Annotated in this window: 50 protein-coding genes (1 of these 50 running past the window's edge); 26 read left to right on the top strand and 24 right to left on the bottom strand. The window is 61.7% G+C overall.

What is annotated here, in order from left to right; genetic code table 11:
• Positions 1–31: 31 nt before the first annotated feature.
• Positions 32–1,492, bottom strand: coding sequence for a membrane-bound lytic murein transglycosylase MltF (gene mltF, locus HX869_RS08625; RefSeq protein WP_102605540.1), 1,461 nt, complete (start codon positions 1,490–1,492; stop codon positions 32–34).
• Between the two features lie 287 nt (positions 1,493–1,779).
• Between mltF and purL the strand changes: the two genes are divergently transcribed.
• On the top strand, positions 1,780–5,676 hold the full coding sequence (gene purL, locus HX869_RS08630; protein ID WP_178902989.1) for a phosphoribosylformylglycinamidine synthase: 3,897 nt from the start codon (positions 1,780–1,782) through the stop codon (positions 5,674–5,676).
• Positions 5,677–5,680: 4 nt separating this feature from the next.
• Positions 5,681–5,992 (top strand): NGG1p interacting factor NIF3, encoded by a 312-nt coding sequence (locus tag HX869_RS08635; protein ID WP_093201315.1) that lies wholly within the window; start codon positions 5,681–5,683, stop codon positions 5,990–5,992.
• A 180-nt stretch (positions 5,993–6,172) separates the two neighbouring features.
• Here the strand turns inward: HX869_RS08635 and nagE are convergent, their stop codons facing one another.
• From nagE to HX869_RS08670, 7 genes are all read right to left on the bottom strand, one after another.
• Positions 6,173–7,831 (bottom strand): N-acetylglucosamine-specific PTS transporter subunit IIBC, encoded by a 1,659-nt coding sequence (gene nagE, locus HX869_RS08640; RefSeq protein WP_218646271.1) that lies wholly within the window; start codon positions 7,829–7,831, stop codon positions 6,173–6,175.
• Positions 7,832–7,905: 74 nt separating this feature from the next.
• Positions 7,906–10,413: a phosphoenolpyruvate--protein phosphotransferase gene (gene ptsP, locus HX869_RS08645; RefSeq protein ID WP_178902991.1), complete on the bottom strand. Its 2,508-nt coding sequence runs from the start codon at positions 10,411–10,413 to the stop codon at positions 7,906–7,908.
• A gap of 36 nt (positions 10,414–10,449) precedes the next feature.
• The gene (locus HX869_RS08650; protein WP_023659131.1) at positions 10,450–11,472 is read right to left on the bottom strand and encodes an SIS domain-containing protein; all 1,023 of its coding nucleotides are present in this window, start codon (positions 11,470–11,472) and stop codon (positions 10,450–10,452) included.
• Entirely contained in the window at positions 11,453–12,559 is a 1,107-nt protein-coding gene (nagA, locus tag HX869_RS08655) for an N-acetylglucosamine-6-phosphate deacetylase (RefSeq protein WP_087695120.1), read from the bottom strand. The genes HX869_RS08650 and nagA overlap by 20 nt, the downstream gene beginning before the upstream one ends.
• Before the next feature lie 10 nt (positions 12,560–12,569).
• Complete coding sequence (locus tag HX869_RS08660; RefSeq protein WP_003209609.1) at positions 12,570–13,328, bottom strand: GntR family transcriptional regulator; 759 nt, start codon at positions 13,326–13,328, stop codon at positions 12,570–12,572.
• A gap of 263 nt (positions 13,329–13,591) precedes the next feature.
• The gene (locus HX869_RS08665; protein ID WP_003209608.1) at positions 13,592–14,095 is read right to left on the bottom strand and encodes a murein L,D-transpeptidase family protein; all 504 of its coding nucleotides are present in this window, start codon (positions 14,093–14,095) and stop codon (positions 13,592–13,594) included.
• Between the two features lie 42 nt (positions 14,096–14,137).
• Complete coding sequence (locus HX869_RS08670) at positions 14,138–14,686, bottom strand: NUDIX hydrolase (RefSeq protein WP_003209606.1); 549 nt, start codon at positions 14,684–14,686, stop codon at positions 14,138–14,140.
• A gap of 146 nt (positions 14,687–14,832) precedes the next feature.
• Between HX869_RS08670 and HX869_RS08675 the strand changes: the two genes are divergently transcribed.
• The 5 genes from HX869_RS08675 (at position 14,833) to purT (ending at position 18,094) form a co-directional block, all read left to right on the top strand.
• Positions 14,833–15,435 carry a CoA pyrophosphatase gene (locus HX869_RS08675; RefSeq protein ID WP_003209605.1) on the top strand — a complete coding sequence of 201 codons (603 nt, stop codon included), beginning with the start codon at positions 14,833–14,835 and terminating at the stop codon, positions 15,433–15,435.
• Positions 15,436–15,474: 39 nt separating this feature from the next.
• Entirely contained in the window at positions 15,475–15,999 is a 525-nt protein-coding gene (locus HX869_RS08680; protein ID WP_008438249.1) for a gamma carbonic anhydrase family protein, read from the top strand.
• A complete protein-coding gene (locus HX869_RS08685) occupies positions 15,996–16,211 on the top strand; it encodes a DUF1289 domain-containing protein (protein ID WP_087695119.1) in 216 nt (71 codons plus the stop codon). Before HX869_RS08680 ends, HX869_RS08685 begins: the two co-directional genes overlap by 4 nt.
• Before the next feature lie 164 nt (positions 16,212–16,375).
• Positions 16,376–16,843, top strand: a complete 468-nt coding sequence (locus HX869_RS08690; protein ID WP_003209599.1) for a hypothetical protein — start codon at positions 16,376–16,378, stop codon at positions 16,841–16,843.
• 69 nt (positions 16,844–16,912) lie between these two features.
• Positions 16,913–18,094 (top strand): formate-dependent phosphoribosylglycinamide formyltransferase, encoded by a 1,182-nt coding sequence (gene purT, locus HX869_RS08695; protein WP_178902992.1) that lies wholly within the window; start codon positions 16,913–16,915, stop codon positions 18,092–18,094.
• 94 nt (positions 18,095–18,188) lie between these two features.
• Here the strand turns inward: purT and HX869_RS08700 are convergent, their stop codons facing one another.
• The 3 genes from HX869_RS08700 to HX869_RS08710 all read right to left on the bottom strand — a co-directional run bounded on the left by HX869_RS08700 (position 18,189) and on the right by HX869_RS08710 (position 21,784).
• On the bottom strand, positions 18,189–19,499 hold the full coding sequence (locus HX869_RS08700) for an MFS transporter (RefSeq protein WP_003209595.1): 1,311 nt from the start codon (positions 19,497–19,499) through the stop codon (positions 18,189–18,191).
• Positions 19,500–19,720: 221 nt separating this feature from the next.
• Positions 19,721–20,959 carry a transporter associated domain-containing protein gene (locus tag HX869_RS08705; protein WP_178902993.1) on the bottom strand — a complete coding sequence of 413 codons (1,239 nt, stop codon included), beginning with the start codon at positions 20,957–20,959 and terminating at the stop codon, positions 19,721–19,723.
• Positions 20,960–20,971: 12 nt separating this feature from the next.
• Positions 20,972–21,784 carry an inner membrane protein YpjD gene (locus HX869_RS08710; RefSeq protein WP_010176828.1) on the bottom strand — a complete coding sequence of 271 codons (813 nt, stop codon included), beginning with the start codon at positions 21,782–21,784 and terminating at the stop codon, positions 20,972–20,974.
• A gap of 234 nt (positions 21,785–22,018) precedes the next feature.
• On the opposite strand from HX869_RS08710, the gene ffh reads away from it, so the two are divergent.
• From ffh to HX869_RS08765, 11 genes are all read left to right on the top strand, one after another.
• Positions 22,019–23,395, top strand: coding sequence for a signal recognition particle protein (gene ffh / locus HX869_RS08715; RefSeq protein WP_003209589.1), 1,377 nt, complete (start codon positions 22,019–22,021; stop codon positions 23,393–23,395).
• A gap of 250 nt (positions 23,396–23,645) precedes the next feature.
• Positions 23,646–23,897 carry a 30S ribosomal protein S16 gene (rpsP, locus tag HX869_RS08720; RefSeq protein WP_003209587.1) on the top strand — a complete coding sequence of 84 codons (252 nt, stop codon included), beginning with the start codon at positions 23,646–23,648 and terminating at the stop codon, positions 23,895–23,897.
• Positions 23,898–23,902: 5 nt separating this feature from the next.
• Complete coding sequence (gene rimM, locus HX869_RS08725) at positions 23,903–24,439, top strand: ribosome maturation factor RimM (RefSeq protein WP_003175898.1); 537 nt, start codon at positions 23,903–23,905, stop codon at positions 24,437–24,439.
• Positions 24,440–24,482: 43 nt separating this feature from the next.
• Positions 24,483–25,193 carry a tRNA (guanosine(37)-N1)-methyltransferase TrmD gene (gene trmD, locus HX869_RS08730; RefSeq protein WP_236260845.1) on the top strand — a complete coding sequence of 237 codons (711 nt, stop codon included), beginning with the start codon at positions 24,483–24,485 and terminating at the stop codon, positions 25,191–25,193.
• 45 nt (positions 25,194–25,238) lie between these two features.
• Complete coding sequence (gene rplS / locus HX869_RS08735) at positions 25,239–25,589, top strand: 50S ribosomal protein L19 (protein ID WP_003175895.1); 351 nt, start codon at positions 25,239–25,241, stop codon at positions 25,587–25,589.
• A gap of 362 nt (positions 25,590–25,951) precedes the next feature.
• Positions 25,952–26,848 carry a site-specific tyrosine recombinase XerD gene (gene xerD, locus HX869_RS08740; protein ID WP_003209584.1) on the top strand — a complete coding sequence of 299 codons (897 nt, stop codon included), beginning with the start codon at positions 25,952–25,954 and terminating at the stop codon, positions 26,846–26,848.
• 154 nt (positions 26,849–27,002) lie between these two features.
• The gene (gene dsbC / locus HX869_RS08745) at positions 27,003–27,734 is read left to right on the top strand and encodes a bifunctional protein-disulfide isomerase/oxidoreductase DsbC (protein ID WP_003209582.1); all 732 of its coding nucleotides are present in this window, start codon (positions 27,003–27,005) and stop codon (positions 27,732–27,734) included.
• Positions 27,735–27,860: 126 nt separating this feature from the next.
• On the top strand, positions 27,861–29,165 hold the full coding sequence (locus HX869_RS08750; protein ID WP_003209580.1) for a homoserine dehydrogenase: 1,305 nt from the start codon (positions 27,861–27,863) through the stop codon (positions 29,163–29,165).
• Between the two features lie 67 nt (positions 29,166–29,232).
• Positions 29,233–30,642, top strand: a complete 1,410-nt coding sequence (gene thrC / locus HX869_RS08755; protein ID WP_003209579.1) for a threonine synthase — start codon at positions 29,233–29,235, stop codon at positions 30,640–30,642.
• Positions 30,643–30,751: 109 nt separating this feature from the next.
• A complete protein-coding gene (locus HX869_RS08760) occupies positions 30,752–34,333 on the top strand; it encodes a transporter substrate-binding domain-containing protein (RefSeq protein ID WP_178902994.1) in 3,582 nt (1,193 codons plus the stop codon).
• 73 nt (positions 34,334–34,406) lie between these two features.
• On the top strand, positions 34,407–35,651 hold the full coding sequence (locus tag HX869_RS08765; protein WP_178902995.1) for an EAL domain-containing protein: 1,245 nt from the start codon (positions 34,407–34,409) through the stop codon (positions 35,649–35,651).
• Here HX869_RS08765 and HX869_RS08770 read toward each other — a convergent pair.
• Positions 35,620–36,273, bottom strand: coding sequence for a response regulator transcription factor (locus HX869_RS08770; protein ID WP_003209573.1), 654 nt, complete (start codon positions 36,271–36,273; stop codon positions 35,620–35,622). The genes HX869_RS08765 and HX869_RS08770 overlap by 32 nt on opposite strands.
• Before the next feature lie 150 nt (positions 36,274–36,423).
• Positions 36,424–36,624, bottom strand: a complete 201-nt coding sequence (locus HX869_RS08775) for a hypothetical protein (RefSeq protein ID WP_003209572.1) — start codon at positions 36,622–36,624, stop codon at positions 36,424–36,426.
• A 302-nt stretch (positions 36,625–36,926) separates the two neighbouring features.
• On the opposite strand from HX869_RS08775, the gene HX869_RS08780 reads away from it, so the two are divergent.
• Positions 36,927–37,211, top strand: coding sequence for a DUF3509 domain-containing protein (locus tag HX869_RS08780; protein ID WP_003209570.1), 285 nt, complete (start codon positions 36,927–36,929; stop codon positions 37,209–37,211).
• A 171-nt stretch (positions 37,212–37,382) separates the two neighbouring features.
• Here the strand turns inward: HX869_RS08780 and HX869_RS08785 are convergent, their stop codons facing one another.
• Entirely contained in the window at positions 37,383–38,261 is an 879-nt protein-coding gene (locus HX869_RS08785; RefSeq protein WP_178902996.1) for a TIGR02285 family protein, read from the bottom strand.
• Complete coding sequence (locus HX869_RS08790; RefSeq protein WP_102605531.1) at positions 38,261–39,460, bottom strand: CaiB/BaiF CoA-transferase family protein; 1,200 nt, start codon at positions 39,458–39,460, stop codon at positions 38,261–38,263. The genes HX869_RS08785 and HX869_RS08790 overlap by 1 nt, the downstream gene beginning before the upstream one ends.
• 145 nt (positions 39,461–39,605) lie before the next feature.
• Between HX869_RS08790 and HX869_RS08795 the strand changes: the two genes are divergently transcribed.
• From HX869_RS08795 to HX869_RS08820, 6 genes are all read left to right on the top strand, one after another.
• Positions 39,606–40,148, top strand: coding sequence for a YaeQ family protein (locus HX869_RS08795; RefSeq protein WP_003209567.1), 543 nt, complete (start codon positions 39,606–39,608; stop codon positions 40,146–40,148).
• A 185-nt stretch (positions 40,149–40,333) separates the two neighbouring features.
• On the top strand, positions 40,334–42,043 hold the full coding sequence (gene recJ / locus HX869_RS08800) for a single-stranded-DNA-specific exonuclease RecJ (RefSeq protein WP_008438230.1): 1,710 nt from the start codon (positions 40,334–40,336) through the stop codon (positions 42,041–42,043).
• Positions 42,044–42,194: 151 nt separating this feature from the next.
• Positions 42,195–43,301: an NADH:flavin oxidoreductase/NADH oxidase gene (locus tag HX869_RS08805; RefSeq protein WP_003209564.1), complete on the top strand. Its 1,107-nt coding sequence runs from the start codon at positions 42,195–42,197 to the stop codon at positions 43,299–43,301.
• 192 nt (positions 43,302–43,493) lie between these two features.
• Positions 43,494–43,994 (top strand): ATP-binding protein, encoded by a 501-nt coding sequence (locus HX869_RS08810; RefSeq protein WP_102605541.1) that lies wholly within the window; start codon positions 43,494–43,496, stop codon positions 43,992–43,994.
• Positions 43,978–44,514, top strand: a complete 537-nt coding sequence (locus tag HX869_RS08815; RefSeq protein ID WP_178902997.1) for a GNAT family N-acetyltransferase — start codon at positions 43,978–43,980, stop codon at positions 44,512–44,514. Before HX869_RS08810 ends, HX869_RS08815 begins: the two co-directional genes overlap by 17 nt.
• 197 nt (positions 44,515–44,711) lie before the next feature.
• Positions 44,712–44,897 carry a hypothetical protein gene (locus HX869_RS08820; protein ID WP_003209560.1) on the top strand — a complete coding sequence of 62 codons (186 nt, stop codon included), beginning with the start codon at positions 44,712–44,714 and terminating at the stop codon, positions 44,895–44,897.
• Between the two features lie 45 nt (positions 44,898–44,942).
• On the opposite strand, the gene HX869_RS08825 is transcribed toward HX869_RS08820, so the two are convergent.
• From HX869_RS08825 to HX869_RS08865, 9 genes are all read right to left on the bottom strand, one after another.
• Positions 44,943–46,568: a glucan biosynthesis protein D gene (locus HX869_RS08825; RefSeq protein ID WP_177040158.1), complete on the bottom strand. Its 1,626-nt coding sequence runs from the start codon at positions 46,566–46,568 to the stop codon at positions 44,943–44,945.
• A 357-nt stretch (positions 46,569–46,925) separates the two neighbouring features.
• A complete protein-coding gene (locus HX869_RS08830; protein WP_134325817.1) occupies positions 46,926–48,788 on the bottom strand; it encodes an NAD(P)/FAD-dependent oxidoreductase in 1,863 nt (620 codons plus the stop codon).
• A 177-nt stretch (positions 48,789–48,965) separates the two neighbouring features.
• Positions 48,966–50,390 carry a gamma-aminobutyraldehyde dehydrogenase gene (locus HX869_RS08835; protein ID WP_008438218.1) on the bottom strand — a complete coding sequence of 475 codons (1,425 nt, stop codon included), beginning with the start codon at positions 50,388–50,390 and terminating at the stop codon, positions 48,966–48,968.
• A gap of 116 nt (positions 50,391–50,506) precedes the next feature.
• Positions 50,507–51,316 (bottom strand): ABC transporter permease, encoded by an 810-nt coding sequence (locus HX869_RS08840; protein ID WP_003209553.1) that lies wholly within the window; start codon positions 51,314–51,316, stop codon positions 50,507–50,509.
• The gene (locus HX869_RS08845; RefSeq protein WP_003209552.1) at positions 51,306–52,235 is read right to left on the bottom strand and encodes an ABC transporter permease; all 930 of its coding nucleotides are present in this window, start codon (positions 52,233–52,235) and stop codon (positions 51,306–51,308) included. Before HX869_RS08845 ends, HX869_RS08840 begins: the two co-directional genes overlap by 11 nt.
• Position 52,236: 1 nt before the next feature.
• On the bottom strand, positions 52,237–53,271 hold the full coding sequence (locus HX869_RS08850) for an ABC transporter ATP-binding protein (RefSeq protein ID WP_003209551.1): 1,035 nt from the start codon (positions 53,269–53,271) through the stop codon (positions 52,237–52,239).
• A 180-nt stretch (positions 53,272–53,451) separates the two neighbouring features.
• Positions 53,452–54,603, bottom strand: coding sequence for a putative ABC transporter substrate-binding protein YdcS (gene ydcS, locus HX869_RS08855; RefSeq protein WP_003209550.1), 1,152 nt, complete (start codon positions 54,601–54,603; stop codon positions 53,452–53,454).
• 72 nt (positions 54,604–54,675) lie between these two features.
• Entirely contained in the window at positions 54,676–56,133 is a 1,458-nt protein-coding gene (locus HX869_RS08860) for a gamma-aminobutyraldehyde dehydrogenase (protein WP_003209549.1), read from the bottom strand.
• A gap of 133 nt (positions 56,134–56,266) precedes the next feature.
• Positions 56,267–57,178, bottom strand: a complete 912-nt coding sequence (locus HX869_RS08865) for a LysR family transcriptional regulator (RefSeq protein ID WP_003209548.1) — start codon at positions 57,176–57,178, stop codon at positions 56,267–56,269.
• 168 nt (positions 57,179–57,346) lie between these two features.
• Between HX869_RS08865 and HX869_RS08870 the strand changes: the two genes are divergently transcribed.
• Positions 57,347–57,395: the 5' end (the start) of a tellurite resistance TerB family protein gene (locus HX869_RS08870; protein ID WP_178902998.1), read on the top strand. The gene runs 665 nt beyond the window's last position; 49 of the gene's 714 nt are visible here — the first part of the coding sequence; it begins with the start codon at positions 57,347–57,349; the stop codon falls past the right edge of the window.

Raw genomic sequence — 57,395 nt, forward strand, 5'->3', positions numbered from 1 at the left:
TTGGTTTTGTGGTGTTTGGAGAATCGGGGGATTACAGCTGCGGGGTTTCTTCCGTCGGCTTGGTCTTGTCCACACCCGGCACATGCAGGTTGCCTTCGACCACCTGGTTGCCTTCCAGCTGCGGCTGCGTCACCCACGTCAGAATGTCGTAGTAACGCCGGATGTTCGCCACAAAATGCACGGGCTCACCGCCACGGGCATAGCCATAACGCGTCTTGCTGTACCACTGCTTCTGCGACAGGCGCGGCAGCATCTTCTTCACGTCCAGCCACTTGTTCGGGTTCAGGCCTTCTTTTTCGGCCAGCTTGCGCGCGTCGTCCAAATGGCCGGTGCCGACGTTGTACGCCGCCAGGGCAAACCAGGTGCGGTCCGGCTCGGCAATCTTGTCGTCCAGCTCATCCTTGATCTTGGCCAGGTACTTGGCGCCGCCCATGATGCTCTGCTTGGCGTCCAGGCGGTTGGACACGCCCATGGCCTGCGCCGTGTTCTGGGTCAGCATCATCAGGCCGCGCACGCCGGTCTTGGAGGTCACCGCCGGCTGCCAGAGTGATTCCTGGTAGCCGATGGCCGCCAGCAGGCGCCAGTCGACCTTTTCTTCCTTGGCATAGGCCCGGAAGTGTTTCTCGTATTTGGGCAGGCGCTGCTGCAGATGCTGGGCGAAGGTGTAGGCGCCCATGTAGCCGAGTACATCGACGTGCCCGTAATAGCGATCTTTCAGGCGTTGCAGCGTGCCGTTCTTTTCCACCTTGTCGAGGTAGTTGTTGACCTCGTTGAGCAGGCTGTTGTCTTCACCGGCGGCGACCGCCCAGGCTTGATGACTGGCGTCACCGAGGTCAAAGGCCACCCGCACGTTGGGGAAGTACACCTGGTTCATCGCCACTTCGTTGGAGTCCACCAGGGTCAGGTCGATCTGGCCCTCATCCACCATGCGCAGCAGGTCGACCACCTCAACGGCGTCGGACTCTTCGTAGTCAATCCCGGGAAACTGTTTTTTCAGCTGCGCCAGTTGCTCGGCGTGGGTGCTGCCCTTGAGCACCATGATCTTCTTGCCCACCAGGTCTGCCGCGGTGGTCGGCCGGGACTGGCCGTTGCGGTAGATGATCTGCGGGGTGACTTCCAGATAAGGGTGGGAGAAACGCACTTGCTGGCGACGCTGCTCACTGCTGACCAGGCCGGCGGCGGCCAGTACCGGGCCGTTGGGTTTGCCGATCTGCGAGAACAGGTCATCCAGGTTGTCGGCCGCCTCGATCTCGAGCTTTACCCCCAACTCGTCGGCAAAACGTTTTACCAGTTCGTATTCGAAGCCGGTTTCGCCGTTACGGTCCTGGAAATAAGTGGCCGGACTGTTTCGGGTGACCACCCGCAATACGCCATCCTCCTTGATTCGCTCGAGCGTGTTGGGTTTATCCACACACGCACTGAGCAGCAGGAAGAGTCCGGTAACGAAGAGCCATTTGGCGCATCGCGGGCGTAAAGCAGTAGGGGAGAACATCTGCGCAGTATACGCAAAGGACCCTCGGCGCCATATCTCGACAGCGGGGCACTTGTCTGCTAGCGCCCGTAAACCTTGGCTGCAGCCCGCAGAAACGGGGCTTGGCAGCCGATTGTGACGGTTAAAATAACTGCCCGGAATCGCCTGTATGGCCATATGATATCGTGCGATTTATGCCAACTGACGTCCGGCTGCGGCCACTGGTGCCGTTTCGGGTGCCGTTGGCGACGGTTTACGCTAGAATGCACGGCCTCAAAGCACACCCCCTTCCCGAGGCTGTCCCGAAGATGTTGATCCTGCGCGGCGCTCCTGCCCTTTCTGCCTTTCGCCACAGCAAACTCCTTGAGCAACTGAGCCAGAAGGTACCTTCTGTCAGTGGCTTGTATGCTGAATTTGCTCACTTCGCCGACGTTACCGGCGTTTTGACCGCCGACGAACAGCAAGTGCTGGCGCGCCTTCTGAAGTACGGTCCCAGCGTTCCTGTTCAAGAGCCTAACGGCCGCTTGTTCCTGGTCCTGCCACGATTCGGCACCATCTCGCCCTGGTCGAGCAAGGCCAGCGACATCGCCCGCAACTGCGGCCTGGACAAAATCCAGCGCCTGGAACGCGGGATTGCCTTCTATGTAGCAGGCCAGTTCAGCGAGGCCGAGGCCGAGCTGATCGCCAGCAGCCTGCACGACCGCATGACCCAGATCATCGTGGGCCAGTTGGAACAGGCTGCCGGTCTGTTCAGCCACGCCGAGCCCAAGCCGCTGACCGCGATTGACGTGCTCGGTGGTGGCCGTGCCGCCTTGGAAACCGCCAACACCGAGCTGGGCCTGGCCCTGGCCGAAGACGAAATTGACTACCTGGTCAACGCCTTCATCGGCCTGAAGCGCAACCCCCACGACATCGAACTGATGATGTTCGCCCAGGCGAACTCCGAGCACTGCCGCCACAAGATCTTCAACGCCAGTTGGGACATCGACGGCCAGAGCCAGGAAAAAAGCCTGTTCGGCATGATCAAGAACACCTACGTGATGCACAGCGAAGGCGTTCTGTCGGCTTATAAGGACAATGCCTCGGTCATCGTCGGCTCTGTCGCCGGCCGTTTCTTCCCGGACCCTGAAACCCGCCAGTACGGCGCGGTGCAGGAGCCGGTGCATATCCTGATGAAAGTCGAGACTCACAACCACCCGACCGCGATTGCCCCGTTCCCGGGCGCAGCCACCGGTTCCGGCGGCGAGATTCGCGACGAAGGTGCAACCGGTCGTGGCGCCAAGCCAAAGGCTGGCCTCACTGGCTTCACCGTGTCCAACCTGCAGATCCCGGGCTTCGAACAGCCGTGGGAAGTGCCGTACGGCAAGCCTGAGCGCATCGTCACCGCGCTGGACATTATGATCGAAGGCCCGCTGGGCGGCGCCGCGTTCAACAACGAATTCGGGCGTCCGGCCCTGACCGGTTACTTCCGTACTTTCGAGCAATCCATCACCACCCCCCGTGGCGATGAAGTGCGCGGTTACCACAAGCCAATCATGTTGGCCGGCGGCATGGGCAACATCCGCGCCGAACACGTACAGAAAGGCGAGATTCTGGTCGGCTCCAAGCTGATCGTCCTCGGTGGCCCGGCGATGCTGATCGGCCTGGGTGGCGGCGCCGCTTCCTCCATGGCCACCGGCACCAGCTCGGCCGACCTGGACTTCGCTTCCGTACAGCGTGAAAACCCTGAGATGGAACGCCGTTGCCAGGAAGTCATCGACCGTTGCTGGCAACTGGGTGACAAGAACCCCATCAGCTTCATCCACGACGTCGGCGCAGGTGGCTTGTCCAACGCCTTCCCGGAACTGGTCAACGATGGCGACCGTGGCGGCCGTTTCGAACTGCGCAACATTCCAAACGACGAGCCGGGCATGGCCCCGCACGAAATCTGGAGCAACGAATCCCAGGAACGTTACGTCCTGGCCGTCGGCCCTGCCGACTTCGAACGCTTCCAGGCGATCTGTGAACGCGAGCGCTGCCCGTTTGCCGTGGTCGGCGAAGCCACTGCCGAGCCGCAACTGACGGTCACCGACAGCCACTTCGGCAACAGCCCGGTGGACATGCCGCTGGAAGTGCTGCTGGGCAAAGCCCCGCGCATGCACCGTTCGGCCGTGCGTGAAAACGAACTGGGCGACGATTTCGACCCGTCGACCCTGGCCATCGCCGACTGCGTGGAGCGCGTCCTGCACCACCCGGCCGTTGCCAGCAAAAGCTTCCTGATCACCATCGGCGACCGCACCATCACCGGTCTGGTTGCCCGTGATCAAATGGTCGGCCCGTGGCAGGTCCCGGTGGCTGACGTTGCCGTCACCGCTACCAGCTTCGACGTGTACACCGGTGAAGCCATGGCCATGGGCGAGCGGACTCCGCTGGCGCTGCTGGACGCCCCGGCGTCGGGCCGCATGGCCATCGGCGAAACCCTGACCAACATCGCGGCTTCGCGTATCGCCAAGATCTCCGACATCAAGCTGTCGGCCAACTGGATGTCCGCTGCCGGTCACCCGGGTGAAGATGCGCGCCTGTACGACACCGTGAAAGCGGTCGGCATGGAGCTGTGCCCTGAGCTGGGCATCACCATTCCGGTGGGCAAGGACTCCATGTCCATGGCCACCCGCTGGAACGATGAAGGCGTGGACAAGAGCGTCACCTCGCCGCTGTCGCTGATCGTTACCGGCTTTGCGCCAGTCACCGACATTCGCCAGACCCTGACCCCGCAACTGCGCATGGACAAGGGCACCACCGACCTGATCCTGATCGACCTCGGTCGCGGTCAGAACCGCATGGGCGCCTCGATCCTTGCCCAGGTGCACGGCAAGCTCGGCAAGCAGGCCCCGGACGTCGACGACGCCGAAGACCTGAAAGCTTTCTTCGCCGTGATCCAGGGCCTGAACGCCGACGGCCACCTGCTGGCTTACCACGACCGTTCCGACGGTGGTTTGCTGACCAGCGCCGTGGAAATGGCCTTCGCCGGTCACTGCGGCCTGAGCCTGAACCTCGATGGCCTGGCAGAAACTTCCGCTGACATCGCAGCAATCCTGTTCAACGAAGAGCTGGGCGCCGTTATCCAGGTTCGCCAGGACGCAACCCCGGACGTACTCGCACAGTTCAGCGCCGCTGGCCTGGGCGACTGCGTGGCCGTGATTGGCCAGCCGATCAACAACGGTGAAATCAACATCGTCTTCAACGGCGAAACCGTGTTTGAAGGCCAGCGCCGCCTGCTGCAACGCCAGTGGGCCGAGACCAGCTACCAGATCCAGCGCCTGCGCGACAACGCCGACTGCGCCGAGCAGGAATTCGAGGTGATCCTGGAAGAAGACAATCCGGGCCTGAGCACCAAGCTCAGCTTCGACGTCAACCAGGACATCGCCGCGCCTTACATCAAGAAAGGCATCCGCCCACAAGTGGCCGTCCTGCGTGAGCAGGGCGTCAACGGCCAGGTGGAAATGGCGGCAGCGTTCGACCGTGCCGGCTTCAATGCGATCGACGTGCACATGAGCGACATCCTCGCCGGTCGCGTCGACCTCAATGAGTTCAAAGGCCTGGTTGCCTGCGGTGGTTTCTCCTACGGCGACGTACTGGGTGCCGGTGAAGGCTGGGCCAAGTCGGCCCTGTTCAACAGCCGTGCCCGTGACGCGTTCCAGGGCTTCTTCGAGCGTAATGACAGCTTCACCCTGGGTGTGTGCAACGGTTGCCAGATGATGTCCAACCTCAGCGAACTGATCCCGGGCAGCGAGTTCTGGCCGCACTTTGTGCGTAACCGCTCCGAGCAGTTCGAAGCGCGGGTTGCGATGGTCCAGGTACAGGAATCCAACTCGATCTTCCTGCAGGGCATGGCCGGTTCGCGCATGCCAATCGCCATCGCCCACGGTGAAGGCCATGCGGAATTCGCCAGCGAAGAAGCACTGCTGGAAGCCGACCTGTCCGGTACTGTGGCCCTGCGTTTTGTCGACAACCACGGCAAGGTCACCGAAGGCTACCCGGCCAACCCGAACGGCTCGCCGCGCGGGATCACCGGGCTGACCAGCCGCGACGGTCGCGTCACCATCATGATGCCGCACCCGGAGCGTGTGTTCCGCGCCGTGCAGAACTCGTGGCGCCCGGAAGAGTGGAACGAAGACGGCGCGTGGATGCGCATGTTCCGTAACGCTCGCGTCTGGGTGAACTAAGTCGGTGTACAAGCTCAGCTTCTTTGTGCCCGACAGCCACGTGGAGACGGTGAAAACCGCCGTCTTCGCAGCCGGCGGCGGGCGCATCGGCCACTACGACAGCTGCGCCTGGCAGGTACTGGGCCAGGGCCAATTCCGCGCGATGGACGGCAGCCAGCCGTTTATCGGGCAGGTGGGGCAGGTTGAAGTGGTTGAAGAGTGGAAGGTTGAGTTGGTGGTGGCGGATGAGTTGATCGTGGCTGTGGTGGCTGCGTTGAAGCTTAGCCATCCGTACGAGACACCGGCGTATGAGGTGTGGCAGTTGGCGGATTTTTGATTCGCTGGTTGAAAAACAAGAAACCCGCTGGGCCAGTTTGGTCAGCGGGTTTTTTGTTGCCTGTAGGGCCTCATCGCGGGCAAGCCCGGCTCCCACATTGGACCGCGTTGCCATGACGGGCACCGATCAAAATGTGGGAGCGGGCTTGCTCGCGAAGAGGCCCTGATGCTCAGCAAAGATTCAGGCTTTTACCCCAACCTCACGGCCACTGACCAACCGCTCCAACGCCTCACCCAACCCCGAAGCCTTGTCACCAATCAGCAAGTGCCAAACCCCACTCTCAAGCTGGCTCACACCCTGGCAACCCAGCGCCGTCAGTTGAGATTCCGACAACACCGAACCATCCCCCAACTCCACCCGCAGCCGCGTCATCGACACCGCATCCAATTGCAAAACATTGGCCCGACCGCCCAGCGCACTCAGCCATTTCTCGGCCTCATGCACGTTCACTGGCGTGCTCTTCTCAACCGGTGCAGCAGCGACCGGAGTGACGCCAACATACGAAGGCATCGCCAACCGAATCTCATCGGCAATGCTGTCCGCCATCGGCCCGACCACCACCTGCAAACTCCCGCCATTACCCGGTCGAACCACCGCCATCGCACCCAGCGCCTTCAACTCGGCATCCACCGCCTTGTTGCGGTCCACCATGTCCAGCCGCAGACGCGTCGTGCAAGCACCCACACTCAGCAGATTCTCTGCACCACCCAGCGCCCGAATGTAAGCCCCGGCCCGCTGGTTATCAGTCATGGCCTCAGCCTGCACCACCTGAATATCCTCACGCCCCGGCGTCTTCAAATTGAAGCGACGAATGCAGTAATTGAACACGCTGTAGTAGATCACCGCATACGCCAGCCCAACCGGGAATACCAACCAGCCGTTGGTGGATTTACCCCAGCCCAGCACCATGTCGATAAACCCACCGGAGAAGGTAAAGCCCAGGTGAATGTTGAGCATGTTGGTGATCGCCATCGACAACCCGGTCAGCAGCGCATGCACCAGGTACAGGAACGGCGCGAGGAACATGAAGGCGAATTCGATCGGCTCGGTGACCCCGGTCAGGAACGAGGTCAGCGCCATCGACAGGAAAATCCCGCCCATGATCTTGCGCCGCTCCGGCAGTGCATTGCGGTACATCGCCAGGCACGCCGCCGGCAGGCCGAACAGCATTACCGGGAACATGCCGGTCATGAACTGCCCACCTTTCGGGTCGCCGGCAAAATAGCGAGTCAGGTCGCCGGTCACTACCGCGCCGGTCGTCGGGTCGGTGAAGGTGCCGAACACAAACCACGCCATGTTGTTGAGGATATGGTGCAAGCCGGTGACGATCAGCAGGCGGTTGAACACGCCAAACACGAACGCACCAAAACTGCCGCTTTCCATCAGCAACACGCCGAAGCTGTTGATGCCTTGCTGCACGGGTGGCCAGATCAAACCAAAGATCACCCCCAGCGCCACCGCGGAGAACCCGGTGACGATCGGCACAAACCGTCGCCCACCAAAGAATGCGAGGTACTCCGGCAGCTTGATGTCCTTGAAACGGTTATACAGGGCACCGGCCATCAAGCCGCTGGCGATGCCCGCGAGCATGCCCATGTTGATGCTGGCGTCCATCACCTTGAGGGTGGAGACCATCACCAGGTAACCGATGGCGCCTGCCAGGCCCGCCGTGCCGTTGTTGTCGCGGGCAAAACCCACGGCAATGCCGATGGCGAAGATCAGCGCCAGGTTGGCGAAGATCGCCTGCCCGGCGTCGTGCATCACCGCGATGTTCAGCAGGTCAGTGTCGCCCAGTCGCAGCAGGAGGCCGGCGATCGGCAGAATCGCGATCGGCAGCATCAGCGCACGGCCCAGGCGTTGCAGCCCTTCGATAAAATATTGGTACACGGCGTGTCTCCCTATTCTTGTTGTTTTCAGCTCAGCGGCCAGTGGTGTTGACAGGCTTGGCGAACGGCTTTGGCGCTGCTCAGGTTAAGCAGGCTTTGGCTCAGTTGCCGGCATTGGGCTGCGTCCAGGTGACGGACACGGTCCTTGATTTCTCCGATCTGCGGCGGGCTGACGGACAGCTCGCTGATGCCCAGACCGATCAGCACCGGCGTGGCCAGCGGGTCGGACGCCAGCGCCCCGCACACACCGACCCAGCGCCCATGCTTGGCTGCGCCGATGCACGTCTGGGCGATCAGCCGCAACAGCGCCGGGTGCATGGCATCGACCCGGGCGGCGAGGCCGGCGTGGTCGCGGTCCATGGCGAGGGTGTACTGCGATAGGTCATTGGTGCCGATGGACAGAAAGTCCGCGTGCTCGGCCAGTTGTTCGGCCATCAGCGCCGCCGCGGGCACTTCGATCATCACCCCCAGTTCCGGGCGTTGGGTCAGTTCCAGCTCGGCGCACAGTTCATCGAGGCGCTGGCGAATGTGCAGCAGTTCGTCGACTTCGCTGACCATTGGCAGCAGGATGCGGCAACGTTCCAGCGGGCTGACCTGGAGAAGGGCACGCAGTTGCTGGTCCAGCAGTTCCGGGCGTACCTGGGCCATGCGAATGCCCCGCAGGCCCAGCACCGGGTTGGTCTCGAACGGCAGCGGCAGGTAGTCGAGTTGCTTGTCGCCGCCGACGTCGATGGTGCGGATGATCACTGATTTGTCGCCCATGGCATCCAGTACGGCTTGGTAGGCCTGGCGCTGCTCTTGCTCGTCGGGCGCGGTGCGGCGGTCGACGAAGAGAAATTCTGTGCGCAGCAGGCCGACGCCATCGGCGCCATTCTCGAAGGCCAGTTGGGCTTCGACGCTGGAGGCGACATTCGCGGCCACTTCAATACGCACGCCATCCTGAGTGCTGGCGGTGCCTTGAGCCTCCGCGTGCTGCTGTTGGCGCCGCAGTTTCTGTGCATCGCGCAACTGGTGAACCTGGGCGTGGCGCGCATCATCCGGCGTCAGCTCCAGGCGGCCGTTGGCGGCATCCAGCACCACGCGCTGGCCTTGGGGCACATCAAGCAATTCAGTGCCCAGTGCAACCACGCACGGCAAGCCTTTACCCCGCGCCAGAATCGCCACATGAGACGTCGCGCCGCCTTCGGCCATGCAGATACCGGCGGCGTGTTGATTGCTCAGTTGCAGCAGATCCGATGGGGTCAGCTCATGGGCCGAGACGATAGCGCCGGCCGGCAAATCAAAATTCCAGGCCTCGCCCAGCAACGCCCGCAGCACGCGTTGCTGCAAGTCGCGCAGGTCGTTGGCGCGTTCGGCGAACAACGGTTTACCCAGTGCCAGCAGCACCGCGCATTGGGCCTGGATCGCATCGCGCCAGGCGTGAGTGGCGGCGCTGCCCTGTTCGATGGCGGCGGTGGCGGCCTCCAGCAACGTAGGGTCTTCCAGCAGGGCCAGGTGGGCGGCGAAGATCTCTTCTTCCTCCACATCCTTGCGCTGACGGGCCTGGTCCAGGGTGTGGCGGATTTCGCTACGCACCTGTTCCAGGGCGCTGTCCAGGTGCTGCAATTGTTCATCCGGCACGTTGTTGCCCGGGTCCACCGGCAGCTCGATTCCGTTCAGGCGGAACAACGGGCCGCAGACCAACCCCGGCGCGGCACACACGCCTTGCAGTACTCCGGCTTCGGTATTCGCGCGGCGTGGGGCGACGGCCACTGGAGCGTGATGCGCTTCGCTAACTTCCACCGACAGCGCAGCGATCAGTGCTTGCAGCGCCGCTTCACAATCCTTGCCACGACAGGTGACCTGCACCTCGTCCTGCTCACCAATCCCCAGGCCCATCAAGCCGATCAGGCTGTCGCACGAAGCCGACTTGCCAGCGAAATGCAGCTGCGACTGGCTGCTGAATGCCTGTGCAGTCTTGCGGATCAAGGCAGCGGGGCGCGCATGCAGGCCGCCACGATGGGTGATGCGAATAGTCGCGCTGGCTTCGGTGACCGACTCATCAATCACTTTCGCTGCACCGGCCAACCGTGCAACCACATGCAGCAGCGGCTCGCCGACCTTCACTGTTTTCAAGGTGATCGGCCGTAGCTCAAACAGCTCGCTGTTGGTCAGGATGATCAAGCTGACCAGGCTTTTGCACTGCCGCGCAATCAGGTCCAGATCAAACTGCACCAGTGCCTGGCCCTTGCTGACGCGCGCACCTTGCTTGACCAGCAGCGCAAAGCCTTCGCCATTCAATTCCACCGTGTCGATGCCCACGTGCATCAGCAATTCAGCGCCGTTATCGGCGCGAATGGTCAGCGCATGCCCGGTGCGGGCGACGTGGATGATCACGCCATCACACGGCGCGTGCAGGCAATCGTTGAGCGGGTCGATGGCAATGCCGTCGCCCATGGCGCCACTGGCGAACACTTCGTCGGGAACGTCGCCCAGGGTCAGCACCGGCCCACTGAGGGGAGCGCTGAGGGTGAGGTCTTTATTATTGTGGGACATGGGCACGGTACTCATCAGGAAAACGCTGCAATCAACTCAGTGGGTGCGGGTCACTTTGCTCAAGTGACGCGGTTGGTCCGGGTCCATGCCCCGGGCCTCTGCCAAACCGGCGGCCATCACGTAGAAACTCTGGATCGCCAGGATCGGGTCCAGGGCCGGGTGTTCGGCGCGGCTCAGAGTCAGGTCGCGCTCGGCGATGTCATCGGGAGCGGCCAGCAGCACGCGGGCACCGCGCTGGCGCATATCGGCGGCCAGGCTCAGCAGGCCGGCTTGTTCGGCGCCGCGTGGGGCGAAGACCAGCAGCGGGTAGTTGTCATCGATCAGAGCCATCGGGCCATGGCGCACTTCGGCGCTGCTGAAGGCTTCGGCCTGGATCGCCGAGGTTTCCTTGAGCTTGAGCGCGGCTTCCTGGGCAATGGCAAAACCGGCGCCACGGCCGATCACCATCAGTTGCTGGCAGTCGCGCAGGGCGTCGATGGCCAGGCTCCAGTCTTGCCTGGCGGCTTCACGCAAACCTTCGGGCAGTGCCTTACAGGCTTGCAGCAACTCGTCTTCCTGATTCCAGTGGCCGATCAGCTGGGCGCTGGCGCTCAGGGTCGCGATAAAGCTTTTGGTGGCGGCGACGCTGCGTTCCGGCCCGGCGCACAGCGGCACATGGAATTCGCAGGCGGCTTCCAGTGGCGAGTCTTCGGCGTTGACCATCGAGATGCTCAAGGCGCCGCGCTTGCGCAACAGGCGCAGGCTGTTGACCAGGTCCGGGCTCTGTCCCGACTGGGAGAAACCGAACGCCACTTGCCCGCTGACCTTGAGCGGCGATTGCAGCATGGTCACCACCGACATCGGCAGCGACGCCACCGGAATCCCCAGATGTTGCATGGTCAGGTAGGCGAAGTAACTGGCGGCGTGGTCCGAGCTGCCACGGGCGATGGTCATCGCCACTTGCGGTGGCTGGCGACGCAGGCGGCCGGCGACTTCCACCAGCAGCGGGTCCAGGCGTTGCAGTTGAGCCTCGACGGCCTCACAGGAGGCCAGGGCCTCTTCAAGCATTTTTGAAGTCAATGGTTTCTCCTTCGACCATTACGTCGGTGAGGTGCAGGGAGCGGTCCAGGCGCACGCAGTCGGCAAAGCTGCCGGGTTGCAGGCGACCGCGTTCTTCGAGGCCCAGGTAGTCCGCAGGAAATTGCGACAGGCGTTGTGAGGCTTCGCTGATCGGCAGGCCGATCTTCACCAGGTTGCGCAGCGCCTGGTCCATGGTCAGGGTGCTGCCGGCCAGCGTTCCATCGGCCAGGCGGACGCCGCCCAGGCACTTGGTCACGGTGTGGCTGCCCAGCTTGTATTCGCCGTCGGGCATGCCGGCAGCGGCGGTGGAATCGGTGACGCAGTACAGGCACGGGATCGAGCGCAGCGCCACGCGCATGGCACCGGGGTGCACGTGCAGCAGGTCGGGAATCAACTCGGCGTATTTGGCGTGGGCCAGGGCCGCGCCGACGATGCCGGGCTCGCGGTGATGCAGCGGGCTCATGGCGTTGTACAAGTGGGTAAAGCTGGTGGCCCCGGCGGCGAGGGCGGCGACACCTTCTTCATAGCTGCCCAGGGTGTGGCCGATCTGCATGCGCACGCCACGTTCGCTGAGGGCGCGGATCAGGCCGTCATGGCCGGCGATTTCCGGAGCAATGGTGATCACCCGGATCGGCGCCAGGCGCAGGTATTCTTCGACTTCGGCCATCAAGGCGGTGTGGGCGAAGTTCGGTTGTGCGCCGAGTTTTCCCGGATTGATGTAGGGGCCTTCCAGGTGCACGCCCAGGACACGAGCGGTGCCGGTCGGGCGGCTTTCGCAATAGGTGCCGATTTCGCCGAGCACGCGGGAAATCTCATCCACTGGCGCGGTCATGGTGGTGGCCAGCAGCGAGGTGGTGCCAAACCGCACGTGGGTGCGGGTGATGGTGTGGAAGGCGTCGGTGCCTTCCATGATGTCTTTGCCGCCACCGCCGTGCACGTGCAGGTCGATAAAGCCTGGCAGCAGGTACGGCAGGTCGTTGTCAGCCGGGTTGCACGGGCTGCCTTCTACGGCAGTGACCTTGCCGTGCTGGTGCACCAGGCGGCCGCGAATCCAGCCGTGTGGCGTGAGGATATTGTCTTCGGACATGGGCAGTTCTCTAAATTCGCAGTTCAGCGGAATAGTCGTGGCGGCGCAGTTCTGCGACGAAGTCGTAGTAGTCGTTGCGGCAGTAGGTGTCGGTGATTTCAATCGGGGTGTTGTCGGCGGTGTAGCCCACCCGGGTCATCAGCAGCATGGCGGTGCCAGGGGCGATGCCCACCAGGGCTGCGAACTCGTCCGAGGCGTTGATCGCCTGGATGTGTTGCAGGGCGCGCACGATGGGCTTGCCGATGCTTTCCAGGTATTCGTACAGCGAATTGCCGATGGCCTGCGGGTGGGGGAGGACGGAGGCGGGCATGGCGGTCATTTCAATCGCCATCACCGTGTCGTCGGCCTTACGCAAACGCTTGAGCCGCGCGACTTTGTCGCTGGGTGACAGGCCCAGGCGAATCAATTCTTCATGGGTCGGCGGGGTGATGTCGCGCTCGAGCCACTGGGAAGTCGGCACAAAGCCCTTGAGCCGGAGCATTTCGCTGAAGCCCGAGAGGCGCGACAGCGGTTGTTCCAGGCGTGGCGTGATGAAGGTTCCGGAGCCTTGGCTGCGACGGATCAGACCTTGTTCGAACAGCACTTCCAGCGCCTTGCGGGCGGTCACCCGGGAAATGCTCAGTTGCTCGCTGAGGGCACGTTCCGACGGCAAAGCCTGCTCGGATTTCCACTGGCCGGCATGAATCGCGGCTTCGAGGTTGCGGGCCAGTTGCAGGTACAGCGGCGTCGATTGTTTATCGTCGGGGCGCAGGGCCAGGATGGGGTTCATCGTGTCGGTTTCCGATGCGGTTATTGGAGTGTTGTCGCCCGGTAGTGATCGCAAGCTAATACCACTTAAATACCATGTCAATGCAGCGAAAACAGTGCAGGCGAGCGTTTGCGGGCGCCTTAATAGTGCGCCAGTTCAAGTGGTATTAGAGAGGTCTTTATTTCAGGCAGAAGCGCGCAGCTTGCCGAGGTGAACTGGTATTCACCGGCAGGCCACCCATGGGGCGGGAATTTTTTTTGAATTATTTTACGAGGGGCAGGAAATTACGGACGAATCTCGATCATCGTGCCGTCTTTCACCAGGTTCCAGACTTCGCGCATGTCGACATTGCGCATGCCGATGCAGCCGTCGGTCCAGTCCAGGGTGTGGAACAGCTCTTCGGGGTAGTCCTCGGCGTCGGGGGTGCCGTGGATCATGATCATGCTGCCGGGCTTGACCCCTTCGCGGCGGGCGCGCGCGGAATCGCTGATATTGGGGTAGGAGATGTGCATGGCCAGGTTGAAGCGGTCGCTGGTCTTGCGCCAGTCGATCCAGTAGAAACCTTCCGGGGTGCGGCGGTCGCCTTCCATCAGCTTGGTGCCCTTGGGGTTCTTGCCCAGGGAAATGCGGTAGGTCCTGAGGGGCTTGCCGTCATTGATCAGTTGCAACTGATGGGCCGACTTGAGCACCAGGATTTTCTCGACGGGTTTGCCCCCCAGGATCACTTGGGTGGAGGCTGGCGACAGCGTGGCAAACGACAGGCAGATCAGAGCAAGCAACCAACGCATTGAAACGGTATCCCCTGAAAAGACTACGTGCCGCCTGGATTGTTATTTGGCCAACTGGGTCAGCGGCGGCACCGATTCGCTGCGCACCGGATACGACTGTTGCCGGCGGTCAGCAAAAAAGCATTCTAAGGTACGCCCGACCGTGCGGAAAGCCAGCTCGGACCAAGGGATGTCGGCTTCATCGAATAAGCGCACTTCAAGGCTTTCGGGACCGGCGGCAAAATCCAGGTCGATCAGTTCGGCCCGGTAGAAGATGTGCACCTGGCTGATGTGCGGCACGTCGATCAGGGTGTAGATGCTCAGGTTGCGCACCCGGGCGCAGGCTTCTTCCAGGGTTTCGCGCATCGCGGCCTGCTCGACGGTCTCGCCGTTCTCCATGAAGCCGGCGGGCAAGGTCCAGAAACCCAGGCGCGGCTCGATGGCGCGCCGGCACAGCAGCACCTGGTCGCCCCACACCGGTACGGTGCCCGCGACGATATTGGGGTTCTGGTAGTGAATGGTCTGACAGTGATCGCAGACATAACGCAGGCGTGCGTCGCCTTCGGGAATGCGCTGGGTGACCGGTTTACCGCACTGGCTGCAGAAGTTCATGCTGGGGTTCCTGGAGAGTGCGCCTATCTTGGCGTGACCGGGTATGGGCTGCAAGTTGTCGTTTAGCGACATGGCCAGGGTTTTGGGGTTGGGCGTGCGCAAGGTTTGGTGCATGATGCAAGGTAGCCAACAGACCGAGATGACTCATGCTGGACGAGCTACTTCGCCGGGTAAGCAATCATACGCCCCACACGCTGGAGACCGACGGTCGTTTCCCGGAAGCGGCGGTACTGGTGCCGATCACCCGCAGTGACGAACCCGAGCTGATCCTGACCTTGCGCGCCAGCGGGTTATCCACCCATGGCGGCGAAGTGGCATTCCCTGGCGGGCGGCGCGACCCGGAAGACCCGGACCTGATCTTCACCGCGCTGCGCGAAGCCGAAGAAGAGATCGGCCTGCCGCCGGGTTTGGTGGAAGTCATCGGGCCGTTGAGCCCGCTGATTTCCCTGCACGGTATCCGTGTCACGCCTTATGTAGGCGTTATCCCCGATTACGTCGAATACCTGGCCAATGACGCCGAGATCGCCGCTGTTTTCAGCGTGCCCCTGGAGTTTTTTCGCCAGGACCCGCGCGAACATACCCACCGTATCGATTACCAGGGCCGCAGTTGGTACGTGCCCAGTTACCGGTTTGGCGAATACAAGATCTGGGGCCTGACGGCGATCATGATCGTCGAGCTGATCAATCTGCTCTATGACGATGCCGACATCAGCCTGCATCGACCGCCGAAAAGCTTCATCAATACCTAAGAGCCAGATGGCCATCGTTCCTGCCGTGAGGATCCACCTATGAAATACCGCCTGGGCGACGCCCGAGTCGAAACCCATCCCAACAGCTGGGTGGCCCCCAATGCCACGCTGGTGGGCAAGGTCAAGCTGGAGGAGGGCGCCAACGTCTGGTTCAACGCGGTGTTGCGCGGCGACAACGAGCTGATCCTGATCGGCAAGAACAGCAACGTGCAGGACGGCAGCGTGATGCACACCGACATGGGTTACCCGCTGACCCTTGGCACCGGCGTGACCATCGGCCATAACGCCATGTTGCATGGCTGCACCGTCGACGATTACAGCCTGATTGGCATCAATGCGGTGATTCTTAACGGGGCGAAGATCGGCAAGCACTGCATCATCGGCGCCAATTCGCTGATCGGCGAGGGCAAGGAAATTCCCGATGGTTCGTTGGTGATGGGCTCGCCGGGCAAGGTGGTGCGGGAACTGACCGACGTGCAGAAGAAAATGCTCGAGGCCAGCGCTGCGCACTATGTGCATAACGCCCAGCGGTATGCCCGTGATCTGGTTGAGCAGGAAGAATGAACCCGGTAGAACGACCCGTCGCCTCGCCGTGCGTGAGCATTTGTGCGCTGGATGACGATGATATCTGCACGGGATGCCAGCGGACGGTGGATGAAATCACCCGCTGGAGTCGCATGGACAACGCCGAGCGCCGGGTGGTGTTGGGGTTGTGCCATGAGCGGGCGAAGGCGAGTGGGCTGGTGTGGATGATTCCGGGGAAGTCCGGCGCCTGATAGACGGCTTTCGCGAGCAAGCCCGCTCCCACATTTGATTGCGTTTATCTTGGAGGAATGCGTTCAAAATGTGGGAGCGGGCTTGCTCGCGAAAGGGCCCGCCCAGACGACATATTTCCAAATGTGAAGTACCCTGTGCCCCTTGTTCACAGGTCCCTCGCCCCATGTTCTTCCTGATTGCCTACATCAGCAGCGTCGTGCTGATCAACTTCGCCTTTTCCACCGCTCCGCACCTGGATGTGATCTGGTCCGCCTGGGGCGGCCTGGTATTTGTCCTGCGGGACATGGTGCAAACCCGTTTCGGCCATGGCGCGATCATCGCCATGCTGGCGGCGCTGGTGCTGTCCTATATCACCTCCGATCCGTCCATCGCCCTGGCCAGCGCCACGGCGTTCGCGGTGTCCGAATGCATTGACTGGCTGGTGTTCAGCATCACCAAGCGCCCACTCCACGACCGCCTGTGGATAAGTTCGGCGCTGAGTATCCCCCTCGATACCTTCATCTTTTTCGGCCTGATCGGCGCCTTGACGCCCGCGGTCGCCGGCACTGCCCTGGTGTCGAAATTCGCCGGCGTTACCGTGGTGTGGCTGGCCATGGCCTGGCGTTTGCGCCGGCAGCGCGTCGCCAACTGAAGCCAATCTTTACAGTTCATGTAAAATGCCGGCCTTTCTCCCCACGATCCGCTCCCCTGAGGACCTGAGATGACCCGAATCGGAACTCCATTGTCGCCAACCGCGACCCGCGTAATGCTGTGTGGCTGCGGTGAGCTGGGCAAGGAAGTGGTAATCGAACTGCAACGCCTGGGCGTTGAAGTGATTGCCGTGGATCGCTACGCCAACGCGCCGGCCATGCAGGTTGCCCACCGCAGCCATGTGATCAACATGCTCGATGGCGCCGCCCTGCGTGCCGTGATCGAAGCCGAAAAGCCGCACTTCATCGTGCCGGAAATCGAAGCGATCGCCACCGCCACCCTCGTGGAGCTGGAAGCCGAAGGCTTCACCGTGATCCCGACCGCCCGCGCGACGTTGCTGACCATGAACCGCGAAGGCATCCGTCGCCTGGCCGCCGAAGAGCTGGACCTGCCGACCTCGCCGTACCACTTCGCCGACACCTTCGAGGACTACAGCAAGGCCGTCACCGACCTGGGCTTCCCGTGTGTGGTCAAGCCGGTGATGAGTTCGTCGGGCAAGGGCCAGAGCCTGCTGCGCAGCGCCGATGACGTGCAGAAAGCCTGGGATTACGCCCAGGAAGGCGGGCGTGCCGGCAAGGGCCGCGTGATCATCGAAGGCTTTATCGACTTCGACTACGAAATCACCCTGCTGACCGTGCGCCACATTGGCGGCACTACCTTCTGCGCGCCTGTCGGTCACCGTCAGGAGAAGGGCGACTATCAGGAATCCTGGCAGCCACAGGCCATGAGCCCGATTGCACTGGCGGAATCCGAGCGCGTTGCCAAGGCGGTAACCGAAGCGTTGGGTGGTCGTGGTCTGTTTGGCGTCGAGCTGTTTATCAAAGGCGATCAGGTGTGGTTCAGCGAAGTGTCGCCGCGCCCCCATGACACTGGCCTGGTGACCCTGATTTCCCAGGACTTGTCGCAGTTCGCCCTGCATGCGCGGGCAATTCTCGGCCTGCCGATCCCGTTGATCCGTCAGTTCGGGCCTTCGGCTTCGGCGGTGATCCTGGTGGAAGGCAAGTCGACCCAGACGGCGTTTTCCAACCTGGGTGCAGCCTTGAGCGAGCCGGATACGGCGTTGCGTCTGTTCGGCAAGCCGGAAGTGAATGGCCAGCGCCGTATGGGCGTGGCGTTGGCGCGGGATGAGTCGATTGAGGCAGCGCGGGCTAAAGCCACTCGTGCTTCGAAAGCGGTTGTTATAGAGCTGTAACCGAGTCGCGCCCTTCGCGAGCAAGCCCGCTCCCACATTTGAATGTATTCGCAAATCAAAATGTGGGAGGGGGCTTGCTCCCGAAGGCGGTTTATCAGGCGACCTTGTTCAAATCGTTATTGCGCGTCTCTTTCAGGCACAACACAGCAATCAAGCTGATCACCGCTGCCGCCGACACATACCCGCCGACATAACTCAAACCGCCCATCGCCACCAGCTTGGTCGCGAAGAACGGTGCCGCCGACGCACCCACGATCCCACCCAGGTTATACGCCGCCGAAGCACCGGTATAACGCACGCGGGTCGGGAACAGTTCCGGCAACATCGCGCCCATCGGGGCAAACGTCACGCCCATCAGGAACAGCTCCAGCGCCAGGAACAGTGCCACGGCCCAGGTTGAACCGTGGGTCAGCAACGGCTCCATGGTGAAGCCGGAGAGGATGGTCAGAATCGCCCCCACAATCAGCACCGGCTTACGCCCGTAACGGTCGCTGGCCCACGCCGCCAGCGGCGTCGCCGCGCCCATGAACAGCACCGCGAAGCACAACAGCCCGAGGAAGGTTTCACGGCTGTAACCCAGCGTAGACACGCCGTAGCTCAGGGAAAACGCGGTGGTGATATAGAACAGCGCATAACACACCACCATCGAGGCCGCACCCAGCAGGACCGGCAGCCAATGCTGGCTGAACAGTTCCACCAGCGGCACCTTCACCGGCGCTTCCTTGGCCACGGCGTTCGCGAACACCGGCGTTTCATGCAGTTTGAGCCGTGCATACAGCCCCACCATCACCAGCGCCGCGCTGAGAATGAACGGAATGCGCCAGCCCCAGCTGCGGAACTGTTCGTCGCTCAGGCTCATGGCCAGGATCAGGAACAGCCCGTTGGCCGCCAGAAAGCCAATCGACGGGCCCAACTGCGGGAACATGCCGAACCAGGCGCGTTTGCCCTTCGGGGCGTTCTCGGTGGCCAGCAACGCCGCGCCGCCCCATTCGCCGCCAAGCCCGAGGCCCTGGCCGAAGCGCAGTACGCAGAGCAGGATCGGTGCCCAGGCCCCGATGCTGTCATAACCGGGCAGCAAGCCGATCAGCGTGGTGCACACGCCCATCAGCAGCAGGGAAGCCACCAGTGTCGACTTGCGGCCAATCCGGTCACCAAAGTGGCCGAACAGCGCCGAGCCCAGTGGCCGCGCGATAAACGCGATACCGAAGGTCAGGAACGAGGCGAGCATCTGCGCCGTGCCGGAGGTTTGCGGGAAGAACACCGGGCCGATCACCAGCGCGGCGGCAGTTGCGTAGATATAGAAGTCGTAGAACTCGATGGCGGTGCCGATGATGCTCGCGGTGGCGACCCGGGCCGTCGAGTTGGTCGGGGCGGCGGTCGCCGTCTCGTTATAGGTGGTGCTCATTGAGGTATCCCTGACGGTCATTGCGCGTTTGGACGCGGATTATTATTGGTCGAACACCCATGGATCAGGGTTGTGCGCGGGGCGGCTCGGGATGGGAGCAAACACCGGTCAGACACGGTAAAGCGGTGCCTGGACGCGCTCAGTGCGGGTAGCACGCGGTCGGGCGGGGCTTGGGTAAGCCGCCCGATTATAGGAAGGGGTTTGCGGATCCAACAAGGGGCTTAAGCGGCGACCGGCACCGTGCTGGTGTGCCAGATCAGCACCTTGGCGACGCGGTTGTCCTCGGTCTCGAGGATTTCCAGGCGATAGCGGCCGATTTTCAGGCACACGGCGCAATCCGGAATGGTCTCCAGTGCTTCGGTCACCAGGCCGTTGAGGGTCTTGGGGCCGTCGCTGGGCAGGTGCCAGCCGAGGGTTTTGTTCAAGTCACGGATCGAGGCGGCGCCGTCGATCACGTAGCGGCCATCCAGTTGGGGCTGGATGTGCGGGTTGTCGAGGTGCTGCTCGTTTTCGAACTCACCGACGATTTCTTCAAGAATGTCTTCCAGGGTCACAATGCCCAGCACTTCGCCGTATTCATCCACCACCATGCCCAGGCGGCGCTGTTGCTTGTGGAAGTTCAGCAATTGCAGTTGCAGCGGCGTGCTTTCCGGGACGAAGTAGGGCTCGTGACAGGCCTCCAGCAGGGCTTCCTTGGTCAGGCTGGCGTCCGGCAGCAGGTGGCGGATCTGCCGCGTGTTGAGCACCGCCTCGACCTGGTTGATATCGCTGTGGAACACCGGCAGCCGGGTTCGGGTGGAAACCCGCAGTTGCTCGATGATTTCCTCTACCGGGTCATCCAGGTTGATGCCGTCCACTTCGCTGCGGGGCACCAGGATGTCGTTGACGGTGATGTTGTCCAGGGCGTGGATGCCCGGCATGCCCGGCGCGCGGGTGTTGGGGATTTCGGCTTCCGGCTCGTCGTCCTGGTCCGGCTGCGGCTCGTCGCTCTTCTTGACCAGCCCGGGCTTGCGGGTGAGCGGGCGCAGCAGCAACAGGCTGACACCGTTGAGCAGCCAGGCCAGCGGATAAAGGATTTTCAGCGGCACGCTCAGCAAGGTATTGCCGAAGCCAAGGATGGTTTGCGGGTGGCGAGTGGCCAGGGCGCGCGGCAGATAGTCGGCCAGCACCAGCAGCACCGCGCTGGAGATCACCCAGCCGAGCCACGGGCCGTTTTCCGCCCAGGCGTAGATCGCCAGCAGGGTGCAGAGAATCACCACCACGGCGCGGCACAGGGTGTTGCAGAGGATCAGGCTGTTGCGCGGGAAGTTCAGGCGGGCGGCGGCTTTGTCACCCTGGCGGGTGCCGGGGCGCAGGGCCAGCAAATGTTGCTGGGCGGCTTCGATGGCGGTAAACAGCGCCGACCATAAAACCAGCAAGGCTACTACCGCAAGCATCGGCCCCAAGGGCAAGTTGTCCATGTCGGCTGCCCGTCAGATATGCAGGATGTATTCGCGAACCAGCTTGCTGCCGAAATAGGCCAGCATCAGCAGGCAGAAACCGGCCAGGGTCCAGCGGATCGCCTTGTGCCCGCGCCAGCCGAGACGGTTGCGGCCCCACAGCAGCACGCTGAACACCACCCAGGCCAGGCAGGCCAGCAGGGTTTTATGCACAAGGTGCTGGGCAAACAGGTTCTCGACGAACAGCCAGCCGGAGATCAGCGACAGCGACAGCAGCGTCCAGCCGGCCCAGAGGAAGCCGAACAGCAGGCTTTCCATGGTTTGCAGCGGCGGGAAGTTCTTGATCAGCCCCGACGGGTGCTTGTGCTTGAGCTGGTGGTCTTGCAACAGCAGCAGCAAGGCCTGGAACACCGCGATGGTGAACATGCCGTAGGCGAGGATCGACAGCAGGATGTGGGCGAGGATGCCCGGCTCTTCATCAATGACCTGCACGGTGCCGGTCGGTGTGAATTGCGCCAGCAGCACCGTCAGCATCCCGAGCGGGAACAACAGCACCAGCAGGTTCTCCACCGGGATCCGGTAGCAGGCCATTAGGGTCAGCGCGATCACCGCGGCGGCAATCAGGCTGGCAGCGCTGAAGAAATCCAGGCCCAGGCCGACCGGCGTCATCAAGTGCGTGAACAGGCTGGCGGCGTGAGCCAGCAGGGCGAGGACGCCAAGGCCTACCAGCAGGCGTTTGTCGGCCTTGGCGCCTTGGGCCAGACGAGTGCCCTGATAGAGGGTCGCAGCGGCATACAAGATGGCGGCGGCGAGGCTGGGTAGCAAACTGGGTGACAAAGGGAGCATAAATCCTGTTAAGCAGGCCCGAAAGGCGCTGAGTTTGGCATACACCTGCGTAACACGAAAGACTCTCAGGCCAGACAGCGGGTGTGCATGGCGACAGTCTTCGCTATAATCCGCGACCTGCCCACGCCGCAGGCTCGCCGAGCGCTGTTTTTAATAGCGATTTACCACAGCCTGGGCCGCCATTACCTCGGTCTAACAATGCATTTCGATGAATAGGGCCTGAAAGGATCGCGCATGTTTGAAAATCTGACTGACCGTCTCTCGCAGACGCTGCGCCATGTCACCGGCAAGGCCAAGCTGACCGAGGACAATATTAAAGACACCCTGCGTGAAGTGCGCATGGCGTTGCTGGAAGCCGACGTCGCCTTGCCGGTGGTGAAGGACTTCGTCAACTCGGTCAAAGAGCGCGCGGTCGGCACCGAAGTGTCCCGCAGCCTGACGCCGGGCCAGGCCTTTGTGAAGATCGTCCAGGCCGAACTCGAAAGCCTGATGGGCGCGGCCAACGAAGATTTGAACCTCAGCGCCGTGCCGCCAGCCGTTGTGCTGATGGCCGGTCTGCAAGGTGCGGGCAAGACCACCACCGCCGGCAAACTGGCGCGCTTCCTTAAAGAGCGCAAGAAGAAGTCGGTGATGGTGGTGTCTGCCGACGTTTACCGCCCGGCGGCTATTAAACAGCTGGAAATGCTCGCGGGCGAAGTGGGCGTGACCTTCTTCCCGTCCGACCTGAGCCAGAAGCCGGTCGATATCGCCCAGGCGGCTATTAAAGAAGCCAAGCTGAAATTCATCGACGTGGTCATCGTCGATACCGCCGGTCGCCTGCACATCGACGAAGAGATGATGGGCGAGATCAAGGCGCTGCATGCCGCGATCAACCCGGTAGAAACCCTGTTCGTGGTCGATGCCATGACCGGCCAGGATGCGGCCAATACCGCCAAGGCCTTTGGTGATGCGCTGCCGCTGACCGGTGTGATCCTGACCAAGGTCGACGGCGATGCCCGTGGCGGTGCCGCCTTGTCGGTACGCGCCATTACCGGCAAGCCGATCAAGTTCATCGGTATGGGCGAGAAGAGCGAAGCGCTCGAGCCGTTCCACCCTGAGCGGATCGCCTCGCGTATCCTCGGCATGGGCGACGTGCTCAGCCTGATCGAGCAAGCGGAAGCGACCCTCGACAAGGACAAGGCCGACAAGCTGGCTAAAAAGCTGAAGAAGGGCAAGGGCTTCGACCTCGAAGACTTCCGCGACCAGCTGCAACAGATGAAGAACATGGGCGGCCTCGGCGGCCTGATGGACAAGCTGCCGAACATCGGCGGCGTGAACCTGGCGCAAATGGGCAATGCCCAGGGCGCGGCAGAGAAGCAATTCAAGCAGATGGAAGCCATCATCAATTCCATGACCCCGGCCGAGCGCCGCGACCCTGAGCTGATCAGCGGTTCGCGCAAACGTCGGATCGCCATGGGTTCCGGCACCCAGGTGCAGGACATCGGTCGCTTGATCAAGCAGCACAAGCAGATGCAGAAGATGATGAAGAAATTCTCCGCAAAAGGCGGGATGGCCAAGATGATGCGCGGCATGGGCGGTATGTTGCCCGGCGGCGGCATGCCGAAAATGTAAAGAATTCGAGCAGAAGTTCGCTTCTGCTCCGACCCGCAGGGATGCGGGATCTCCAGCAAACCCGCCATTGGCGGGAGCTGACTTGCCGTTTTAACCGACGGCTCTATAGCAGATCTGAATGGCACGCTGATAGGCGCCAGAAAAAGACATTTGCAAAAGTCCGGATATTCCTTAGAATATGCGGCCTTTCGGGCACCTATGCCCGCTGTGCATTTAGATTTGCAGCACCGACTACAGGAACGATGTTCACATGCTAACAATCCGTCTTGCCCTTGGCGGCTCCAAAAAGCGCCCGTTTTACCACTTGACCGTAACTGACAGCCGCAACCCACGTGACGGCTCTCACAAGGAACAAGTTGGCTTCTTCAACCCGATCGCTCGTGGTCAAGAAGTCCGTCTGTCCGTGAACCAAGAGCGCGTAGCCTACTGGCTGAGCGTTGGTGCACAACCTTCTGAGCGCGTTGCTCAGTTGTTGAAGGATGCATCTAAGGCTGCGGCCTGAGCAATATGAACGCGACGCCAGCGGTTGCTGATGATTTGATCGTTATCGGCAAGATTTATTCTGTTCATGGCGTTCGCGGCGAAGTGAAGGTGTATTCCTTTACTGATCCGACTGAAAACCTGTTGCAGTACAAGACCTGGACGCTCAAGCGCGAAGGTAGTGTGAAACAGGTAGAGCTGGTCAGTGGACGCGGGAGCGACAAGTTCCTGGTCGCAAAGCTCAAGGGTCTTGATGATCGTGAAGAAGCTCGTCTTCTGGCCGGTTATGAGATCTGCGTGCCGCGCAACCTGTTCCCTGAATTGACCGACGGCGAGTACTACTGGTACCAGCTTGAAGGTCTGAAGGTCATTGATCAACTCGGGCAATTGCTCGGGAAAATCGATCATCTTCTGGAAACCGGCGCCAATGATGTAATGGTGGTCAAGCCTTGCGCTGGCAGCCTGGATGATCGCGAACGCCTGTTGCCCTATACCGAGCAATGCGTGTTGGCCGTCGACCTGGCAGCGGGCGAGATGAAGGTGGAATGGGACGCGGACTTCTAACGTGGCGAACCTGCGCGTTGAAGTGATCAGTTTGTTTCCCGAGATGTTTTCCGCCATCAGCGAGTACGGCATCACCAGTCGGGCGGTGAAACAGGGGCTCTTGCAGCTCACCTGTTGGAACCCGCGAGACTACACGACGGATCGACATCACACTGTGGACGATCGCCCATTTGGCGGTGGTCCGGGCATGGTGATGAAGATCAAGCCCCTGGAAGATGCGTTGGTTCAGGCCAAGGCAGCCGCCGGGGAGAAGGCGAAGGTAATTTACCTGTCCCCTCAAGGCCGTCAGCTGAATCAGTCGGCGGTACGCGAGTTGGCGAATCTGGAAGCATTAATCCTGATTGCCGGTCGCTATGAAGGCATTGACGAGCGGTTTATTGATGCTCATGTCGATGAAGAGTGGTCGATTGGGGACTATGTCCTGTCTGGCGGCGAGCTGCCGGCGATGGTCCTGATAGATGCGGTTACACGACTGCTGCCTGGAGCTTTAGGGCATGCGGACTCCGCGGAGGAAGATTCCTTCACGGATGGTTTGCTGGATTGCCCGCACTACACCCGACCGGAGGTGTATGCGGATCAGCGTGTTCCCGACGTATTGCTAAGTGGCAATCACGCACACATCCGGCGTTGGCGTTTACAGCAGTCCCTTGGGCGGACCTATGAACGACGCGCCGATCTTCTGGAAAGCCGCTCGCTTTCTGGAGAAGAGAAGAAGCTGCTCGAGGAATACATCCTCGGGCGGGACGATAGTTAACAACGTATCGATGGTAGGTCCGACGACTTACCTTAGGAGCACAGCATGACTAACAAAATCATCCTTGCACTCGAAGCAGAGCAGATGACCAAAGAGATCCCTACCTTTGCCCCGGGCGACACCATTGTCGTTCAGGTGAAAGTGAAGGAAGGCGACCGTTCGCGTCTGCAAGCGTTCGAAGGCGTGGTAATTGCCAAGCGTAACCGTGGTGTGAACAGTGCTTTCACTGTTCGTAAAATCTCCAACGGTGTTGGCGTAGAGCGTACTTTCCAGACCTACAGCCCGCAAATCGACAGCATGGCCGTTAAACGTCGCGGTGACGTACGTAAAGCCAAGCTGTACTACCTGCGTGACCTGTCCGGTAAAGCAGCTCGCATCAAGGAAAAACTGGCTTAAGTCCAGCTTCCCGATGCAGAAAAAAGCAGCCTACGGGCTGCTTTTTTGTTGCCTGAAATTTGTCCATTTCCCCGGTATCTATTCATGACTCCCCGCCTCGAAGAAATTCAGCGTCGCACTGACCTTAAAGCCGTTTTCCGCTTTTGTGGCGAGGGAGCTTGCTCCCGTTGGGCTGCGCAGCGGCCCTGAAACCGGCAATAGAAGTCTCTCTGTTGGACCTCAATGGTCAATCAGGGCCGCTTCGCGCCCCAGCGGGAGCAAGCTCCCTTGCCACAGATTATTTGCCCGCTTTCATTGATGTGTAGCGGCCCGTGCTGCGATAGGATCTACCCGATACCGCCATTTTCCCTGCTTGAGCCCTCATGTCCGCCATCGACCACCCGCAGATAGACCGCTTCCTCGACGCCCTTTGGCTGGAAAAAGGCCTGTCGGACAACACCCGCCAGGCTTACCGCAGCGACCTCGCGTTGTTCAATGGCTGGCTGCAGGAGAAAAACCTCGAGCTGCTCGACGCCGGTCGCGAGCTGATTCTCGACCACCTGGCCTGGCGCCTGGAGCAAAACTACAAGCCTCGCTCTACTGCGCGTTTTCTCTCAGGCGTGCGTGGCTTCTATCGCTACCTGCTGCGGGAAAAGCTGATCGCTGTCGACCCAACCCTGCAAATCGACATGCCACAGTTGGGCCGGCCACTGCCCAAATCCCTGTCGGAAGCCGACGTCGAAGCCCTGCTCGCAGCTCCCGACCTGAGCGAAGCCATCGGCCAGCGCGACCGTGCCATGCTGGAAGTGCTGTATGCCTGCGGCCTGCGCGTCACCGAGTTGATCAGCCTGACCCTGGAACAGGTCAACCTGCGCCAGGGCGTATTGCGCGTAATGGGCAAGGGCAGCAAGGAGCGCCTGGTGCCCATGGGTGAAGAGGCGATCGTGTGGATCGAACGCTACATGCGCGACGCCCGAGCCGAATTGCTCAACGGTCGGCCCAGCGATGTGCTGTTTCCCAGCCAGCGCGGCGAACAGATGACCCGCCAGACCTTCTGGCATCGCATCAAGCACCAGGCCAAGGTTGCCGGCATCGGCAAGTCGCTGTCGCCCCACACCCTGCGTCACGCGTTCGCCACGCATTTGCTCAACCACGGCGCGGATTTGCGCGTGGTTCAAATGCTCCTGGGCCACAGCGACTTATCCACCACCCAGATCTACACCCACGTGGCGCGGGCACGTTTGCAGGAGATGCACGCCAAGCACCATCCCCGTGGATGAAAAACACTTCGGAAAAAGCCCAATTTCCCCGCGACTGGCTGCCCTGCGGCCCAACTGTGGTAGGCTTTGCCGGTTCGCAAAGGGGACGGCCCAAACCCGTGTTTGAAGATCGGTGTTCCTGCTCCCGTCCCTGCATCTGCCTTCAGGAGTTCCCATGCGCTTGACCCAGATTTTTGCCATCGCAGCCATTGCGTTGGTCTCAACCTTTGCCGTCGCCGACGACGCCGCAGAGAAGACAATCCGCAAGAGCCTGGAAGCCCTCCAGCTCGACACCCCGATTGAAAGCATCAACGCCAGCCCGATGGCCGGCCTGTACGAAGTCAAGCTCAAGGGCAGCCGCGTGCTGTACGCCAGTGCCGATGGCCAGTACATCGTCCAGGGCTACCTGTTCCAGCTCAAAGACGGCAAGCCGGTGAACCTCACCGAGAAAGCCGAGCGCCTGGGCGTGTCCAAGCTGATCAACGGTATTCCGGTGGCTGAAACCGTGGTTTACCCGGCCATCGGCGAAACCAAGACCCACATCACCGTGTTCACCGACACCACCTGCCCGTACTGCCACAAGCTGCATGCCGAAGTGCCTGAGCTGAACAAGCTCGGCGTTGAAGTGCGCTACGTGGCGTTCCCGCGCCAGGGCCTGGGTTCGCCGGGTGACGAGCAGTTGCAAGCCGTCTGGTGTTCGGCCGACAAGAAAGCGGCCATGGACAAAATGGTCGATGGCAAGGAAATCAAGGCCGCCAAGTGCGCCAACCCAGTTTCCAAGCAGTTCGCCCTCGGCCAGTCGATTGGTGTGAACGGTACGCCGGCCATCGTTTTGGCTGACGGCCAGGTGATTCCGGGCTACCAGCCTGCGCCGCAAGTTGCCAAACTGGCACTGAACGCAAAGTAAGCATTATCGTCGAGCCTTGACGATCATGATCCGCCGACAGTTCGGCGGGTCATTAATAGAGAGCCGCAGTTGTGCGGCTGTTTTCACGGCCGACCTTGAGTCGGCCGTTTCATGGGGAGTTCTTCAGTGAAACCGGTCAAAGTAGGCATCTGTGGGTTAGGGACCGTCGGTGGCGGCACCTTCAACGTACTTCAGCGTAACGCTGAAGAAATTTCCCGCCGTGCAGGGCGTGGGATTGAAGTGGCACAAATTGCCACGCGTACGCCAAAGCCTCAGTTCCAAACGACCGGTATTGCGATTACCAACGATGTCTTCGAAGTCGCCACCAACCCTGAAATCGATATCGTCATCGAGCTGGTAGGCGGCTACACCGTGGCCCGCGAGCTGGTGCTCAAGGCTATCGAAAACGGCAAGCATGTGGTCACTGCCAACAAGGCGCTGATTGCCGTGCACGGTAACGAAATCTTCGCCAAGGCCCGCGAGAAGGGCGTGATCGTGGCATTCGAAGCCGCCGTGGCCGGTGGTATCCCGGTGATCAAGGCGATCCGTGAAGGCCTGTCCGCCAACCGTATCAACTGGGTGGCCGGCATCATCAACGGCACCGGTAACTTCATCCTCACCGAAATGCGCGAGAAGGGCCGTACCTTCGAAGACGTGCTGGCCGAAGCCCAGGCCCTGGGTTACGCCGAAGCCGATCCGACCTTCGACGTGGAAGGCATCGACGCTGCCCACAAGCTGACCATCCTGGCGTCCATCGCCTTTGGTATCCCGCTGCAGTTCGACAAGGCCTACACCGAAGGCATCACCAAGCTGACCACCGCCGACGTGAACTACGCCGAAGCCCTGGGCTACCGCATCAAGCACCTCGGTGTGGCGCGCAGCACCCCGGCCGGTATCGAGCTGCGTGTGCACCCGACACTGATCCCGGCCGACCGCCTGATCGCCAACGTCAATGGCGTGATGAACGCCGTGATGGTCAACGGTGACGCTGCCGGTTCCACCCTGTTCTACGGCGCCGGCGCCGGCATGGAGCCGACCGCTTCGTCTGTGATCGCCGACCTGGTGGACGTGGTGCGTGCCATGACCAGCGACCCGGAAAACCGCGTACCGCACCTGGCCTTCCAGCCGGATTCGCTGTCGGCCCACCCGATCCTGCCGATCGAAGCCTGCGAAAGTGCCTACTACCTGCGCATCCAGGCCAAGGATCATCCGGGCGTGCTCGCCCAGGTGGCCAGCATCCTGTCGGAGCGCGGCATCAACATTGAATCGATCATGCAGAAGGAAGTCGAAGAACAAGACGGCCTGGTGCCCATGATCCTGCTGACCCACCGTGTGCTGGAGCAGCACATCAACGACGCCATCGCCGCGCTTGAAGCGTTGCAGGGCGTGGTTGGGCCGGTGGTGCGGATTCGCGTCGAACACCTGAACTAATCGTTTTGCGGCAAGGGCCCCACGCGTTCGGCGGCCCTTGTTCAAGCATGCTCTAGAGGAGCCAGTCATGCGTTATATCAGCACCCGCGGCCAGGCACCGGCCCTGAATTTCGAAGACGTTCTGCTGGCCGGTCTGGCCACTGACGGCGGCCTGTACGTGCCGGAAAACCTGCCACGCTTCACCCAGGAAGAAATCGCTTCGTGGGCCGGCCTGCCGTACCACGAGCTGGCGTTCCGGGTCATGCGCCCGTTCGTCACCGGCAGCATCCCGGATGCGGATTTCAAGAAGATCCTGGAAGAAACCTACGGCGTGTTTTCCCACAGCGCCATTGCCCCGTTGCGCCAACTGAACGGCAACGAATGGGTCCTGGAGCTGTTCCACGGCCCGACCCTGGCGTTCAAGGACTTCGCCCTGCAACTGCTGGGTCGCCTGCTGGACTATGTGCTGGAAAAACGCGGTGAGCGCGTGGTGATCATCGGCGCTACTTCCGGTGATACCGGCTCGGCGGCGATCGAAGGCTGCAAGCACTGCGAAAACGTCGACATCTTCATCCTGCACCCGCACAACCGCGTGTCGGAAGTGCAGCGTCGGCAGATGACCACGATCTTCGGCGAGAACATCCACAACATCGCCATCGAAGGCAACTTCGATGACTGCCAGGAAATGGTCAAGGCCAGCTTCGCCGACCAGAGCTTCCTCAAGGGCACCCGCCTGGTAGCGGTGAACTCGATCAACTGGGCGCGGATCATGGCCCAGATCGTCTACTACTTCCATGCTTCCCTGCAGTTGGGCGGCCCGGCGCGTTCGGTGTCGTTCTCGGTGCCAACCGGTAACTTCGGCGACATCTTCGCCGGTTACCTGGCACGCAACATGGGCCTGCCGATCAACCAGTTGATCGTCGCCACCAACCGCAACGACATCCTGCACCGCTTCATGAGCGGCAACCAGTACGTCAAGGAAACCTTGCACGCCACACTGTCGCCGTCGATGGACATCATGGTCTCGTCGAACTTCGAACGCCTGCTGTTCGACATGCACGGTCGCAACGGTGCTGCCCTGGCTGGCCTGATGGACAGCTTCAAGCAAGGTGGCGGTTTCAGCGTCGAGCAGGAGCGCTGGACCGAAACCCGCAAGCTGTTCGACTCCCTGGCGGTGGACGACGCAGAAACCTGCGAGACCATCGCCGAAGTCTACGCCCAGACCGGCGAGCTGCTGGACCCGCACACCGCCATTGGCGTCAAGGCCGCGCGCGAATGCCGCCGCAGCCTGGACATCCCGATGGTGATTCTCGGCACCGCGCACCCGGTCAAATTCCCGGAAGCGGTAGAGAAGGCCGGGGTTGGCAAGGCGCTGGAATTGCCGCCGCACCTCACCGACCTGTTTGAGCGTGAAGAGCGTTGCACGGTATTGGCCAATGACCTGAAAGCGGTACAGGCGTTTGTCAGCCAGCATGGCAATCGCGGCAAGCCACTCTGAGCCAACGGCTTTGCGTGGTGGATCAAGCCCGTCTTCGTGACGGGCTTTTTCATTCTGGCGAGCCATACTTGCGCGGCGACCAACAAGAATAATCAAGGAAACCCAACCGGTGTATTTATCGACCCGAGCACACGCGTGGCTGGCATGTGTGCTGCTGCTTGGCCATGGTTCGGCAAGCCTCGCGGCTGTCAGCCTGCCGTTCAAGCTGGTGCCGGCGTTCATTGCCCTGGAGCCCATGCCCCTGACGGTCAGCGAGCAGCAATGGCTGGCGGCCCATCGGCCACTGAGGGTGGGCATTTCGATTGATGACTATCAGCCGATCGATATCACCCGCGACCGCAATCGCTACCAGGGCATCAGCGCCGATTACCTGAGCCTGATCGGCGCGCGTCTGCATGCACCGATGCAAGTCCTGGGTTTTGCCGAGCGGGCGCAGGCGGTGGAGGCCCTGCGGAGCGGCGTCATCGATATTCTCACCAGTGCCAACGGTTACGAGCGTGATGTGTCGGGGTTGCGCTTTACCGAAGACTACATGCCGGACCGCTCGGTGGTGGTCGTGCGCCGGGATGACAGCACCCAGAACGAGGACCTCAAGGACAAGAAGCTGGTGTTGCTGGACGGTTACGCCAACGTCAAGAACGTCCATCAGGCGTATCCCGGCAGCCACATCATGCTGGCACCGAATCTCTACAGTGGCCTCGAAGCGCTGAAGCAAGGTGATGCCGATGCGTTTATCGGCAACGAAGTGATCGTGCGCGCCTATAAATCGCTACGGCCCTACCTGGGCTTGCAGATCAAGGTGGAAAGCCGGCTGGCGCCCATCGGCTTTGCCTTTGCCACGCGGGAGGCCGACCCGCTGTTGGGGACGCTGATGGACCGGGCGCTGGCGAGTATTGATGAGTCTGTGCGGCGGGAGATCCTTGCGCGCTGGACCACCGGACTGGGGGTGGGCATTGCCGCCGAGCGCATCGCCTTGTCGGCCCCGGAGCGGACCTGGGTACTTCAGCATCCGCATGTGGTGGTGGCGTCCCAGCAACTGTCTCCCTATGTATTCAAGGACAAGGACGGCCAGTGGGTGGGGCTGAATGTGGACTTGCTCAACCGCATTTCACGCATGACCGGCCTGCAGTTCGTGATGGAGGAAGTGTCCTCCACTGCACAGACCCTGGGGTTGCTGGAAACGGGCAGGGCGGACATGAACACCACCCTGGCCGAGAATCAGGAGCGCAAGGCCTTTCTCGATTTCAGCCATGGGTTCGGGGGCTCAGGCTGGGTGTTTATCCAGCGCGCTGACGCACCGCCAGTGGTCAGTTTGAGCGAGCTTTCAGGCAAGGTGCTGGCGCTGCCGGCACGCCATGTCCTGGAGGGATATATTCGTCGCGAGCACCTCGGGATCAAGCTGCAATCGGTGGATAACTACGTCCAGGCCCGTGAGCTGGTAACGCAGGGTCGCGCGGCGGCGACTATCCAGAGTGAAGTGGAAGTGCAGAGTTACCCGGCCGATGAGTTGCGCATCGGCCGCAGTGTCGAGGGCAAGTGGTCGGCCAACAGCCTGTCGGTGCGCAAGGATCAACCGGAACTGCTGAGCATTTTGAACAAGGCGCTGGAAGCGCTGCCGGTCGCGGAATTGAGCGCCCTGCGTTTGCGTTGGCTGGGGAGCGTACCTGTCCCGGTGCCGGCCTGGCAGCGTGTGCCGCCATGGGCCTACTGGACGGTCGCCATGGCGCTGCTGTTTGTGCTGGTGTCCCTGGCCTGGAACAGCCGGCTCAAGCGCCAGATTCGCCAGCGCCTCCAGGCCGAGCAGCGGCTCAACGACCAGTTGGCGTTCAAGCGCGCGCTGCTGGACGGCATGCCCAACCCGGTATTCGTGCGTGATCTGGAAGGACGCCTGGTGACCTGCAACACCAGCTATGAACAACAGTTGAACACCCGGCGCGAGCAGATCCAGGGCCTGACGCTGATGGAAAGCGGGCTGATGCCTGACGCTACGGCCGCGCGCCTGCATGCCGGCCACATGGAGCAATTGGCGAGCCAGCAGTCGCTGTTCGTCGACCGGCAGCTGGAGTTCAATGGCGGGGCGTTTCATGTGTATCAGTGGACGGTGCCGTTCTTCGACGCCAAGGGCCAGCTCCAGGGTTTGCTCGGTGGCTGGGTCGATATCAACGAGCGCAAGGTCCTGGAGCTCCAGCTGATGGATGCGCGGCAGGCCGCTGACGAAGCGAACTACGCAAAAAGCGCGTTTCTCTCGACCCTGAGCCACGAGATTCGCACGCCGATGACCGCCATTATCGGTCTGCTCGAGCTGGAGCAGGAGCGTGCCCTGGCTGAAGGCAAGCCAGTGTCTGAAGCCCTGCGAGTGGCCCATCGCTCGGCGCGTGAGTTGATTGCCCTGATGGGTGACAGCCTGGACCTGGCCAAGATTGAAGCCGGTCATCTGCAACTGGCGCCGCAGGCCACTGACTTGAAAGGTTTCTTCGAGGGCATACAGCGCTTGTTCGAACCCATGGCGCAGAAAAAGGGCCTTCACCTGACCCTGGCATTCGACCCGAGCGCGCAAGGGTATTACTGGTTCGACCCGCTGCGCCTGCGTCAGGTTATCCATAACCTGTTGGGCAACGCGCTCAAGTTCACCTCGCGCGGCGAGGTTAGGGTCAGTGTTGCGCGCAAGCTTGACCCGACGGGGGCCGAATATTTGCACCTGTGTGTGGAGGATAGCGGGCCGGGCATTGGCGTCGAGCAGCAGGCGCGAGTGTTCAAGCCGTTTATCCAGGTCAGCGCGCGGACGGCTGCCGAGCACGGCGGCACGGGACTGGGCTTGAGCATCTGCCAGCAACTGGTGGAATTGATGGGAGGCAGCATCACCCTGAGCAGCGTGGTGGGAGAGGGCACGGTGGTGTGCATCGACCTGTACCTGGATCGGGTCAGCAGTGACGACGTGCCAGCATCTGCGGGTGTACCGCTGCTGGTGGCCGGCCGCAACCTGTCGGTGTTGGTGGTGGATGACCTGCCGGCCAATCGGCTGGTGCTGGTTCAGCAGTTGCAGTTCCTGGGTCATCAAGTAGTGGCCGTCGACTCGGCCGAAGCGGCCTTGCAGCGTTGGCATCATGAGGTGTTTGACGTCCTGGTCACCGATTGCAATATGCCGGGCATGTCCGGCTACGCCTTGAGTGAGGCCATCCGCCGGCTGGAAGCCCAGGAGCAACGGCCACGCCTGGCGCTGGTGGGTTGCACGGCGAATGCCCTGGATGATGAACAGCAGCGCTGCCGGGAGGCGGGAATGGATGAACTGCTGGTCAAGCCCGTGACCCTTGAGCACTGGACGCGTGTGCTCGCCCGCGTCGCGCCTGCACGCTCTTTCAGCATCCAGACCCTGCGCACCATGACCCAGGCCGACGGACCGGTTTTGCAGCGGATGCTGCAGGAGCTGGCGAGGAGCCTTGAGCAGGAGCATAACCTGATGGCCTCCGCCATGGCGGACCACGACCAGGTCCGGCTGGCCGCCTCGCTGCACCGCCTGAAGGGCATATGCTGCCTGGTGGATGCGTTGCCGCTGGCCAAGGCCTGTGTGGCGCTGGAAGGGTGTATTCGGGAGCAGCGCAACGCTGAGATTGAAATGCATTGGTTAGCGCTGCGCGAAGCATTGATCGAATTCCAGGTCGAGCTTGAGGCTTATCTGGACCCGTCCGAATAAGACATGTCCTATGGGGAAGGCGCGGGGTTTTTATTAGTCTGTGCACCCTCGCTTCTCCCCGGTAACGTTTTTCATGCGCTCCCTCAACGTCCTGATCCTCGAAGATAACCCGTTCCAACTGATGGCCCTGCATCAGATGCTCAACGCCAACGGCGTATTCAATGTACGCACGGCCGAAACGGTCGACGCCGCTCGCCAGTCACTGGAGAGCAAGGGCGCGGTGGACATCGCGATTTGCGATCTGTACCTGGAGCAGGGTGATGGCCTTGAGCTGATTCGGGAAATGGCCGAGCGCCGCCAGGCTCAGGTGTTGATCCTGCTGAGCAACGCCGAGCCGGATGTGCTGGAAGGCGTGGCGCACATGGCCCGACAGTTGGGGCTCAACGTGCTCGGCTGCCTGCCCAAGCCGGCGTCGGCAACGCTGATCGGGAAAGTCCTCGAGGCGTGCCGGGAGCGCTTGCGGCCCGGGCCGCCGGTGGTGTCCTGGGAGCGGGTGCGCCAGTTGCTGGACTTGAGTGAGTCCGAGCAGTTGCCGCCTTCGGCGGGTCTGAGCCAGGTCGCTATCGCCCGCTGCGGCACGGTCTGGTATCAGCCCATTGTCAGCCAGGCGGGCGTGTTGCAAGGTGTCGAAGCGCTGGCCCGCTGGCAGCTTCCTGACGGCGAGTTGCTGTTGCCTGACGCGTTTCTGCCGGTGCTGGAGTTTGCCGGAATGGAAGAGGCGTTTACCTGGTACGTGCTGGAACAAGCGCTGGGCCAGGCGGCACACGTCATGCGCGAAACCGGGCAGGTGCTGCCGGTGGCGGTGAATATCCCGGGGCGGATGCTGGAGCGTCCGCACTTTCCCCAAGTGCTGCAAGGCTTGCTGCAACTTCACGGCGTGCCCGCCCGTGGCCTGACTCTGGAACTGGTAGAAACCTCGCGCCTGAACACCGACAGCGCCCACGTCACCGGCTTGCTGCGTTTGCGGATGATGGGGTGCAAGCTGTCCATCGGTGATTTCGGCGTGGGCGGCACCAGCCTGCAACGCTTGCTGGAATTGCCCTTCAGCGAATTGAAGATCCCGCCGGCGTTTGCCAGCGGCATGGCCAGGGACGATCGCAAGGCGGCAGTGGTTGCCGGCGCCATGAGCATGGCGAGGCGACTGGGTGTGGGTGTGGTGGTGACCGGGGTTGAAAGCGCCGCCGACTATCACGCGGTAAGTGAACTGGGGGCTTCGTGGTTGCAAGGCTGCTTTATCGCCGGCCCCATGGACGCCGAGGCGCTGAAGCAGTGGATCGCGTTTCAGGCTAGGCCAGCCCGTGTTCCTGCACATAGATAAACAGCGCGGCGTCGTTGCTCAGGCCCAGCTTGCGCATGGCGCTGACCTTTTGTGCACTGACGGTTTGCTTGCTGCGATGAAGATTCGCGGCGATCTCGCCTACCGTCAGGCCGCCGGCCAGCAGGCGGATGACTTCCAGTTCACGGGGTGATAGTTGATCCTGGGAGTGCACACGCTCGACGCCTGCCAGGTTCAGTGACTGACTGATGGTCTGGGCCACATAACGTCGCTGCTGGCGCACCTGACGGATTGCTTCAGGCAATTCGTCTGCGAGACTGGCCTTGCTCAGCAGGCCCATGACACCCAACTCCAGGATGGCGTGGAACAGGCCGGCGTTGTTCAGCATGGTCACCACCACGATGGGCAGGCCCGGGTGATGCCGGCGCAGTTGTTCGATCAGGCGCAAGCCGTCGGCCTGGGGCTCGGCGGGCATCATGAAGTCGGTCACCAGAATGTCGCAGGCACAACGTTGCAGCAGTTCGCCAAGGGCCTGGGGTGAGTTGGCTTCACCGACGATGGTTAGCCTCTCGTCACGTTCCAGGACCGCCCGCAGACCGATGAGGAAAATCGGGTGGTCGTCGGCGAGGACGATGCGCAATGGCTTGTCAGACGTTTCGTTCAATACAGGCTCCCGGGGTAATTCGGGGATTCTAGCCTGTTAACGCAGGAGAGGGTCTGATGGTGCGGTTTACAAAGGTGTAAAAAACGCCGCGTCCCCGTCCGTGGGGCAGCGGCGTTTTTCGTTTCTGGCAGGCCCGGCCGGAGCGACCGTTTAGGCGAGTAGTTTTTGCGCCACTGCCATTACGGTTCCGACAGCCGTGAAGAAGCCGATGGCGATACCAACGGGATACCAGAAATTCTCTCGGGTTATCTTGTGGGACTCTGCGTTTAGCTTGCGTTGCTCGGCATAAATTCTGGATATGTCGGCGTGAATCTTCTCTAGTATTGCCTGCTCTTTTTCGTGTTCCAGCATGGTCTTCGTCCTTCGCAACGGGGCCTTTTGGTATGCGCTGTTTATCGATGTGCCGGCATGATCAGGACTCACCGAGTATAGGATTCACCCTCGGCATCAGCGCCAAAACGGCAACTCATTGAGTAAGCAGTTATGTGCTGCCGTTTTTTGCTTGTCATGTTGCAAGCGCATGCTGGACACGTCATCCCCCGGCAACCCTTGAAAGACGAAAAAGCGAACTTTCCTACGACGCAAATAGTCACTTAGGATAGATGCAGCTCCCGTTTACACGATTGTTTCCGAACTATTGAGTGGTGATCGAGATGGAAAGTATCAGCCTATTGCTCGGTGAAGCACTGAGCCCTTATCAGGTCACGCTGACCACCTCGGGTGTGCAGGGCGAATGCCTGGTGACCGTAAAGAATCCGGCCGGTGCCATCGTGGTCGAACGAGAAGTCGACCAGGCACAATTGACCGACAAGCGTGCATTGGTGGATGTGGTGGACTGTTTGCACCGCGACTTGATGATTGCCGAAGGACGCCTGGAACCCTCGGTCATGGCGGCCCTGCGCAATGCGGCCCTGACGAGGCCGATTGCCTGCGCATGAAGATTTATTTTTGTTGGGAACCTTCCTACGGCAAGGTGAGTCAGATTTTGTAACAGCGAGATCAAGCATTGTGCTCCGGTGCTTGTGGCTCGTTGTTACTGGTCTTTTTAGGCCCTTATTAACCCCGAGTTGTCTCCCCACTGCTCGGGGTTTCTTTTTGCCTGCGATTTGTCATGGGCTCGGGGCATCCTGAAAAAACGTCGGGTGGTCTTGCAGGTATTGCTCACGCATGACCGGGTCGAGCCATGAGGCGTAGGACTGTCGCAGTTGCTCCTGCGGGATCTCGCGCAGCACCTGATTGATCCGCTCGATAGCCGTGCGGCCTGAGGCGTTATCCGTGCAGGCAATCCGGGTCAGTTGATAGGGCGGGGTGCCTTTGATGGGGTAGAAGATCAGCTCCTGTGGATCAATGCCTTGTTGCAGCGCCTGGTAGCGCACTTCTGTCCAGTAACCCAGCACCGCTTCCAGCCGCCCCTTTCGTTGCATCTGCAGCAGGCTGCCGAGGGCGTCATTGCCGTAATGTGGCGCCAGTTTGTGAGCACTGGTGTGCTTCAGCGCTTCATCGATGATGGCGCCGTAGCTGCGTTCGGCGATGATGCCAAGGCGCGCATCCCGTGCATTCAAAAATGCCTCCAGGTCGAACCGTCCATCCACCACAAACGGCGCCAGCAGCGCCCGCTGATCCTGGCGGATCGTCACCCCGTTGCTCACGGCCGCGAAGGCCTGGGCGGAAAACACGATGGTTTTAGCGCGCTCCGCCGTCCATAGCAGGGACGGGTCGCAGGTAAGCGTGCCGGGGTCGCGGAGCATCTGCATGCCGCGCGCGCGGTTCACGTGGAGGATCTGATGTCGATACTCCGGCATGTGTTCGGCGAGTATCGGCAGCAGTTGGTCGAGGGCGCCCTGGCCTTTTTGCGGGCCTTCGAAAATCGTCACTGGCGGCAGATCACGCAACAGCCAGATCAGGGTTTCCTGGGCCTGGCTCGACAGTGGCCAAGTCCCGAGCAGTGAACCCAGGAGGCAGAGTCGAATGATGAAGCGCCGGCCCATCAGATCGCGCCGTTCTCACGCAGGCGAGTAACGGCGGCCGCATCGTAGCCCAATTCAGCGAGCACCACGCTGTTGTGCTCGCCCAGCTGCGGTCCGACCCATTCACAGCTGCCCGGTGTGTCCGACAGTTTGGGCACGATGCCGGGCATCTTGAAGTCCTTGCCGCCCGGGAGCTGCGCCTTGAGGAACATCTCGCGGGCGAGAAACTGCGGGTCTCCCAGCATGTCTTGCGCGCTGTAGATGCGGCTGGCGGGCACTTCGGCCTTGTTCAGCTGTTCCACCACTTGCTCAAGCGGCAGCGAGTTGACCCAGCGATCAATCACCCCGTACAGCTCATCGCGCCGGCTGTCGCGGCCATCGTTGCTGGCCAGCGCCGGGTCGTTGGCCAGGTCGTCGCGACCAATGGCCGACATGAAGCGCTTGAAGATCGCGTCGCCATTGGCGCCGATCTGCACATGCTTGCCATCTTTGCTGGTGTGGATCGAGGAGGGCGTGATGCCGGGCATGATGTTGCCGGTGCGCTCGCGGATAAAGCCGAACACGTCGAACTCCGGGATCATGCTCTCCATCATCGCGAAGATCGCCTCATACAGCGCCACATCCACCACCTGGCCGAGCCCGCCATTCACTTCACGATGACGCAGGGCCATCAGCGCCCCGATCACGGCCCACAACGCCGCGATCGAGTCCCCGATGGAAATCCCGGTGCGCACCGGCGGGCGGTCCTCGAAACCGGTGATGTAACGCAGGCCCCCCATGGATTCGCCCACCGCGCCAAACCCAGGCTGGTCCTTCATCGGCCCGGTCTGGCCAAAGCCCGAGAGGCGCACCATCACCAGTTTCGGGTTCAGGGCGTGCAAGGTTTCCCAGCTCAGGCCGAGCTTTTCCAGCACGCCAGGGCGAAAGTTCTCGATCAAAATGTCGGCATCCGCCAACAGTTGCTTGAGGATCGCCAGGCCGTCCGGGTGTTTCAGGTTCAGGGTCAGGGATTTCTTGTTGCGCGCCTGCACAAACCACCACAGCGAGGTGCCTTCATACAGCTTGCGCCACTTGCGCAGCGGGTCGCCGCCATCCGGGGATTCGACCTTGATCACCTCGGCGCCGAACTCGGCGCAGATGCGCGACGCAAACGGGCCGGCGATCAAGGTGCCGAGTTCGATGACTTTCAGGCCGGCAAGTGGTTTGGCGGTAAACGACATGAGGAACCTTTCGGGCAGGGCAGGGATGTGAGCCTTTTAACATAGGCGAGTGGCGCAGTGATAAGGATGATGCAGCGCAGTATTCGTTGAATCACCTCGCCATCGGTTAGACTTGCCGCCTTTCCCTGTCTCTAGAAGTCCGTTCATGGCCCAGCCGTCCACGACCTACAAGTTTGAACTCAACCTCACCGACCTTGACCGTTCGGTGTACGAGAGCGTCAAGCAGACCATCGCCCGCCACCCTTCGGAAACCGAAGAGCGCATGACCGTGCGTTTGCTGGCCTACGCGCTTTTCTACAACGAGCAGCTGTCTTTCGGTCGTGGCCTGTCAGATGTAGACGAGCCGGCGCTGTGGGAAAAAAGCCTGGATGATCGCGTCCTGCACTGGATCGAAGTCGGCCAGCCGGACGCGGACCGCCTGACCTGGTGTTCCCGCCGTACCGAACGCACGACCTTGCTGGCCTACGGCAGCTTGCGCGTCTGGGAAGGCAAAGTGGTGCCGGTGGCGAAGAACCTGAAAAACGTGAGCATCGCCGCCGTACCCCAGGAAATCCTGGAAGTGCTGGCCAAGGACATGCCCCGGGTGATCAAGTGGGACGTGATGATCAGCGAAGGCACGATCTTCGTGACCGATGACCGTGGGCAGCACGAAGTCCAGCTGGAATGGCTGGCTGGCGAGCGCGGCTGAAACGTCGATAACTGATTGGACGCTGGTCGAGTGTGGGAGCTGTCGAGCTTCAGCGAGGCTGCGATGCAGGCGCTGCGGTCTGACAGGTACACCGAGGTGATCCCATCGCAGCCTCGCTGGGGCTCGACAGCTCCTGCAAGGGATCACCGCTAATTTCAACATTAAAGAGAAGCTTCCGTCACCCCATGCGTATCGATCCTCGCCCGTTGCCCGCCGTCCTGCCATTCCTCGGTGAATTGCCACCGTTGTTGACCCGTCTCTACGCCGCACGCGGGGTGCAATCGGAAGCCGAGCTGGATAAAAGCCTGGCGCGGCTGATCCCGTATCAGCAGCTCAAGGGCATCGATGCCGCGGTGGACTTGCTGGTGACGGCCCTGGAGCAGCGCCAGCGGATCCTGATCGTGGGTGACTTCGACGCCGACGGCGCCACCGCCAGCACCGTGGGCACCCTGGGCCTGCGCTTGTTGGGCGCCGCCCATGTCGACTACCTGGTGCCCAACCGTTTCGAATACGGCTACGGCCTGACCCCGGAAATCGTCGCCGTGGCCCTGCAGCGCCAGCCACAGCTGCTGATCACCGTGGACAACGGTATCTCCAGCGTCGAAGGCGTGGCGGCCGCGAAAGCGGCGGGGCTCAAGGTGCTGGTTACCGACCACCACTTGCCGGGCGACGAACTGCCCGCAGCCGACGCCATCGTCAACCCGAACCAGCCGGGCTGTGAATTCCCCAGCAAGGCCCTGGCCGGTGTGGGTGTGATCTTCTACGTGCTGATGGCCCTGCGTGCGCGCTTGCGCAGTTTGGGTTGGTACGAGAACAAGCCGCAGCCGAATATCGGCGAACTGCTGGACCTGGTGGCCCTGGGCAGCGTGGCCGACGTGGTCCCGCTGGACGCCAACAATCGCATCCTGGTTTACCAGGGCCTGGAACGCATTCGTGCCGGTCGTGCCCGGCCGGGGATCAAGGCGATCCTCGAAGTAGCCAAGCGCGATCACGCCCGCATCACCTCCACCGACCTTGGTTTTATCCTCGGCCCGCGCCTGAACGCCGCCGGGCGCCTGGATGACATGAGCCTGGGCATCGAATGCCTGCTCACCTCGGATTTCGCCGCCGCCCGGGAAATGGCCGCGCAACTGGACGGCATGAACCAGGACCGCAAGTCCATCGAACAAGGCATGCAGCGCGAGGCCCTGGCCCAGCTCAAGGACTTGCCGGTGGAGTCGATGCCGTATGGCTTGTGCCTGTTCGACCCGGAATGGCACCAGGGCGTGATCGGCATCCTTGCCTCGCGCATGAAAGAGCGTTACTTCCGCCCGACCATCGCCTTTGCCGACGCCGGTGACGGCCTGCTCAAGGGCTCCGGACGCTCCGTGCCGGGTTTTCATATCCGTGACGCGCTGGCCGTGGTGGCCAGCCAGCATCCGACGCTGATCGCGAAGTACGGCGGCCACGCCATGGCGGCGGGTCTTACCTTGCCCGAGGCCAACTTCCCACTGTTCGCCGAGGCCTTTGACGCCGAAGTGCGTCGGCAACTGCGCGAAGAAGACCTGACGGGCCGTCTGCTGTCCGACGGCACCCTGGCGGTTGAAGAGTTTCACCTGGAACTGGCTCGCGCCCTGCGTAACGCCGGGCCGTGGGGCCAGCATTTCCCAGAGCCGTTGTTTCACGGGGTGTTCCAACTGGTGGAGCAGCGCGTCGTCGGCGAGCGCCATCTGAAGGTGGTGCTCAAGAGCGAGTGTGGATCGGTGAAGCTCGATGGCATTGCTTTCGGCATCGACCGTGAGATCTGGCCCAACCCCACCATTCGTTGGGTGGAACTGGCCTACAAGCTCGACGTGAACGAGTTCCGTGGCCAGGAAACCGTGCAACTGATGATCGCGCATATCGAGCCGCGCTGAACCCTGTGCAATCCTCTGTTGTCGACTAGTCTCTAAGCACTGTGTGATCGGTCTTGTGACCTTGTCTTATTTCAGCCCGCCGGGGACGGGTTTTTCGTCGACCTTTCAAACAGAACCCTGGAGCCTGCCCACTGCATAAAAGAGGTGCCCCATGAGTCTGCTGCTTGAACCCTATACCCTGCGCCAACTGACCCTGCTCAACCGCATCGCCGTGTCACCAATGTGCCAGTATTCCAGCGTCGATGGCCTGGCCAATGACTGGCACCTGGTGCACCTCGGCAGCCGTGCCGTCGGTGGCGCCGGGCTGATCTTTACCGAAGCCACCGCCGTGACTGCCGATGGCCGCATCACCGCCCAGGACCTGGGCCTGTGGAACGACGAACAGATCGAACCGCTGCAACGCATCACGCGCTTTATCAATGCCCAGGGCGCGGTGGCGGGCATTCAACTGGCCCACGCCGGGCGCAAAGCCAGCACGCACCGGCCATGGATCGGCAAGCACGGCAGCGTCAAGCCGGAAGATGGCGGCTGGGTGCCGGTGGGCCCTTCGCCGATTGCCTTCGATCCGCAGCACACTTCCCCCAAGCAACTCGATGAAGGGCAGATCCAGCAAGTGATCGCTGACTTCGTCGCTGCCGCCAAGCGCGCGTTGACCGCCGGTTTCAAAGTGGCGGAAATCCATGCCGCCCATGGCTACCTGTTGCATCAATTTCTTTCGCCCCTGAGCAACCAGCGCCAGGACCAGTACGGCGGCTCGTTCGAAAACCGCATCCGCCTGGTGCTGCAAGTGACCACGGCGGTGCGTGAGGCCTGGCCGCAAGAGCTGCCGCTGTTTGTGCGGGTCTCGGCCACCGATTGGGTCGAGGACGGCTGGAACCCGGATGAAACCGTCGAACTGGCGCGCCGCCTGAAAGACCTGGGCGTCGACCTGATCGACGTCTCCTCGGGTGGCACCGCGGCCAATGCGGAAATTCCTACCGGGCCCGGCTACCAGACCCGCTTTGCCGAGCGTGTGCGCAAAGAGTCGGGAATCGCCACCGGCACCGTGGGCATGATTACCGAGCCCGCCCAGGCCGAGCACATCTTGCGTACCTGTCAGGCCGATATCATTTTCCTCGCCCGTGAACTGTTGCGTGACCCGTACTGGCCACTGCATGCCGACGATGACCTGGGCGGGCGCAAAGCCACCTGGCCGGCGCAGTATCAGCGGGCCACCCATCGCGACCAGCCGATTCATGAGTCGGACTTGCGGGATTAACCTTGCGTAGGAAAACGCCTGAAGCTAATGTCGAAACTATGACTCTATTACTGAACGCCTCGATTATTCCCACCCTCCAGGAGAGGGTGGGCTGACGCGTGCTGGAAAAGCATGAAAAACCCGCCCTTGATCCGGCGGGTTTTTTATTGCCCGCCGATCATCGGCCAAGCCCTGCGACACAAGGAGAAGCTCATGTTGCACCTGATCTGCGGCAAAATCGCATCCGGTAAATCGACCCTGACCCAGCAGTTGTCGCAAGCCCCACAGACGGTATTGATCAGCGAGGATGAGTGGCTGTCACGCCTTTATCCCGGACAGATCCAGGCTCTGGGCGACTACGTGCGCTGCACCGGCCACCTGCGCGATGCGTTGACGGCCCATATCATCTCGTTGCTCAAGGCCGGCGTCTCGGTGGTGCTGGATTTTCCCGCCAACACCCTGGCCAGCCGCCGCTGGATGCGCTCATTGTTCGAAGGCGCAGGCGCTGACCATCAATTGCACTACCTGGATGTGCCGGACGAGGTCTGCAAGGCACGCCTGCGTGCGCGCAACGCGGAGGGTACCCACGCGTTCGAAACCAGTGACGCCCAGTTCGACTTGATCACCGGCTATTTCGAAGCACCGACACCTGCGGAAGGCTTCAACCTTGTTCACCATCAACCCTTGGAAGCACAGCATGTTGATCAAGCGTGACCTGACCGAAAAGGACCTGCCGTTGCTGGCGCTGATTGACCGTACCGAACGGATCGAGGCGTGCTATCGCGTGGAGCACGGGGAGTTGCTGCTGTACCCCGAGCACCACGACATGCGCGGCTGGCCCGAAGGCGAAGCCGAGCAGGATGCCGTGGCCTTACAGGCGTGCCTGAAGCGCGGCGGATGGCTGCACGGTGTGTTTGACGATGCAAAGCTGCTGGCGGCCGTGGTGCTGGACAACCGGGTTATCCTCAACCAGGGCCTGCGTATGCGCCAGCTCAAATTCCTGCATGTGAGCCATGGGGTCCGTGGCCTGTGCCTGGGTGGCCAGCTGTTTGCCCTGGCCTGTGAACACGCCCGCGCAGCCGGGGCCGAGGCGTTGTACGTATCGGCCACGGAATCGCGCAATACGGTGGAGTTCTATCTGCGGCTCGGCTGCCGGTTGCTCAAGCAGCCGGATCCCGAGCTGTTTCAACAGGAGCCGCACGACATCCACCTGTACCGGCCGCTTGTGGGATAACGCTGTAGGTCATTGCCCTGCAAGCGTTTTTTTAAGTGATTACTCTAAAAAAGTCCCACGCCCTGCAAGATAGTTTCTACGCTTAAGGTAAGCATGATTTCTGGCCCAGGAAATCAGCTTGTTGATCCTCGCAGGTCGCATCGCGGGATGGGGTTATGGGCAACCAGGAGCAGTTGATTGATACGAGGAGACAGTCCATGGCCAAGTCTTATGGTGTAGCGGGGGTGTTGTCGTCTTTTCTGGCCCGCAGGATGTCGCTGCGCAGCCGACGCCTGAGTTCGGACGAAGAGCAATTGCTGGAACAGTACCGCGCCCTGACCGAGAGTGATCAGGTGGCGATGCGGTACTTGATTGGGGCGATGAAGAGTATTTCGCGGTTCTGAAGATCCCGAAGGGGCGTTCCCACGCGAGCGTGGGAACGTTCGGTATCAGGTGTACTTGCGCTTGTCTGGTGCAGGTGGGAAGTATTGGTACAGCCAGGTTTCGCTCAAGGTGCGGTCCTGGGTGCGGATGAACAGCCGCAGTTCAACCGGCTCGACGCTGTCGCTGGTCGGGTACCAGTCAAACAGAATTCGATAGCCCTTGATGGCATCCAGTACCAACACGCTGAAGTCTTTGACCTCACCATGGGAGCAGGTCACCACCGGCTCGATCCCGGTGCCTTCAGGCAAACGATCCAGCCCGCCGCCGTTGAAGTCCACGGCAAAGCGCCGCGCCCAGACTTCGGGGTAGTGCTCGCCCGGCGCCCAACCTTCGGTGAAACCGCCCATGCCCGAACGGGTGGCATTGACCTGCGCCAGTGGCGTGCTGACCGGCGGCAGGGCGCTCCAGTAGAGCTTGTAGCCGTAGTTCAGGGATTCGCCGGCAGCGACGGGCTTCTTCGGGGTCCAGAAGGCCACGATGTTGTCCAGGGTCTCGCCGGTTGTAGGAATTTCCAGCAGATCGATAGAGCCTTCGCCCCACGCGGTTGTAGGTTCTACCCACAGGCTTGGGCGTTTGCTGTACCAGTCCACCGTGTCCTGATAGCTGGCGAACTCATGATCGGTCTGCACCAGGCCGAAGCCTTTCGGGTCGGTGTCGGCAAACGCGTTGAATTGCAGGGTAGCCGGGTTGTTCAGCGGGCGGCAGATCCACTCGCCATTGCCGCGCCACATGGCCAGGCGATCCGAGTCGTGGATTTGCGGGTGAATGGTGTCGCACATCCGCCGCTCAACGGTGCCGCAGCTGAACATGCTGGTCATCGGTGCGATGCCCAGTTGCTCGATGGCGGTACGCGCATTGATATGGGCGTCGATGGCCATTACCACCTGGTTGGCCTGGCAGTCGATATCGAAGCGATAGGCACCAGTGGCGCTCGGCGAATCCAGCAGGGCGTAGACCACGAAGCGGGTGCTGTCCTTGTCCGGGGTTTCGAACCAGAACTTGGTGAAGTCCGGGAATTCCTCGCGCTTTTTCGCGTAGGTGTCGATGGCCAGGCCGCGTGCAGAAAGGCCGTACTGGCCGGTGGAATCCACCGCACGGAAGTAGCTGGCGCCGAGGAAGGACAGCACGTCGTGGCGGTCCAGTTCCGGGGCCTTGAACAGCTTGAAGCCGGAGAAACCCAGGTCACCGGTCAGCTGCTTGGTGTCTACCGTGGTTTTTTCATAGTTGAACAGCGAAGGGCGGAAGTGCACCTCGCGGGCCTGGCGGGTTTTCGGGTCGACGCTGTACATGCGCACCGGCGTCTTGAAGCCCATGCCGACGTGGAAGAACTGCACGTCCAGTTGGCCGTTCAATTCTTTCCACAGCGAATGCTTGCCGTCGTAGCCGATGGCGTTGAAATTCTGCGGGGTCATGGTCGCCAGGGTCGGCGGCAATACCTGCTTGGTGTCCTGGTAGCGATTGCTTGCCAACTGCTTGGCCTGGATCTTCAGGGCCTCGAAATCGAAGGACTGGGCCTCGCCATCAGCGGCGCGGTTGCCCGCCCAGGCCTGGGCGGCCAGCAGGCCACTGGCCGACAGACCGGTGTAAGCCGCGATGGCCATGGACGCTTTGAGCAAATTCCTGCGGTGCATAAATACAACCTGTCGTGAACAATCCCGCGCCGTTCCTGGCACGTGCTGGATCAAGGAAAACGGTTCGGACATGCCTTCGGCCAAACGCAACGGACATTAAACAGATACCAAATAGCTTAAGCGGTTCGGTGCGCAAGGAAAAATGATTGATGGCGGGTTGATGGCGCTGCATATGAAACAAGACGTTTCTGTGGAAACCGTGTGGCGAGGGAGCTTGCTCCCGTTGGGGCGCGAAGCGACCCCAAACCAGACGATCGAGATCCTTCAGGGATATCTCGATCGCCTGGTTTGGGGCTGCTGCGCAGCCCAGCGGGAGCAAGCTCCCTCGCCACAATAACCTCTTCAGGAACGCCGGGATCAGCCCACTTCGCCTACCGCTCGATATGCCTCATCAATCGCCGCATGCGCGTACGCGCTCCACGCGGCATCCGAGTTGGCGATGCTCACATGTCCCACCGGCTGGCGCGCCAGGTCCTTCAGTTTTTCGCTTTCATCGGCATCGTCAAACAAGCTGTTGGAGAAGGTCGCATAGCCGTGTGACCAACGGTTGACAGTGATCGCCAGAATGTCGGTCTGGTGGTTGAAGCCACCCGGACCGAGCATGCGCTGCAGTTGGTCGCGTAGTTGCGCTTCCAGTTGTTCAAACGTCTGCCCGTACAACTTGCCCCGCCCGGCGCGGGCCTGGTCGCGGCCGTTCATGCCGCTGTTGGGGCTGGTGGGCACGTACACCATGTGCAAACCAATCGGCTGCGTCGGGTCGCGCGGGTGCTCGTAGCCGCCCATGCTCACCGGGTAATCCAGCTTGATCCGGCTGTAAGGCTGGGTCGCTGCATAAATCTCGTGCACCCCCAGCTTCTGGAACGACGTCCAGTTGCGCACCACCACTTTGGTGTAGACCAGCGGGTACTTCACGTTCTGGCTCAGGGCCTGGGCTTGTTCTGCCGGCAGATCGCGCAGCAGGTACGGGATCATCATGTTGTAGCAGGCCAGGATGCAGCGTTTGCCGCGTACCTGTGCGAGTTGGCCGCCACGGCTGTAGCCGATGTGCACACCGTCACCGACGTTACGCACACTGACCGCAGTGCTGTTCAAACGCACCCGCACCGGCGTCCTGGGCTGATCAAGCCTGGCGTAGTCAAACGGCGCCAGCACGATGTCATCCATGGTGTGCCCCGGTGCCACTGCCGGAATCAGGCTGCGCACCAGCAAGCGTGCCAGCGAGGCGTTGCCGTCGGGGAAGTGGTAGATGTAGGGTTCTTCCATTTCTGCGGCGGCTTCTTCGCTGATCGGTGCCAGGTTCATTCCGCCGAAGCCAGGGAAACCCACGCTATAGGCATCAGCCGACGCCACCGCGTCGATACTCAAGGCCATGAAGTCGTTGGTGCGGCTTTGGAAGTACTTCACCGCGCCTTCCGAGAGTCCTACGTTCTTGAGCAGGAAATCGCGGTAGCTGGTGGTCGCGAGGTACTCGGCCTTTTCCTCGGCAGTCTTGCCCGGCAGGTAATCCTTGGGCGCGACGTGCAAGGCAATCAGCGCCTGACGGTCGGTTTCCGGCAGCGGGAAATCATTGATGAAGTCGCTGATGGAGCGCGCATGCAACTGGTCCGGGGCGATGTCGTCGGCGACCATCGGCGTCGGGTCGCCGGTCACCAGTTTGTCTTCGCCAAAGTTTTCCTTGTCGAAGAACACCCCGCGGGACAAACCCAGGCCCGGGTAGAACTGGCGGTCGAAGGCGGTCTCGAAGCGCTTGATGTTCACCCCGAGTTTTTTCAACAGCCCGTTTACTTCCTTGCTGTAAAGATGATTCGGTGACTGGAACGCTTCGCTGCCGCCGTAGCCGATGATCAGCCGGCCACCGGCCTGGAACTCATTGCGCTTGGCATGGCCGCCGAAGTCGTCGTGGTTCTCCAGGATCAGGATCTTCGCCTTCGGGTGCTTCTCACGGTAGAACCACGCCGCCGACAAACCGCTCAAGCCACCGCCGACCACCACCAGGTCGTAGTCTTCGGTGATCGGCAGTTTATCGGTGTCGAAGGCCTTCTTTTCCCAGCCCATCTGGTGGGCAACTTCGAATGAGCCGACATGGCTGCCGCGCAAGCCGGTGAGGGCGGGCGGGTAGTAGCGCCCATCGGGAGCGGCCTGGAGGATTTGCAGCGGGGTCATACCGGCGGCAATCGTGATAGCGACGCCGTTGAGGAAGTCGCGGCGGGTGATGTCCATGGGAACCTGCGAATTATCTATTGTTATTAGGAGAGCCCCTGTGGGAGCGGGCCGTTGTGGCGAGGGAGCTTGCTCCCGCTGGAGTGCGAAGCGCTCCCAGGATTTTGGGGCCGCTACGCAGCCCAGCGGGAGCAAGCTCCCTCGCCACAGTGAGCCCGCTCCCACAGGGGTAAAGGGTCAGTGCTTGAACATCACATGGCGAACGGTGGTGTAGTCCTCCAGGCCGTACATGGACATGTCCTTGCCGTAGCCGGACAGTTTCTGACCGCCATGGGGCATTTCGCTGACCAGCATGAAGTGGGTGTTCACCCAGGTGCAGCCGTACTGCAACCGTGCAGCCAGGCGATGGGCGCGGCCGACATCGGCGGTCCACACGGAAGAGGCCAGGCCGTAGTCCGAATCGTTGGCCCAGGCCAATACCTGCGCCTCGTCGTTGAATTTGGTTACCGACACTACCGGCCCGAACACCTCGCGGCGCACGATTTCATCGTCCTGCTGCGCGTCGGCCAACACCGTCGGCTCAAAGAAGAACCCGTTGCCTTCCACCGCCTTGCCACCCGTGATCAGGCGGATATGGGATTGCGCCACGGCACGCTCCACAAACCCGGCCACACGGTCACGGTGCTGTGCGGTGATCAGCGGGCCCAGCTCGGTGGCCGGGTCATCCTGCAAACCGTATTTGATGCTGGCAACCGCCGCGCCGAGCTTTTCGACGAACGTGTCGTAGATATCGGCCTGTGCATAAATCCGGCACGCAGCGGTGCAATCCTGCCCGGCGTTGTAGAAGCCGAAGGTGCGAATGCCTTCCACCGCCGCGTCGATATCGGCGTCGTTGAAGATGATCACCGGCGCCTTGCCGCCCAGTTCCATGTGCATGCGTTTGACGCTGTCGGCAGTGCTGGAAATGATATTGGCCCCGGTGGCAATCGAACCGGTCAGCGACACCATGCGCACTTTCGGGTGATTCACCAGCGGGCTGCCCACGGTTGGCCCACGGCCAAACACCAGGTTGAGTACACCGGCCGGGAAAATTTCAGCGGCCAGTTCCACCAGGCGCAGCGCGGTCAGCGGGGTTTGTTCCGAAGGCTTGAGCACCACGGTATTACCGGCGGCCAGGGCCGGGGCGATTTTCCAGGCGACCATCATCAGCGGGTAGTTCCACGGCGCGATGGAGGCAATTACGCCCACCGGGTCACGGCGGATCATCGAGGTGTGGCCCGGCAGGTACTCGCCGCCGGCCGAACCGCTCATGCAGCGGCTGGCGCCGGCGAAGAAGCGGAACACATCGGCCACCGCCGGGATCTCGTCGTTCAGCGCCGCGCTGTAGGGTTTGCCGCAGTTGTCCGACTCAAGCTTGGCCAGCTCTGCGCCGTGGGCTTCGATGGCGTCGGCGAGTTTGAGCAGCAGCAGCGAGCGATCCTTCGGTGGCGTTTGCGACCAGCCTTCAAAAGCGCTGTCGGCAGCACGCACCGCGGCGTCGACCTGGGCTTCGCTGGCTTCCTTGATTTCCACCAGTACCCGACCCAACGCCGGGTTGAACACCGGCTGCGCCGGGCCTTCGCCTTCGACCAGATGGCCGTTGATCAGCAGTTTGGTTTGCATGGTTCAGTCCTCTTAAAGCTGCATCGTTTCCCCTGCCGAAACCGGTTCAAGTATGGGAGCGAGCAAGCCCGCTCCCACATTTGAATCTCATTCCTTCAGTGGCAATGTGTTGTCAGTTATTTACCGCCACTACCGGCCACGCTTTCGCCGCCGCGGGTCAGGTAATAGGCACCCAGGATCGGGAACATCGTCACGATCATCACCAGCATCGCCACCACGTTGGTCACCGGCACATCCCGTGGCCGGCTCAACTGGTTGAGCAGCCACAGCGGCAAGGTGCGTTCGTGGCCGGCGGTGAAGGTGGTGACGATGATTTCGTCGAACGACAGCGCGAACGCCAGCATGCCGCCGGCCAGCAACGCCGAGCCGAGGTTGGGCATGATGATGTAGCGGAAGGTCTGCCAGCCGTCGGCGCCGAGGTCCATCGAGGCTTCGATCAGGCTGTGGGAAGTGCGGCGCAAACGGGCGATCACGTTGTTGTAGACGATCACCACGCAGAAGGTCGCGTGGCCGACGATGATGGTGAACATCCCCGGCTCAATCCCCAGGGTCTTGAAGGTCGCCAGCAACGCGATACCGGTGATGATCCCCGGCAGTGCAATCGGCAGGATCAGCATCAGCGAGATGCCTTGCTTGCCGAAGAACTCCCGGCGATACAACGCCGCCGAGGCCAGGGTGCCGAGCACCATCGCAATCAGCGTGGCGATGGCCGCGATTTGCAGCGACAGCTTGATCGCTTCCAATACGTCCGGCCGCGAGAAGGCCACGCTGAACCACTTCAGGGTGAAGCCCTGGGGTGGAAAGCTGAACGCCGCCTCTTCGGTGTTGAAGGCGTAGAGGAAAATGATCAGGATCGGGAAGTGCAGGAAAACCAACCCGCCCCAGGCCGCGATTTTTAGACTGAGTGAGGCTTTTTCAGAGTGCATCGAAGGCCCCCAGACGTTTGACGATGGACAGGTAAACCGCGATCAGCACGATCGGCACCAGGGTGAACGCCGCGGCCATGGGCATGTTGCCGATAGCGCCTTGTTGCGCGTACACCATGCCGCCGACGAAGTAACCCGGCGGGCCCACCAGTTGCGGCACGATGAAGTCGCCCAGGGTCAGCGAGAACGTAAAGATCGAACCCGCCGCGATCCCCGGCACCGACAGCGGCAGAATCACCTGCATGAAGGTCTGGCGCGGCTTGGCGCCGAGGTCTGCCGAGGCCTGCAGCAACGATGGCGGCAAACGCTCCAGCGAGGCCTGGATCGGCAGAATCATGAACGGCAGCCAGATGTACACAAACACCATGAACCGCCCCAGGTGCGAGGTGCTCAAGGTGCTGCCGCCCACGCCGGGAATGCCCATGATGAATTGCAGCGCCGGCTCCAGGCCCAGGTGCTGCACGAACCACTGCGCCACGCCGCCCTTGGCCAGCAGCAGGGTCCAGGCGTAGGCCTTGACGATGTAGCTGGCCCACATCGGCATCATCACCGCGATGTAGAAAAACGCCTTGGTCTTGCCGGTGGTGTAGCGCGCCATGTAGTAGGCGATCGGGAACGCGACGATGGCACTGGCGATGGACACCACCACCGCCATGCTCAAGGTGCGCACGATGATGTCGAAGTTCGACGGCTGGAACAGCGCGGCGAAGTTGGCCAGGGTCAGGTCCGGGGTGACCGCCATGGTGAAGTCATCGAACGTATAGAAGCCTTGCCACAGCAAGGTCAGCAGCGACCCCAAATAGATCGCGCCGAACCAGATCAGCGGCGGCACCAGCAGCAGCGACAGGTACAGGTTGGGCTTCTTGTACAGCAGGTTGGAAAACCTGCGCATCGGGGGTTGGGACAGGGCCAGGCTCATGTCACACCTCGCCTGCGATGTCGGTCAACGGCGTCATGGCTTCCCGCGCCCAGCGCGCGGTGATGGACTGGCCGACTTGATGCCCGGCGGTGGTGTCCAGCCATTGGTTGTTGGCCTGGCTGATGTTCAGGGCCTGGCCGTTTTCCAGTTTCAGTTCGTAGCGGGTGGCGCTGCCCTGGTACTGGATGTCATGCAGCAGGCCGCTGACTTCCACCTCGCCGCTGCCCAGCGGGCCTTCGGCGAAACGCACGTGTTCCGGGCGGATCGAGAACGGCTGCGGGTTACCGCTCAAGCGTTGCGCCAATTCGCCGCGAATCACGTTGGAGGTGCCGACGAATTCCGCGACGAAGGTGGTGGCGGGCTTCATGTACAGGTTGCGTGGGGTGTCGACCTGTTCGATGCGGCCCTTGTTGAATACGGCCACACGGTCGGACATCGACAGTGCTTCGGTCTGGTCGTGGGTGACGAAGATGAAGGTGATGCCAAGTTGGCGTTGCAGTTTCTTCAGCTCGCTTTGCATCTGTTCGCGCAGCTTCAGGTCGAGAGCGCCGAGGGGCTCATCCAGCAGCAATACGCGCGGACGATTGACCAGTGCGCGGGCCAGGGCCACACGTTGACGCTGGCCGCCGGAGAGTTGCACCGGCTTGCGGTCGCCGTAACCGCCGAGGGCGACCATACCCAGGGCTTCTTCGGCGCGGTTGAGGCGTTCGGTCTTGCCCACGCCTTTGACTTTCAGGCCGTAGGCCACGTTGTCGCGCACGTTCATGTGGGGGAACAGCGCGTAATCCTGGAACACAGTGTTCACGTCGCGCTGATACGGCGGCAAGCCGGCGGCTTCCTCACCGTGGATGCGGATGGAGCCGGCACTGGGTTGCTCGAACCCGGCGATCAGGCGCAGGCACGTGGTTTTGCCCGAGCCGGAAGGGCCGAGCATGGAAAAGAACTCGCCGTCCTGGATATCGATGGAAACCCGGTCAACGGCTTTCACTTCGCCGAACTGACGGGAAACGTGGGTGAATTGGACTGCAAGCGTCATGGTGCGGTGCTCCAAAAAGGCGCGTCTTGTAAAAATTAAATCGGAGGTAGAGGTGATCGTTCCCACGCTCTGCGTGGGAATGCAGCGCTGGACGCTCCGCGTCCGCCCTTAAAGTCGTGACGCGGAGCGTCACAGGAGGCATTCCCACGCGGAGCGTGGGAACGATCAACTAGGGAGTGCTTAGCGCCCGCCCATGATCGCGATGTAATCCTGGGTCCAGCGGCTGTACGGCACGAACTTGCCGCCTTCAGCCTGCGGGGTTTTCCAGAAGGCGATCTTCTCGAACTGGTCGAAACCGTTGGTCTTGCAACCCTCGGCGCCCAGCAGTTCGCTTTCCTTGCACGCCGCGGGAACCGCCGGCAACGAACCGAACCACGAGGCCACATCACCCTGGACCTTCGGCTGCAGCGACCAGTCCATCCACTTGTAGGCGCAGTTCGGGTGCTTGGCATCGGTGTGCAGCATGGTGGTATCCGCCCAGCCGGTGGCGCCTTCCTTCGGAATGGTCGAGGCAATCGGCTGTTTCTCGTTCACCAGGCCGTTGACCTGATACGGCCATGCGCTGGAGGCCACCACGCCTTCGTTCTTGAAGTCGCTCATTTGCACGGTGGTGTCATGCCAGTAGCGGTGGATCAACGGCTGCTGGGCGCGCAACAGGTCGAGCACGGCCTTGTACTGGGTTTCGGTCAGCTCGTACGGGCTCTGGATGCCCAGTTCCGGCTTGGTGGCCTTGAGGTACAGCGCCGCATCGGCGATGTAGATCGGGCCGTCATAGGCCTGCACGCGGCCTTTGTTCGGCTTGCCGTCCGGCAGGTTCTGCGCATCGAACACTACGTTCCAGCTGGTGGGCGCGGTCTTGAACACGTTGGTGTTGTACATCAACACGTTCGGGCCCCACTGGTACGGCGTGCCGTACGTTTGCTGGCCGACCACGTACCACGGCGCATCTTTGAGGCGCGGGTCGATGTTCTTCCAGTTGGGAATCAGCGAGGTGTTGATCGGCTGTACGCGCTTGCCGACGATCAACCGCAGCGAGGCATCGCCCGACGCGGTGACCAGGTCGTAGCCGCCCTTGGCCATCAAGCTCACCATCTCGTCGGAGGTGGCGGCGGTCTTGACGTTGACCTTGCAGCCGGTCTCTTTCTCGAAACCGGTGACCCAGTCGTAGTTCTTGTCGCTTTCGCCACGTTCGATATAGCCGGGCCAGGCGACGATATCCAACTGGCCTTCACCGGCACCCACCGCCTTCAGCGGTTCGGCGGCCTGGATGCTGACACTGGCCAGCAGCGCGGTGGTCAGGGCACTGAGCAGTGCGGTCTTGTGCGCAGACATGGGGGTTCCCTCTTCTTTAATTATGGTCGGGGCAGTTTTTGCAGCAGGTGGTGCGTGAGCGTAGTTGTTGTTTTAAAGATGCTGGCCGTGGCGCGCCATGATGTGCCGCACCACGCTGTAGTCCTGTAGCGAATCGCTGGACAGATCTTTGCCATACCCCGAGCGCTTCAAGCCGCCGTGGGGCATTTCGCTGACCAGCATGAAATGACTATTGATCCAGGTGCAGCCGTATTGCAGGCGCGACGCCACTTGCATCGCCTTGTCCAGATTCTGGGTCCACACGGAGGAGGCCAGGCCGTATTCCGAGTCGTTGGCCCAGTCCACCGCCTGTTCCAGCTCGTCGAAGCGGGTCACGGTGACCACCGGGCCGAACACTTCGCGCTGCACGATTTCATCATTCTGTTTACAACCGGCCAGCAAGGTTGGCTGGTAGAAGAAGCCAGCACCGGAATGCACGGCGGCGCCGGTGATGCGTTCGATATGCGGCTGGCCGAGGGCGCGTTCGACAAAACTGGCGACGCGGTCGCGCTGGCGGGTGCTGATCAGCGGGCCGAGTTCGTTGTCGGCATCGCGCTTGCCGGCAAACCGCAGGCTGCTGACGGCGGCGCCGAGCTCGGCCACCAATTTGTCGTGGATGCCGGCCTGGGCGTAGATGCGGCACGCGGCGGTGCAGTCCTGGCCGGCGTTGTAGTAACCGTAGGCGCGCACGCCTTCGACCACGGCTTGCAGGTCGGCGTCGTTGCACACGATCACCGGGGCCTTGCCGCCCAGCTCCAGGTGCGTGCGCTTGAGTGTCTTGGAGGCGGCCTGGAGGATCTTCTGCCCGGTGACGATATCGCCGGTCAACGAGACCATGCGCACCTTCGGGTGGCTGACCAAATGGCTGCCGACCCCTTCGCCGCCGCCACACAGGATGTTGATCACCCCGCGCGGCAACAACTGGCTCAGTACGGGCGCCAGGGCCAGGATCGACAGCGGGGTATGTTCCGACGGCTTGAACACCAGGGTATTACCGGCCGCCAGGGCCGGGGCGATTTTCCAGGCGGCCATCATCAGCGGGTAATTCCACGGCGCAATGGAGGCCACCACGCCAATCGGATCGCGACGCACCATGCTGGTGTAGCCCGGCAGGTATTCACCGCTCAGTTGCCCGGTCTGGCAGCGCACGGCGCCGGCGAAGAAACGGAACACATCGACGGTCGCGCTCAAATCGTCCTGACGTGCCAGGTGCAGCGGCTTGCCGCAATTCAGCGATTCCAGGCGGGCGAGGTAGTCGGCTTGTTTTTCGATTGTCTCGGCGATGCCCAGGAGGATGTTCGAACGCTGCTGGGGCGTGGTCCGCGACCAACCGGCAAAGGCCCGGTGGGCGGCGAGGATTGCGGCTTCGACCTGCTCGGTACTGGCTTCGGCGATATGGGTGAGGATTTCACCGGTGGCCGGGTTGATGATCGGCTCGACAAACCCCTGGCCCGGGACCAGTTCGCCGTCGATCAGCAACGCAGTGAGCAGCGGTGTGGGCGCGCCAGACATTTTTCGCGATCTCTTTTCTTGTGTGGTCATGGCTGTTCTCGTGCGAAGCGCCTGACCTTCTCTTATGGGATGAGCAGAGACTAGAGGTCAGGCGCGAGGTCAACAAATACTAAATACTGAAAGCAGCATTCGATTAAATAGATGGCTTGCGTGGGTGGGGCTGTTCGCGGGCCACCGTCAGGAATGGGTCCACCAGCGCCGGGCGCGCCGTGCCCCGGCGCCAGGCCAGGCCCACGTCGAGGGTCTGGCTGAGGTCGGCAATCGGCCGGGCCTCGATGATGTCGCCTTCCAGGGACCAGGGGCGGTAGGTCATGTCCGGCTGGATCGACACGCCCAGGCCGGCGGCGACCAGGCTTCGCACGGCTTCCGTCGAGGCGGTGCGCAAGGTGACGCGGGGTTGCAGCCCGGCGCCGGTCCACATGCGTTGGGCGTTGTGGCCCATTTCGTCGACGTTCAGCTGAATCAGCGGCTCGCGCGCCACATCCGCCAGGTTGATGCTGTCGTGTTCCAGCAGCGGGTGCTGGGCGGGCAGCCATAAACGGTGGGGCGAGTGGGTGAGCACTTCGGTTTGCAGGGCGTGGCGGTCTTCGAGGTTGGAGAGGATCAGCACGCCGACGTCGATTTCACCGCTGACCAGCAGGTGTTCGATGTAGGGGCGTTCGTCCTCCATCACGCGGATTTCGACATTGGGGTAGGCGCGCTGGAAGCGGGTAAGCAAGTCCGCCAGGTAGTAGCCGGCGACCAGGCTGGTCACGCCGATGATCAACTGCCCGGCCACCTGGTCGGTGCTCTGTTGCAGGCTGCGCTTGGCGTTGTCGACGGTGGCGAGGATGAGGTGTGCCTGGCGCAGGAACTGGTGGCCCTGGTGGGTCAGGGTCATGCCCTTGGCGTGGCGGTTGAACAGGTTGACGCCGATTTCCTGTTCCAGTTGCTGGATCGCCAGGGTCAGGGTGGACTGGGAGATGAAGGCGGTCTGGGCAGCGGCGGAGATCGAGCCGGTCTCGGCCACGGCGATGAAGTGACGGATCTGACGCAAGGTCATCATGCTGGAATTACCAGTGGGGTGTTTTTATAGATTTGTTCGAGTGTATATCGTTTTAATTGAGGGGTAAGCGCGTTACATCTGGAAGCACTCTAGATCGGGGGTTTTTGGCACTTAGTTTTACGCTGGGGGCCTATTGGTCCTGTGAACTTGAGTTTCTGGAGGTTGTGAATGAATACCCGTGGATTGCTCGATCAACTGCTCAAATCCGGCCAGGACA

This window comes from Pseudomonas sp. P7779 (assembly GCF_013386315.1).
Classification (GTDB): Bacteria; Pseudomonadota; Gammaproteobacteria; order Pseudomonadales; family Pseudomonadaceae; genus Aquipseudomonas.

Bases quoted from the DNA above. Each gene is read 5' to 3' on its own strand.
- mltF (WP_102605540.1), bottom strand. From the start codon at position 1,492: ATGTTCTCCCCTACTGCTTTACGCCCGCGATGCGCCAAATGGCTCTTC.
- purL (WP_178902989.1), top strand. From the start codon at position 1,780: ATGTTGATCCTGCGCGGCGCTCCTGCCCTTTCTGCCTTTCGCCACAGC.
- nagE (WP_218646271.1), bottom strand. From the start codon at position 7,831: ATGCTGCCGATCGCGATTCTGCCGATCGCCGGCCTCCTGCTGCGACTG.
- ptsP (WP_178902991.1), bottom strand. From the start codon at position 10,413: ATGTCCCACAATAATAAAGACCTCACCCTCAGCGCTCCCCTCAGTGGG.
- nagA (WP_087695120.1), bottom strand. From the start codon at position 12,559: ATGTCCGAAGACAATATCCTCACGCCACACGGCTGGATTCGCGGCCGC.
- HX869_RS08660 (WP_003209609.1), bottom strand. From the start codon at position 13,328: ATGAACCCCATCCTGGCCCTGCGCCCCGACGATAAACAATCGACGCCG.
- HX869_RS08665 (WP_003209608.1), bottom strand. From the start codon at position 14,095: ATGCGTTGGTTGCTTGCTCTGATCTGCCTGTCGTTTGCCACGCTGTCG.
- HX869_RS08670 (WP_003209606.1), bottom strand. From the start codon at position 14,686: ATGAACTTCTGCAGCCAGTGCGGTAAACCGGTCACCCAGCGCATTCCC.
- HX869_RS08675 (WP_003209605.1), top strand. From the start codon at position 14,833: ATGCTGGACGAGCTACTTCGCCGGGTAAGCAATCATACGCCCCACACG.
- HX869_RS08680 (WP_008438249.1), top strand. From the start codon at position 15,475: ATGAAATACCGCCTGGGCGACGCCCGAGTCGAAACCCATCCCAACAGC.
- HX869_RS08685 (WP_087695119.1), top strand. From the start codon at position 15,996: ATGAACCCGGTAGAACGACCCGTCGCCTCGCCGTGCGTGAGCATTTGT.
- HX869_RS08690 (WP_003209599.1), top strand. From the start codon at position 16,376: ATGTTCTTCCTGATTGCCTACATCAGCAGCGTCGTGCTGATCAACTTC.
- purT (WP_178902992.1), top strand. From the start codon at position 16,913: ATGACCCGAATCGGAACTCCATTGTCGCCAACCGCGACCCGCGTAATG.
- HX869_RS08700 (WP_003209595.1), bottom strand. From the start codon at position 19,499: ATGAGCACCACCTATAACGAGACGGCGACCGCCGCCCCGACCAACTCG.
- HX869_RS08705 (WP_178902993.1), bottom strand. From the start codon at position 20,959: ATGGACAACTTGCCCTTGGGGCCGATGCTTGCGGTAGTAGCCTTGCTG.
- HX869_RS08710 (WP_010176828.1), bottom strand. From the start codon at position 21,784: ATGCTCCCTTTGTCACCCAGTTTGCTACCCAGCCTCGCCGCCGCCATC.
- ffh (WP_003209589.1), top strand. From the start codon at position 22,019: ATGTTTGAAAATCTGACTGACCGTCTCTCGCAGACGCTGCGCCATGTC.
- rpsP (WP_003209587.1), top strand. From the start codon at position 23,646: ATGCTAACAATCCGTCTTGCCCTTGGCGGCTCCAAAAAGCGCCCGTTT.
- rimM (WP_003175898.1), top strand. From the start codon at position 23,903: ATGAACGCGACGCCAGCGGTTGCTGATGATTTGATCGTTATCGGCAAG.
- trmD (WP_236260845.1), top strand. From the start codon at position 24,483: ATGTTTTCCGCCATCAGCGAGTACGGCATCACCAGTCGGGCGGTGAAA.
- rplS (WP_003175895.1), top strand. From the start codon at position 25,239: ATGACTAACAAAATCATCCTTGCACTCGAAGCAGAGCAGATGACCAAA.
- xerD (WP_003209584.1), top strand. From the start codon at position 25,952: ATGTCCGCCATCGACCACCCGCAGATAGACCGCTTCCTCGACGCCCTT.
- dsbC (WP_003209582.1), top strand. From the start codon at position 27,003: ATGCGCTTGACCCAGATTTTTGCCATCGCAGCCATTGCGTTGGTCTCA.
- thrC (WP_003209579.1), top strand. From the start codon at position 29,233: ATGCGTTATATCAGCACCCGCGGCCAGGCACCGGCCCTGAATTTCGAA.
- HX869_RS08765 (WP_178902995.1), top strand. From the start codon at position 34,407: ATGCGCTCCCTCAACGTCCTGATCCTCGAAGATAACCCGTTCCAACTG.
- HX869_RS08775 (WP_003209572.1), bottom strand. From the start codon at position 36,624: ATGCTGGAACACGAAAAAGAGCAGGCAATACTAGAGAAGATTCACGCC.
- HX869_RS08780 (WP_003209570.1), top strand. From the start codon at position 36,927: ATGGAAAGTATCAGCCTATTGCTCGGTGAAGCACTGAGCCCTTATCAG.
- HX869_RS08785 (WP_178902996.1), bottom strand. From the start codon at position 38,261: ATGGGCCGGCGCTTCATCATTCGACTCTGCCTCCTGGGTTCACTGCTC.
- HX869_RS08790 (WP_102605531.1), bottom strand. From the start codon at position 39,460: ATGTCGTTTACCGCCAAACCACTTGCCGGCCTGAAAGTCATCGAACTC.
- HX869_RS08795 (WP_003209567.1), top strand. From the start codon at position 39,606: ATGGCCCAGCCGTCCACGACCTACAAGTTTGAACTCAACCTCACCGAC.
- recJ (WP_008438230.1), top strand. From the start codon at position 40,334: ATGCGTATCGATCCTCGCCCGTTGCCCGCCGTCCTGCCATTCCTCGGT.
- HX869_RS08805 (WP_003209564.1), top strand. From the start codon at position 42,195: ATGAGTCTGCTGCTTGAACCCTATACCCTGCGCCAACTGACCCTGCTC.
- HX869_RS08810 (WP_102605541.1), top strand. From the start codon at position 43,494: ATGTTGCACCTGATCTGCGGCAAAATCGCATCCGGTAAATCGACCCTG.
- HX869_RS08815 (WP_178902997.1), top strand. From the start codon at position 43,978: ATGTTGATCAAGCGTGACCTGACCGAAAAGGACCTGCCGTTGCTGGCG.
- HX869_RS08820 (WP_003209560.1), top strand. From the start codon at position 44,712: ATGGCCAAGTCTTATGGTGTAGCGGGGGTGTTGTCGTCTTTTCTGGCC.
- HX869_RS08825 (WP_177040158.1), bottom strand. From the start codon at position 46,568: ATGCACCGCAGGAATTTGCTCAAAGCGTCCATGGCCATCGCGGCTTAC.
- HX869_RS08830 (WP_134325817.1), bottom strand. From the start codon at position 48,788: ATGGACATCACCCGCCGCGACTTCCTCAACGGCGTCGCTATCACGATT.
- HX869_RS08835 (WP_008438218.1), bottom strand. From the start codon at position 50,390: ATGCAAACCAAACTGCTGATCAACGGCCATCTGGTCGAAGGCGAAGGC.
- HX869_RS08840 (WP_003209553.1), bottom strand. From the start codon at position 51,316: ATGCACTCTGAAAAAGCCTCACTCAGTCTAAAAATCGCGGCCTGGGGC.
- HX869_RS08845 (WP_003209552.1), bottom strand. From the start codon at position 52,235: ATGAGCCTGGCCCTGTCCCAACCCCCGATGCGCAGGTTTTCCAACCTG.
- HX869_RS08850 (WP_003209551.1), bottom strand. From the start codon at position 53,271: ATGACGCTTGCAGTCCAATTCACCCACGTTTCCCGTCAGTTCGGCGAA.
- ydcS (WP_003209550.1), bottom strand. From the start codon at position 54,603: ATGTCTGCGCACAAGACCGCACTGCTCAGTGCCCTGACCACCGCGCTG.
- HX869_RS08860 (WP_003209549.1), bottom strand. From the start codon at position 56,133: ATGTCTGGCGCGCCCACACCGCTGCTCACTGCGTTGCTGATCGACGGC.
- HX869_RS08865 (WP_003209548.1), bottom strand. From the start codon at position 57,178: ATGATGACCTTGCGTCAGATCCGTCACTTCATCGCCGTGGCCGAGACC.